The organism is Nonomuraea sp. NPDC050536 (genome assembly GCF_044457685.1).
Lineage (GTDB): Bacteria > Actinomycetota > Actinomycetes > Streptosporangiales > Streptosporangiaceae > Nonomuraea.
Genome location: NZ_JBITHD010000021.1, coordinates 1 through 54,642, shown reverse-complemented (window position 1 = coordinate 54,642; position 54,642 = coordinate 1). Strand labels below are relative to the sequence as shown.

58 protein-coding genes and 1 tRNA gene (1 of these 59 only partly in view) are annotated in these 54,642 nt (G+C 69.1%); 47 read left to right on the top strand and 12 right to left on the bottom strand.

Annotated elements, in window-relative coordinates:
* Positions 1–303, top strand: partial view of a YbaB/EbfC family nucleoid-associated protein gene (locus tag ACIBHX_RS41220; protein WP_397073036.1) — the 3' portion only. The gene continues 60 nt to the left of window position 1, outside the view; the window shows 303 of its 363 coding nt (coding positions 61–363); its start codon lies off the left edge, out of view; its stop codon occupies positions 301–303.
* Complete coding sequence (locus ACIBHX_RS41215) at positions 296–586, top strand: YbaB/EbfC family nucleoid-associated protein (RefSeq protein WP_397073034.1); 291 nt, start codon at positions 296–298, stop codon at positions 584–586. Before ACIBHX_RS41220 ends, ACIBHX_RS41215 begins: the two co-directional genes overlap by 8 nt.
* On the opposite strand, the gene ACIBHX_RS41210 is transcribed toward ACIBHX_RS41215, so the two are convergent.
* The gene (locus tag ACIBHX_RS41210) at positions 561–1,706 is read right to left on the bottom strand and encodes an acyl-CoA dehydrogenase family protein (RefSeq protein WP_397073033.1); all 1,146 of its coding nucleotides are present in this window, start codon (positions 1,704–1,706) and stop codon (positions 561–563) included. The two genes, ACIBHX_RS41215 and ACIBHX_RS41210, sit on opposite strands and share 26 nt — an antisense overlap.
* A gap of 316 nt (positions 1,707–2,022) precedes the next feature.
* Here ACIBHX_RS41210 and ACIBHX_RS41205 point away from each other — a divergent pair, with 316 nt between their 5' ends.
* From ACIBHX_RS41205 to fxsT, 11 genes are all read left to right on the top strand, one after another.
* Positions 2,023–3,369: a hypothetical protein gene (locus ACIBHX_RS41205; RefSeq protein WP_397073031.1), complete on the top strand. Its 1,347-nt coding sequence runs from the start codon at positions 2,023–2,025 to the stop codon at positions 3,367–3,369.
* Entirely contained in the window at positions 3,366–4,127 is a 762-nt protein-coding gene (locus tag ACIBHX_RS41200; RefSeq protein WP_397073029.1) for a class F sortase, read from the top strand. The genes ACIBHX_RS41205 and ACIBHX_RS41200 overlap by 4 nt, the downstream gene beginning before the upstream one ends.
* Before the next feature lie 175 nt (positions 4,128–4,302).
* Positions 4,303–5,625 (top strand): hypothetical protein, encoded by a 1,323-nt coding sequence (locus ACIBHX_RS41195; RefSeq protein ID WP_397073027.1) that lies wholly within the window; start codon positions 4,303–4,305, stop codon positions 5,623–5,625.
* A gap of 6 nt (positions 5,626–5,631) precedes the next feature.
* Positions 5,632–6,324 (top strand): class F sortase, encoded by a 693-nt coding sequence (locus ACIBHX_RS41190; protein WP_397073025.1) that lies wholly within the window; start codon positions 5,632–5,634, stop codon positions 6,322–6,324.
* Positions 6,325–6,350: 26 nt separating this feature from the next.
* Positions 6,351–6,995 carry a hypothetical protein gene (locus ACIBHX_RS41185; protein ID WP_397073023.1) on the top strand — a complete coding sequence of 215 codons (645 nt, stop codon included), beginning with the start codon at positions 6,351–6,353 and terminating at the stop codon, positions 6,993–6,995.
* A 58-nt stretch (positions 6,996–7,053) separates the two neighbouring features.
* The gene (locus ACIBHX_RS41180; RefSeq protein ID WP_397073021.1) at positions 7,054–8,199 is read left to right on the top strand and encodes an acetyl-CoA C-acetyltransferase; all 1,146 of its coding nucleotides are present in this window, start codon (positions 7,054–7,056) and stop codon (positions 8,197–8,199) included.
* A 488-nt stretch (positions 8,200–8,687) separates the two neighbouring features.
* Positions 8,688–8,849: a hypothetical protein gene (locus ACIBHX_RS41175; protein WP_397073020.1), complete on the top strand. Its 162-nt coding sequence runs from the start codon at positions 8,688–8,690 to the stop codon at positions 8,847–8,849.
* Positions 8,850–8,862: 13 nt separating this feature from the next.
* Positions 8,863–11,031, top strand: a complete 2,169-nt coding sequence (locus ACIBHX_RS41170) for an FxsB family cyclophane-forming radical SAM/SPASM peptide maturase (RefSeq protein ID WP_397073018.1) — start codon at positions 8,863–8,865, stop codon at positions 11,029–11,031.
* Between the two features lie 102 nt (positions 11,032–11,133).
* On the top strand, positions 11,134–11,778 hold the full coding sequence (locus tag ACIBHX_RS41165; protein WP_397073017.1) for a TIR-like protein FxsC: 645 nt from the start codon (positions 11,134–11,136) through the stop codon (positions 11,776–11,778).
* The gene (locus ACIBHX_RS41160) at positions 11,775–12,953 is read left to right on the top strand and encodes a TIR-like protein FxsC (RefSeq protein ID WP_397073015.1); all 1,179 of its coding nucleotides are present in this window, start codon (positions 11,775–11,777) and stop codon (positions 12,951–12,953) included. Before ACIBHX_RS41165 ends, ACIBHX_RS41160 begins: the two co-directional genes overlap by 4 nt.
* Positions 12,950–16,885 (top strand): FxSxx-COOH system tetratricopeptide repeat protein, encoded by a 3,936-nt coding sequence (fxsT, locus tag ACIBHX_RS41155; RefSeq protein WP_397073013.1) that lies wholly within the window; start codon positions 12,950–12,952, stop codon positions 16,883–16,885. The genes ACIBHX_RS41160 and fxsT overlap by 4 nt, the downstream gene beginning before the upstream one ends.
* On the opposite strand, the gene ACIBHX_RS41150 is transcribed toward fxsT, so the two are convergent.
* Positions 16,886–17,752: an alpha/beta fold hydrolase gene (locus ACIBHX_RS41150; protein ID WP_397073012.1), complete on the bottom strand. Its 867-nt coding sequence runs from the start codon at positions 17,750–17,752 to the stop codon at positions 16,886–16,888.
* A 169-nt stretch (positions 17,753–17,921) separates the two neighbouring features.
* Between ACIBHX_RS41150 and ACIBHX_RS41145 the strand changes: the two genes are divergently transcribed.
* Positions 17,922–18,686 carry an aminoglycoside N(3)-acetyltransferase gene (locus ACIBHX_RS41145; RefSeq protein ID WP_397073010.1) on the top strand — a complete coding sequence of 255 codons (765 nt, stop codon included), beginning with the start codon at positions 17,922–17,924 and terminating at the stop codon, positions 18,684–18,686.
* Here the strand turns inward: ACIBHX_RS41145 and ACIBHX_RS41140 are convergent.
* Positions 18,669–19,226 (bottom strand): TetR/AcrR family transcriptional regulator, encoded by a 558-nt coding sequence (locus tag ACIBHX_RS41140; RefSeq protein WP_397073008.1) that lies wholly within the window; start codon positions 19,224–19,226, stop codon positions 18,669–18,671. The genes ACIBHX_RS41145 and ACIBHX_RS41140 overlap by 18 nt on opposite strands.
* Complete coding sequence (locus ACIBHX_RS41135) at positions 19,223–19,648, bottom strand: hypothetical protein (RefSeq protein ID WP_397073007.1); 426 nt, start codon at positions 19,646–19,648, stop codon at positions 19,223–19,225. The genes ACIBHX_RS41140 and ACIBHX_RS41135 overlap by 4 nt, the downstream gene beginning before the upstream one ends.
* A gap of 69 nt (positions 19,649–19,717) precedes the next feature.
* On the opposite strand from ACIBHX_RS41135, the gene ACIBHX_RS41130 reads away from it, so the two are divergent.
* The 6 genes from ACIBHX_RS41130 to ACIBHX_RS41105 all read left to right on the top strand — a co-directional run bounded on the left by ACIBHX_RS41130 (position 19,718) and on the right by ACIBHX_RS41105 (position 24,513).
* Complete coding sequence (locus ACIBHX_RS41130; RefSeq protein WP_397073005.1) at positions 19,718–20,257, top strand: RNA 2'-phosphotransferase; 540 nt, start codon at positions 19,718–19,720, stop codon at positions 20,255–20,257.
* Positions 20,258–20,509: 252 nt separating this feature from the next.
* Entirely contained in the window at positions 20,510–20,800 is a 291-nt protein-coding gene (locus tag ACIBHX_RS41125) for a hypothetical protein (RefSeq protein WP_397073003.1), read from the top strand.
* 311 nt (positions 20,801–21,111) lie between these two features.
* Positions 21,112–21,576 (top strand): SRPBCC domain-containing protein, encoded by a 465-nt coding sequence (locus tag ACIBHX_RS41120; RefSeq protein ID WP_397073001.1) that lies wholly within the window; start codon positions 21,112–21,114, stop codon positions 21,574–21,576.
* Entirely contained in the window at positions 21,573–21,929 is a 357-nt protein-coding gene (locus tag ACIBHX_RS41115) for an ArsR/SmtB family transcription factor (RefSeq protein WP_397072999.1), read from the top strand. Before ACIBHX_RS41120 ends, ACIBHX_RS41115 begins: the two co-directional genes overlap by 4 nt.
* A 309-nt stretch (positions 21,930–22,238) precedes the next feature.
* Positions 22,239–23,639 carry an MFS transporter gene (locus ACIBHX_RS41110; RefSeq protein ID WP_397072997.1) on the top strand — a complete coding sequence of 467 codons (1,401 nt, stop codon included), beginning with the start codon at positions 22,239–22,241 and terminating at the stop codon, positions 23,637–23,639.
* Positions 23,640–23,721: 82 nt separating this feature from the next.
* Positions 23,722–24,513 (top strand): SDR family NAD(P)-dependent oxidoreductase, encoded by a 792-nt coding sequence (locus ACIBHX_RS41105; protein WP_397072995.1) that lies wholly within the window; start codon positions 23,722–23,724, stop codon positions 24,511–24,513.
* Positions 24,514–24,817: 304 nt separating this feature from the next.
* Here the strand turns inward: ACIBHX_RS41105 and ACIBHX_RS41100 are convergent, their stop codons facing one another.
* The 5 genes from ACIBHX_RS41100 to ACIBHX_RS41080 all read right to left on the bottom strand — a co-directional run bounded on the left by ACIBHX_RS41100 (position 24,818) and on the right by ACIBHX_RS41080 (position 31,404).
* Complete coding sequence (locus ACIBHX_RS41100) at positions 24,818–25,699, bottom strand: carbohydrate ABC transporter permease (protein ID WP_397072994.1); 882 nt, start codon at positions 25,697–25,699, stop codon at positions 24,818–24,820.
* Positions 25,699–26,574 carry a carbohydrate ABC transporter permease gene (locus ACIBHX_RS41095; RefSeq protein WP_397072992.1) on the bottom strand — a complete coding sequence of 292 codons (876 nt, stop codon included), beginning with the start codon at positions 26,572–26,574 and terminating at the stop codon, positions 25,699–25,701. The genes ACIBHX_RS41100 and ACIBHX_RS41095 overlap by 1 nt, the downstream gene beginning before the upstream one ends.
* 66 nt (positions 26,575–26,640) lie before the next feature.
* The gene (locus ACIBHX_RS41090; protein ID WP_397072990.1) at positions 26,641–27,912 is read right to left on the bottom strand and encodes an extracellular solute-binding protein; all 1,272 of its coding nucleotides are present in this window, start codon (positions 27,910–27,912) and stop codon (positions 26,641–26,643) included.
* Between the two features lie 204 nt (positions 27,913–28,116).
* Positions 28,117–29,979, bottom strand: a complete 1,863-nt coding sequence (locus ACIBHX_RS41085) for an acyl-CoA dehydrogenase family protein (protein ID WP_397072988.1) — start codon at positions 29,977–29,979, stop codon at positions 28,117–28,119.
* A gap of 690 nt (positions 29,980–30,669) precedes the next feature.
* Entirely contained in the window at positions 30,670–31,404 is a 735-nt protein-coding gene (locus tag ACIBHX_RS41080; RefSeq protein ID WP_397072986.1) for a class I SAM-dependent methyltransferase, read from the bottom strand.
* A 105-nt stretch (positions 31,405–31,509) separates the two neighbouring features.
* Between ACIBHX_RS41080 and ACIBHX_RS41075 the strand changes: the two genes are divergently transcribed.
* Both ACIBHX_RS41075 and ACIBHX_RS41070 read left to right on the top strand, forming a co-directional pair.
* Entirely contained in the window at positions 31,510–32,049 is a 540-nt protein-coding gene (locus ACIBHX_RS41075; protein WP_397072985.1) for an RNA polymerase sigma factor, read from the top strand.
* On the top strand, positions 32,036–32,737 hold the full coding sequence (locus tag ACIBHX_RS41070) for a hypothetical protein (RefSeq protein ID WP_397072984.1): 702 nt from the start codon (positions 32,036–32,038) through the stop codon (positions 32,735–32,737). The genes ACIBHX_RS41075 and ACIBHX_RS41070 overlap by 14 nt, the downstream gene beginning before the upstream one ends.
* On the opposite strand, the gene ACIBHX_RS41065 is transcribed toward ACIBHX_RS41070, so the two are convergent.
* Positions 32,726–33,739 (bottom strand): adenosine deaminase, encoded by a 1,014-nt coding sequence (locus tag ACIBHX_RS41065; protein ID WP_397072982.1) that lies wholly within the window; start codon positions 33,737–33,739, stop codon positions 32,726–32,728. The genes ACIBHX_RS41070 and ACIBHX_RS41065 overlap by 12 nt on opposite strands.
* An 81-nt stretch (positions 33,740–33,820) precedes the next feature.
* Here ACIBHX_RS41065 and ACIBHX_RS41060 point away from each other — a divergent pair, with 81 nt between their 5' ends.
* From ACIBHX_RS41060 to ACIBHX_RS41045, 4 genes are read left to right on the top strand one after another with little or no spacing between them, the layout of a single operon-like run.
* Positions 33,821–34,315: a SigE family RNA polymerase sigma factor gene (locus ACIBHX_RS41060; protein ID WP_397072981.1), complete on the top strand. Its 495-nt coding sequence runs from the start codon at positions 33,821–33,823 to the stop codon at positions 34,313–34,315.
* Positions 34,312–35,208, top strand: a complete 897-nt coding sequence (locus tag ACIBHX_RS41055) for a PASTA domain-containing protein (protein ID WP_397072979.1) — start codon at positions 34,312–34,314, stop codon at positions 35,206–35,208. The genes ACIBHX_RS41060 and ACIBHX_RS41055 overlap by 4 nt, the downstream gene beginning before the upstream one ends.
* Before the next feature lie 29 nt (positions 35,209–35,237).
* Entirely contained in the window at positions 35,238–35,801 is a 564-nt protein-coding gene (locus ACIBHX_RS41050; protein WP_397072978.1) for a hypothetical protein, read from the top strand.
* A 58-nt stretch (positions 35,802–35,859) separates the two neighbouring features.
* Positions 35,860–36,321 carry a hypothetical protein gene (locus tag ACIBHX_RS41045; RefSeq protein ID WP_397072976.1) on the top strand — a complete coding sequence of 154 codons (462 nt, stop codon included), beginning with the start codon at positions 35,860–35,862 and terminating at the stop codon, positions 36,319–36,321.
* Between the two features lie 103 nt (positions 36,322–36,424).
* On the opposite strand, the gene ACIBHX_RS41040 is transcribed toward ACIBHX_RS41045, so the two are convergent.
* Positions 36,425–37,633: a pyridoxal phosphate-dependent aminotransferase gene (locus tag ACIBHX_RS41040; protein ID WP_397072975.1), complete on the bottom strand. Its 1,209-nt coding sequence runs from the start codon at positions 37,631–37,633 to the stop codon at positions 36,425–36,427.
* Positions 37,634–37,790: 157 nt separating this feature from the next.
* Here ACIBHX_RS41040 and ACIBHX_RS41035 point away from each other — a divergent pair.
* From ACIBHX_RS41035 to ACIBHX_RS40990, 10 genes are all read left to right on the top strand, one after another.
* Positions 37,791–37,863 (top strand) — tRNA-Trp (locus ACIBHX_RS41035).
* 75 nt (positions 37,864–37,938) lie between these two features.
* Positions 37,939–38,184 (top strand): preprotein translocase subunit SecE, encoded by a 246-nt coding sequence (secE, locus tag ACIBHX_RS41030; protein WP_397072973.1) that lies wholly within the window; start codon positions 37,939–37,941, stop codon positions 38,182–38,184.
* A 66-nt stretch (positions 38,185–38,250) separates the two neighbouring features.
* Positions 38,251–39,000, top strand: coding sequence for a transcription termination/antitermination protein NusG (nusG, locus tag ACIBHX_RS41025; RefSeq protein ID WP_397072971.1), 750 nt, complete (start codon positions 38,251–38,253; stop codon positions 38,998–39,000).
* A gap of 106 nt (positions 39,001–39,106) precedes the next feature.
* Positions 39,107–39,538 carry a 50S ribosomal protein L11 gene (gene rplK, locus ACIBHX_RS41020; RefSeq protein ID WP_397072970.1) on the top strand — a complete coding sequence of 144 codons (432 nt, stop codon included), beginning with the start codon at positions 39,107–39,109 and terminating at the stop codon, positions 39,536–39,538.
* A 60-nt stretch (positions 39,539–39,598) separates the two neighbouring features.
* The gene (gene rplA / locus ACIBHX_RS41015) at positions 39,599–40,318 is read left to right on the top strand and encodes a 50S ribosomal protein L1 (RefSeq protein ID WP_397072968.1); all 720 of its coding nucleotides are present in this window, start codon (positions 39,599–39,601) and stop codon (positions 40,316–40,318) included.
* Between the two features lie 564 nt (positions 40,319–40,882).
* Entirely contained in the window at positions 40,883–41,797 is a 915-nt protein-coding gene (locus tag ACIBHX_RS41010) for an LppX_LprAFG lipoprotein (protein WP_397072967.1), read from the top strand.
* Between the two features lie 483 nt (positions 41,798–42,280).
* On the top strand, positions 42,281–42,805 hold the full coding sequence (gene rplJ / locus ACIBHX_RS41005; RefSeq protein ID WP_397072966.1) for a 50S ribosomal protein L10: 525 nt from the start codon (positions 42,281–42,283) through the stop codon (positions 42,803–42,805).
* Between the two features lie 69 nt (positions 42,806–42,874).
* Complete coding sequence (rplL, locus tag ACIBHX_RS41000) at positions 42,875–43,267, top strand: 50S ribosomal protein L7/L12 (protein ID WP_397072965.1); 393 nt, start codon at positions 42,875–42,877, stop codon at positions 43,265–43,267.
* Between the two features lie 116 nt (positions 43,268–43,383).
* Positions 43,384–43,851, top strand: a complete 468-nt coding sequence (locus ACIBHX_RS40995; protein WP_397072963.1) for an ArnT family glycosyltransferase — start codon at positions 43,384–43,386, stop codon at positions 43,849–43,851.
* Between the two features lie 168 nt (positions 43,852–44,019).
* A complete protein-coding gene (locus tag ACIBHX_RS40990) occupies positions 44,020–44,232 on the top strand; it encodes a hypothetical protein (protein ID WP_397072962.1) in 213 nt (70 codons plus the stop codon).
* 9 nt (positions 44,233–44,241) lie between these two features.
* Here ACIBHX_RS40990 and ACIBHX_RS40985 read toward each other — a convergent pair whose 3' ends face one another.
* Positions 44,242–44,625, bottom strand: coding sequence for a nuclear transport factor 2 family protein (locus ACIBHX_RS40985; RefSeq protein WP_397072961.1), 384 nt, complete (start codon positions 44,623–44,625; stop codon positions 44,242–44,244).
* A gap of 85 nt (positions 44,626–44,710) precedes the next feature.
* Between ACIBHX_RS40985 and ACIBHX_RS40980 the strand changes: the two genes are divergently transcribed.
* The 11 genes from ACIBHX_RS40980 to ACIBHX_RS40930 all read left to right on the top strand — a co-directional run bounded on the left by ACIBHX_RS40980 (position 44,711) and on the right by ACIBHX_RS40930 (position 54,113).
* On the top strand, positions 44,711–45,271 hold the full coding sequence (locus ACIBHX_RS40980; RefSeq protein WP_397072959.1) for a TetR family transcriptional regulator: 561 nt from the start codon (positions 44,711–44,713) through the stop codon (positions 45,269–45,271).
* Positions 45,272–45,374: 103 nt separating this feature from the next.
* Positions 45,375–46,376, top strand: a complete 1,002-nt coding sequence (locus ACIBHX_RS40975; protein ID WP_397072958.1) for an ABC transporter ATP-binding protein — start codon at positions 45,375–45,377, stop codon at positions 46,374–46,376.
* A gap of 71 nt (positions 46,377–46,447) precedes the next feature.
* Positions 46,448–47,194, top strand: a complete 747-nt coding sequence (locus ACIBHX_RS40970) for an MlaE family ABC transporter permease (protein ID WP_397072957.1) — start codon at positions 46,448–46,450, stop codon at positions 47,192–47,194.
* Entirely contained in the window at positions 47,191–47,970 is a 780-nt protein-coding gene (locus ACIBHX_RS40965) for an MlaE family ABC transporter permease (RefSeq protein WP_397072955.1), read from the top strand. The genes ACIBHX_RS40970 and ACIBHX_RS40965 overlap by 4 nt, the downstream gene beginning before the upstream one ends.
* Complete coding sequence (locus tag ACIBHX_RS40960) at positions 47,967–49,028, top strand: MCE family protein (protein ID WP_397072953.1); 1,062 nt, start codon at positions 47,967–47,969, stop codon at positions 49,026–49,028. Before ACIBHX_RS40965 ends, ACIBHX_RS40960 begins: the two co-directional genes overlap by 4 nt.
* Entirely contained in the window at positions 49,025–50,017 is a 993-nt protein-coding gene (locus ACIBHX_RS40955) for an MCE family protein (RefSeq protein WP_397072952.1), read from the top strand. Before ACIBHX_RS40960 ends, ACIBHX_RS40955 begins: the two co-directional genes overlap by 4 nt.
* Positions 50,008–50,997 carry an MCE family protein gene (locus ACIBHX_RS40950; protein ID WP_397072950.1) on the top strand — a complete coding sequence of 330 codons (990 nt, stop codon included), beginning with the start codon at positions 50,008–50,010 and terminating at the stop codon, positions 50,995–50,997. Before ACIBHX_RS40955 ends, ACIBHX_RS40950 begins: the two co-directional genes overlap by 10 nt.
* Positions 50,994–51,944, top strand: coding sequence for an MCE family protein (locus ACIBHX_RS40945; protein ID WP_397072948.1), 951 nt, complete (start codon positions 50,994–50,996; stop codon positions 51,942–51,944). Before ACIBHX_RS40950 ends, ACIBHX_RS40945 begins: the two co-directional genes overlap by 4 nt.
* Positions 51,941–53,146 carry an MCE family protein gene (locus ACIBHX_RS40940; protein WP_397072946.1) on the top strand — a complete coding sequence of 402 codons (1,206 nt, stop codon included), beginning with the start codon at positions 51,941–51,943 and terminating at the stop codon, positions 53,144–53,146. Before ACIBHX_RS40945 ends, ACIBHX_RS40940 begins: the two co-directional genes overlap by 4 nt.
* Positions 53,110–53,619: a hypothetical protein gene (locus ACIBHX_RS40935; protein WP_397072945.1), complete on the top strand. Its 510-nt coding sequence runs from the start codon at positions 53,110–53,112 to the stop codon at positions 53,617–53,619. The genes ACIBHX_RS40940 and ACIBHX_RS40935 overlap by 37 nt, the downstream gene beginning before the upstream one ends.
* On the top strand, positions 53,616–54,113 hold the full coding sequence (locus ACIBHX_RS40930) for a hypothetical protein (RefSeq protein WP_397072943.1): 498 nt from the start codon (positions 53,616–53,618) through the stop codon (positions 54,111–54,113). Before ACIBHX_RS40935 ends, ACIBHX_RS40930 begins: the two co-directional genes overlap by 4 nt.
* Positions 54,114–54,642 lie beyond the last annotated feature (529 nt).

The following is a 54,642-nucleotide window of genomic DNA, read 5'->3' as shown; positions in this document are numbered from 1 at the left end:
TCCGGCGCGCTGCGCGAGCTGGAGGAACAGAAGGTGACCGGGCGTGACGCGACCGGCGGCGTGGCGGCCACCGTGTCCGGCTCCGGGCGGCTGCTGAGCGTGGACATCGCGGGCCGGGCGATGCGCGACCTCGACCACGTCGCGCTGTCGGGTGCCGTACGGGAGGCCATCGAGGCCGCGCGCGTGGCGATGGCGGAGGGTGTCGATGCGGCGGTGCAGGCCATGGGCGGCGGAGGCAGTCCCACCGGTGACCCGCTTGAGGCGTTCTTCGACGCCGCGCTGAGGGAGACCGACCATGGATGAACTGGTCGATGAGTGGAGCGAGCGGCACTTCACCGGACAGGGCGATCGGGGCGGCGTCGTGGCGAACGTGGATGCCGTCGGCAACCTGCTCGCGCTCGAGATCAGCGCCATGAGCAAGCGGCGCCTCGACGGGCCCGCGCTGGGTGACGCGGTAGTCGCCGCCGTGCGGGCCGCCGAGGAAGCCGCCTCGGAGGCGCAGGCTGTGATGCTGCGCGGGCTGCATCCCGGGCTGGCCGAGGCCCAGCAGGCCTTCGAGGCTAGAAGCCGAAGGAGCGGCCGATGATCTCCTTCATGATCTCGGTGGTGCCGCCGTAGATGGTCTGGACCCGGCTGTCCATCCAGGCCTTGGCGACCGGGTACTCCAGCATGTAGCCGTAGCCGCCGTGCAGTTGGAGGCAGCGGTCGATGACCCGGTTCTGCAGCTCGGTGGTCCACCACTTGGCCTTGGCGGCGTCGACCACGGTGAGTTGCCTGGCGTTGAGCGCCTGGATGCACTTGTCGACGTAGTGCCGGGCGATCTCGGTCTCGGTGGCCAGCTCGGCGAGGACGAACCGGGTGTTCTGAAACTTCCCGATATTTCGGCCGAAGGCCTGTCGTGTCCGGCAGTACTCGATGGTCTCCTCCAGTACGGCTTCCGCCGCCGCGACCGCGCCCACCGCGATCGACATGCGCTCCTGCGGAAGGTTGTTCATCAGCTGGATGAAGCCCTGGCCCTCCTGCTTGCCGAGCACGTTGGCGGCGGGGACGCGTACGTTCTCGAAGAACAGCTCGGCCGTGTCCTGCGCCTTCATGCCGATCTTGTCCAGGTTGCGGCCCCGCTGGAAGCCCTCCATGCCGCGCTCGACGACCAGCAGCGTGGTGCCCCTGGCGCCCTGCTCCGGGTCGGTCTTGGCGACCACGATCACCAGGTCGGCGTTGATGCCGTTGGTGATGAACGTCTTCTGGCCGTTGACCACATAGTGGTCGTCCTCGCGGACCGCGGTGGTTCTGATGCCCTGCAGGTCGCTGCCGGCTCCCGGCTCCGTCATCGCGATGGCGGTGATCAGCTCGCCCGAGGCGAAGCCGGGCAGCCAGCGCTGCTTCTGCTCCTCGTCGGTCAGCTCGACCAGGTAGGGCGCGATCACGTCGTTGTGCAGCGAGAAGCCGAGCCCGCTTGCGCCCGCCCTGGTGATCTCCTCCAGGATGACCGTGTTGTAGCGGAAGTCGGTGATGCCCGCCCCGCCGTACTCCTCGGGGACGGAGAAGCCGAACATGCCGAGCTCGCCGGCCTTCTTCCAGACCTCCCTCGGCACGATGCCGTCCTTCTCCCACGCGGCGTGGTGGGGGACGACCTCGCGGGCCAGGAACTCACGCACGGTCTCCTTGAAGAGCAGGTGCTCCTCGTCGAAGAGGTCTCGCTGCATACGGGCGCCTCCAGAACCTGATTCTGTTACCCGAAGGTATACCCGGTCGCGCGCGGGTTGTGACAGCTCTTCTAGGCGTAGAGGTCCCCGAGGCCGACCAGCGCGTGCTCTCCCTTCTTGGCGACCGCACGAAGATCGTCATCGAACCCGGCTCCGCCGTGGCAGGCCAACGTGGCCCTGCTGGTGTCCTTGCTGAGCGCATCAGGTGGCTACGGGTTCATCACAAGTGTTGGACGACGCGCCTTTTTGACCTCTATCGCGGTGGTTGGACCCTAAGATCTACCTTCGGTCTATTGGGTGATCTGGAGTGTGTGCCGTGAGTCGGTGGCGCAAAGCGTTGATCGCCGCAACGGTCGGCGTCGCGGCATCCGCCGCCTTATCGATCTCGATGTCCCCCGGCCACGCCGAGGCATCCCTCGTGGCGAAGTACAACTGCACCGGCGGGGTCGCCGGAACCGAGGGCGTCCAGCTCGAGGCGCTGATCACGCCCAAGCTGGCCGAAGGCGGGATGCTGAACGTCGGGTGGTCGCTGAAGTACCTGGGCAATCGCCGGTTCGGCTCTCCGGGCTTCTTCGCCAAGGGGTCCCAGCTGAACCTCGAAGGCATCGTGGACATCGTCGGCGCGTGGAACGGCCAGCTGCGGCCCAAGGGCGGCAAGGCGCAGGACGCCCTCGTGCCCGGGGCCCAGCTCGTGCTGCCCGACGGGCTCTCCGACGCGGGCTCGGTGCAGCGGCCAGGGACCATCCGGGTCACGCCTGGCGCGCTCGCCGTACGGTTCACGCCGGCCAAGGGCGAGGTGATGGTGAACAACCACAAGCTCGCCTACCCCGGCGGCACCTGGACGCGTGAGAACACCGAGGCCGAGTTCGGCGACTACCTCAACGACCTGCACAAGACCGCCGACCTGGGTGCGGTGGCCAAGCTGGACTTCACGGGGACACAGGTCTCCTACATCAGCCGCCGCGAGCGTGACCTCAGCAAGATCCGGATTCTTCTCGACGGTCACCCGGTCACCGACGGCCTGGTGGAGCCCGGCAAGGACGCCAACGGCACCCCGATGACCGGCACCAAGGCCCAAGAGACGCTCTGGACCTCGCCCGAGCTGCCGTACGGCCCGCACTCCATCGAGATCGAGAACGCCGAAGCCGGCACTGCCTACGTGGACGCCGTCAAGGTGGTCACCGGTGAGCTCACCGAGCCGCCGCTGCACGACCAGGCGAGCTGCACGCTGATCAACGACCCGGGCTCGATCGACATCACGGTGCCCGGCGCCACGCCCACCTCGCCGACGCCCACGAACTCGGTCACGCCGACGACGACGGGCACGCCCACGAGCACCCCGACCACGACGACCTCCTCCCCGGGGCACGTCGGCACCCCGACCGCGACCGCCACGAACGGGATGGGACAGGTGATCGTGCTGCCCAGGGCCACCGGGACCAAGACCGTGACGGCCACCGCCAGCCCGACCTCCACCAAGTACGTCAAGGCGCAGGTGGCCAAGACGCCCAAGGGCGGCGTCGAGACCGGGGAGGCGCCCGAGCAGGGGCGGCAGCCGTACGCCCTGATCGCGGGAGGATCCGTGCTGCTCATGGGCAGCGCGACCGGCGGCCTGCTGCTACGGCGGCGCCGGGCCGAGCACGCCGGAGGGATGACCCGATGAAAACGTCAACGAACAAGGTCCTGCCCGGCCTGCTGATCGCCGGCTCGCTCGGCGGCGTGGGCGCCATCATGGTCGGCCTGCTGTCGCTCGCCCCCAAGGTCGACGACGGCTCGGGGCCCGGGCCGCAGCCGCAGGGCAGCACCGTGCAGATCCAGAACGCCGGAGCCTACGACCTGCCGCCGACCGTCGGACCCGGCGGCAAGAACGTCCCGCTGATGCCCGCCCGCCTGGACGCCCCGCCGCCGGCCGCCGCGGCGCCGATCGTGCCGCCCATCCCGCCCGCCAAGACCAAGACCAAGCGGGCCACGCCCACGCGCATCAAGATCCCGGCCATCAAGGTCAACGCCCCCATCGGGCCCGTGACGGTCGACATCCAGGGCGCCCTGGACACGCCGCCGCTGGGCAAGCCCAACCGGACGGGCTGGTACCGCTTCAGCCCCGTCCCCGGAGAGCTCGGCCCCGCGATCATCAACGGCCACGTCAGCACCAAGCGGGGAAGTGCCGTCTTCTACCGCCTGCACGAACTGGCCAAGGGCAACCAGATCTACGTCTACCGATCGGACGGCAAGGTCACCCGCTTCACGGTCAGCGGTGTGGAGCAGGCCAGCAAGAACTCCTTCCCCACGGCCAGGGTCTACGGCAACACCAGCAACGCCCAGCTCCGCCTCATCACCTGCGGCGGCGTCTACAACAAGACCACCCACAGCTTCTCCGACAACATCATCGTCTACGCCACCCTCTCCAAGAAGAAGGGCTAACCCCGGCTGGCGCGGGGGCCCTGGTCCGGCGGCGTTCGATGAAGTACTGATTTGATGACGGCTTTATAGCTCGGAGGATATTTACAGACGGAGTTCGTATGTTCTCAACCCAACCGTGACCAACAGCTGCAATCCTGGTACGCCTGTTGAACCTGCGCTGAAACGGAGATGGACAGTGCTGACGTCCAAGGCGCGGCGCCGCCTCGCCCAGAAGACTTCTGCCTTGGGGATCGTAAGCACGCTTCTCCTGTTCACCGGCGCGGCGCTGGCTGTTTCATCCCCTGCGCAGGCGTTAGTCGATCCCGTGTCGACGTGTACGACCACGTCCATGGACAGCGTCACTGTGCCGATCGGCACCGGCACGGGCGGTGACAAGGGGCCGAAGCACATCGTCTACACCTGCACGGGCACCGCGATCACGGGCTCGCCGACGGTGGACCTCAGTGTTTCGGTCGACTCGGTGCAGTCCGGTAGCTCGTTCGACGTTTCGCTGGCCATCCCGCAGCTGACCCTGGCGACCGCGGTCACCGCGGCGTCGACGATGCAGGTCGACGGGAAGCTGACCGTGACCAACGGCACCGTCACCGATGCGGGCGCCAAGCAGGGCGGAGCGATCACGACGTCGCAGCCGACGAGCGTTCCGGCGACGACGGTGAAGTACAAGGTCAGCCCCACGACCGGCAGCACCGGATCGGTCACGATCAAGCCTGGCGATCTGAAGCTGACCGTGCAAGCCGGTTCGGGCGGCGGTGGGACCGGGATCGATGTCGTCACGTACAAGTGCACGGCTGGCAGCACGGACACGATCGGGCAGACGGTCAAGATCAAGACGACCCTGACCCCGCCCACGAGCGCCCAGACGAATCAGCAGTTCAGTATCGGTTGGAGCGGCACCTACGAGACCGGCTACGAGCTGAAGGCGCCGAGTACGGGCACGCTGACTCCAAAGATCTTCGCCTATGCCACGATGACCGGAATCAGCGGACTCACCTCGGCTACAGGTGAGGGAACCCTCGGCACGATCACGCCTAACGCGACGATTCCGCTGCCGTCGTCGGGCACGGTGAGTCTCAGGGCGATGCCCAGCACTGTGGGTACGGTGACCGTGAAGCCCGGGAAGCTCAACTTCGGCTCGAACGCGTCGACCGGCAACCAGCCCATGATTGAGTGCATTGTTCAAAACGACTCGGAGCTCAAGACCTACACGTTCTCCGTGACCGCCGGTAGCTCCAGCTCGTCGACGCCCACCAACTCCAGCACCAGCTCCAGCACGCCCACGACTACGCACACGCCCAAGCCCACCAAGACCACGACGAGGTTTGTTACGGCTACGCCGACCAAGAAGAGCTCCAAGACGCCGAAGGCGGGGGCCGAGACTGGTGGGGGTGGGGAGATCGGGCCTGATGGGCGGGTGTTCATGCTGGTCGGCTCCCTGCTGATTCTGGGCGCTGGGGCGGGAGGGCTCGTGCTGCGGCGCCGTGGGCTCGGTAAGGGCTGACCCGGGGTGGGGCTGAAGGGTGCGCTGATCCTGACCGCCGTCGCCGGAGTTGTGGCGGTGGTGGCGGGGTTGCTGATCGTGATCAAGTCGCCCGGCGAGTACGGGCTGGACAGCGGCGGACGCGATCAGCTGCAGTTGGCCGCGCAGCCGAGCGGGATGCCGCAGCAGGCGCTGTTCAAGGCCGCCCCGACCGTGCCGCCGCCGCTGCCCGCGCTGGTGCCGGCGCCGCCGTTGATGCCGTCGACGCCGAAGCGGATCGTGGTCAAGCGGCTCGGCATCAGCGCGCCCATCGAGTCGATCGGGCTGGCCAAGGACGGCACGATCGAGGTGCCGCCGGTGGAAAAGGCCAACCTGGCCGGGTGGTATCGGGAGATGTCCACCCCGGGTGAGGCGGGTCCCGCGATCATCCTGGGGCACAAGGACACCAGGACCACGGGCGCGGTCTTCAGCAAGTTGTGGGAGATCCGGAATGGCGACACCATCGAGGTCAAGCGCCAGGACGGCCTCACCGCGGTCTTCACGGTCGGCGGTGTGGAGCAGGCGAGCAAGAAGACGTTCCCGACCCAGCGTGTTTACGGCAACCAGACGAACGCTCAGCTACACCTGATCACGTGCGGCGGCACGTACGACCGCACGATCGGTCACTACAAAGACAACATCATCGTCTATGCGACGATGACGAGCTCCTATCGAGGCTGACACCCGGAGGGCGCGACATGGGCTGGATGGCGAAGCGGAGATTGCGTACCGGCCCGACGGCCGCGATGCGCACCAGGCCGTCCAGGGATGAGCTGCTGCGCATCGTACGGCTGGCCGATCCGGAGGCCAGGGCGGACGGCGACGACATCGTGGCGGCCGACGTCCGGGTGCACGCCCCGGAGCAGGCCGAGACGGACCTGGTGGGCGGTGAGCTGGACCGCGTGTGGGCGTGCCGCGTGAGTGCCGAGGGGCCGCTCCCGTTCGACTACTTCGACCGCTTCCTGGCGGAGGGCATCGCCTTCCGGCTGGGCGGGCTGGCCGTCTGCCGGGGCGAGGTGAGCGACCCGGCCGACGTCGAGGGCAGGGGCGGCCCGGCGGTGATCGTGCCGGAGAGGCCCACGGATCTGGCGCCGCTGGAACCCGGCGAGGAGGAGTTCGTCTTCGAGGGTGACGGGGTCCGGGCGGTGGTGGTGCCGCAGAAGGAGGGGCCGCCCGCCGTACAGGAGCTGGTGCCTTTCGCGACCGAGCTGACGGCGATCGAGCTGCGCGGGGAGGACCAGGCCAAGCTGGGCGCGCTGGCGCTCGAGCTGGCCGACAGGTTGAACGGCGTGCCGGTGGACCGGTGGCGGTTCAGGATCGAGGCGGAGGGGGACCTCCTCCCTCCGGAATAGCATTCTGTTGTACGCTCCATGAGTAACCGAATATTGCTCGGTTTTCCATGGAGGCACTGTGGCAGAGGCGTACATCGTCGGGGCGGTCCGCACCCCGGTCGGCAAGAAGAAGGGCGGCCTGTCCACCGTCCACCCCACTGACCTGGCCGCTCACACGCTGAAGGCGCTGGTCGACCGCACCGGCGTGGACCCCGCGGCGGTGGAGGACGTCGTCATGGGGTGCGTCATGCAGTTCGGCCCCCAGAGCATGGACATCGCGCGCAACGCCTGGCTGAGCGCGGGCCTGCCGGAGACCACCGCCGGCGTCACGATCGACAGGCAGTGCGGCTCCTCACAGCAGTCGATCCACTTCGCCGCGCAGGGCGTCATGTCCGGTACGCAGGACCTGGTGGTGGCCGCGGGCGTCGAGTCGATGAGCATCGTGCCGATGGGCTCGTCGATCACCGCGGCCCTGGAGAAGGGCATGCCGTTCCCCTTCGGCGACATGTGGGTCGAAAGGTACGGCAAGCAGGAGATCTCCCAGTTCCGCGGCGCCGAGCTGATGTGCGAGAAGTGGGGCTTCAAGCGCGACGAGCTGGAGCAGTTCGCCTTCGAGTCCCACCAGCGCGCGGCCAAGGCCATCGCGAACGGCTACTTCAAGGACCAGATCGCGCCCGTAAACGGCGTCGAGGACGACGAGGGCCCGCGTCCCGACACGACGCTGGAGAAGATGGCGGGTCTCAAGACCCTCAAGGAGGGCGGCCAGATCACCGCGGCCACGGCCTCGCAGATCTCCGACGGCTCGGGCGCGGTGCTGATCGCCTCCGAGCAGGCGGTCAAGGACCACGGGCTCACCCCGCGGGCGCGGATCCACCAGCTCGCGCTGATGGGCGACGACCCGGTGTTCATGCTGACGGCGCCGATCCCGGCGACGCAGCGGGCGCTGAAGAAGGCCGGCATCTCCATCGACGACATCGACGTCGTGGAGATCAACGAGGCGTTCGCCCCGGTCCCGCTGGCCTGGATCAAGGAGCTCGGCGCCGACCCGGCGCGCGTCAACCCCAACGGCGGCGCGATCGCGCTCGGCCACCCGCTGGGCGGCACCGGCGCGATCCTGATGACCAAGCTGCTGCACGAGCTGGAGCGCACCGGCAAGCGGTACGGCCTGCAGACGATGTGCGAGGGCGGCGGCCAGGCCAACGTCACGATCATCGAGCGGCTCTGACCCGTTGACGGCGAACGGCGCCCCGGTCTCGGTGTGAGGCCGGGGCGCCGTCGTTTGCGGGGGTCCCGTGGCGTTTCGGGACGCGCGCCCGCGATTTACTACCATCCTGGTAGTAGATCAGCGGCCCTTCTGCGGGATGCGACGCGGCGGCGCGATCGGCCGCTGCGGGACCTTGGGCATCTGGCGCGGAAGGTCGGACTTGTTGGTCTTCTTGCCTGAACGAACTCGCATAAAGCATGGCTCCTTTACGGGACTCTCGACGCGGCCGTGGCCGGTCGACAAGCTCAGCTGCCGCGTCTGGTCGGGCGGGTGGGCTGATCTCGGCGAATCACAGGTAAAGGCGCATGCCCATGACGATAGGGGGACGCCCCGGAGGGACACAACCGATTAAATCCGGCGTCCGTCCACTCTTGCCAGCGGGGCAGAAGCCAGGTACGTAATCACCTAGAGCCATGTCATTTACCGCTCTTCCCGACAAAGGACGGCTAATGAACGGCAATGGTGATGAGTCAGGGATCGTGTCGTCGCTGGCGAATCTGAACGGGGTCACGCTCTCCGGGATCGACGACGCGGACGTCGCGACGCTGCTCGACAGGTTCCGGCTCGCCCATGACGAGGGGCAGGTCGCGGCGTTCAACTCCAGCATCTGACCGGCTCAGGGCTGTGGGACCGCCGTTCCGGCAGTTCGTGCTGAAGGTGCACAGCCGCTGCGATCTGGCCTGCGACCACTGCTACGTCTACGAGCACGCCGACCAGAGCTGGCGGGCCAAGCCGATCAGGATGTCGGAGCAGACCGCCCGCCTGGTCGCCGCGCGCATCGCCGAGCACGTCACGAGCCACGGGCTCGACCGGGTCCACGTGACGCTGCACGGCGGCGAGCCGCTGCTGGCGGGCGTCGCCGGGCTGGAGGCCGTCCTCGGCGCGCTGCGCGCGGCGCTCGATCCGGTGTGCGATCCGGTCCTGCAGGTGCACACCAACGGCGTGCGCCTGGGCGAGGAGTTCTGCGAGCTGTTCGCCAGGTACGGCGTGCGGGTCGGCATCTCGCTCGACGGCGACCGAGAGGCCAACGACCTGCACCGCCGCTATGCCGACGGCCGGAGCAGTCACGCCGCGGTGCTCCGGGCCATCGACCTGCTCAGGGCGCGGTATCCGGGCGGGTACGCGGGCCTGCTGTGCACGATCGACCTGGCCAACGACCCGATCGCCGTCTACGAGGCGCTGCTGGCACTCGAACCGCCCAGGATCGACCTGCTGCTCCCGCACGCCACCCACGACCACCCGCCGCCGGGCCGGCCGGGCGACTACGCAGCCTGGCTCATCAAGATCTTCGACAGGTGGGTGCGCGACGGGCGCCCGATGGGCATCCGGCTGTTCGATTCCGTGCTGGGCCGCCTCAGGGGAGAGCCGAGCAGGACCGAGGCGATCGGGCTCGAACCCACCGATCTCATCGTGGTCGAGACCGACGGCTCGCTGGAGCAGGCCGACTCGCTGAAGACCGCCTACGACGGCGCCCCCGCCACCGGGTTCAGCCTCACGGACACCGGGTTCGACGCGGCGGTCACCCACCCCGGCATCGTGGCCCGCCGTACCGGGATCGAGGGGTTGTGCGAGACCTGCCGGGAATGTCCTGTGGTCGGGATCTGCGGCGGCGGGCTCTACGCACACCGGCACTCGACGGCGAACGGCTTCGCCAACCCGTCGGTCTACTGCGCAGACCTGCTCGGGCTCATCACCCACATCGAGGCGCGGGCGGGGACCCCACCGCCCTTGCACACGCTGCTCGCGCGCCATCTCGACGAGCTGTCCGAAGGGTACGGCTCGGCCGCGGCGATCACCGCGCTGGCTCAGGCTCAGCTCAGTATCGCCCGAGGGCTGGCAGCGGCGGTGCACAGGTCGGACGCCGAGGCCTGGCGGGAGCTCAACCGGATCGAGCGGGCACGCCCCGACATCCTCGCCGACCTGCTGCTGCATCCGTACTTCCGGGTGTGGGTGCTCGACCACCTCGCGCCTCCCGGCAAGGATCCCGGCTACCTGGCCAGGCTGGCGGTGGCCGGTCTGGCCCGCGCGGGGCTCGCCGGCGCCCTGACGATCCAGCCTGACCCCGAGGGCGCGATCTACTTCCCGACCGTGGGCCGCATGACGGTCGCGCCCGGTGAACCCGTCCGCGTTGAGACCGGCGAGGACGGGATCGTGACGGCAGGCGCGGGCTGGGAGCCCGTCCGCACGCTCACCACACACGGCCTGCGTGTGCGGATCGAGGACCTCGACCCGTGGCGGGACTGCCACCACTGGCCCCCTGCCTCCCGCCTGCCCGAACAGGAGATCCAGGCATGGCAGTCCATGCTCGGCGACGCCTTCGAGCTGATCCCGCCCGAGTACGCGGACGCGCTCGCCGCCGGGCTGACCACGATCACCCCGCTGGCTCCAGGCGGGGCCGAGCGCAGCTCGACGGCGCGGCACGCGTTCGGCGCCGTCGCGGTGGCCAGGCCGGGCAGCCCGGAGAGCCTGGCCAAGCTGCTCATGCACGAGTTCCAGCACGTGAAGCTGGGCGCGGTGCTCGACCTGTTCGAGCTGACGATCCGACGCGAGCCCGAGCCCCGCTATCGCGTGGCATGGCGGGACGACCCGCGCCCGCTGGAAGCCATCCTTCAGGGGACATATGCGCATATAGCGGTCACGGATTTCTGGAGAACACGCCGGGAGGACGAATTCGCGCGATGGCATTCCGCCACCCTCGACGGTGCCCGCATCCTGCTGGACTCCGGCCGCCTGACGCCCCTGGGCGAGCGGTTCGTCGGCGGAATGCGAGCGACGCTCGCAGCCTTTTACTGAATTCATCCAGGGTCGGCTCCCCAGCTCCGAAATTTCCTATATTTTGGGCTCACCGCCGAAGGCCGGAGGGCGCGCTGGATGGGACCACCGGAAACACCGCGGGTGCGAGTGCGCCCCTACTTCTTCTTCAGTTACGCGCACAGTCCCCAGAGCGACGTGGCCGACGGCCAGCATCCCGACCGGCTCGCGGTCAAGTTCTTCCACGACCTGCGCACCAACATCCTGCAGCTGACGGCGGCGCCCAGCGCGGAGGCCGCCGGATTCATGGACCGCAGCCTGCGGACCGGCGACGACTGGGAGCCCGGCATCTACCGCGCGCTGGCCGACTGCTACGTCTTCGTCCCCATGTACCAGCCGCGCTATTTCACCCGCCCCTACTGCGGCCAAGAATGGGATGGCTTCGCCCGGCGCGAGGCCGCGCACAACAGGCGCCGCCGGGTTCCGGTGCGGGCGATGATTCCGGTTCTCTGGGTTCCGGTCGACAGGAAAGAGATCCCGCCGTGCGCCGGCCATTTACAGGATTGGCACACGGAAATAGGGGAGAACTACCGCAGGTTCGGCCTGTTCAAGCTGGCCAGCGTCGAGAAATACCGGCACGACTATCAAGAGGCGACCTTCGAGATCGCGTGGCGGATCGTCAGTGTCGCGCACGCGACCAGGCTCAGGTCGTGCAACCTCAACCGATTCAAGAATCTCGAGAACGTCTTCGAGACTCCCCAGGACCCGAGATCCAGGGAGGCCCCATGACGAGCCGGCCCTACTTCTTCATGAGCTACGCGCACACGCCCGGCGACCAGGACGACGAGCGGGATCCAGACCGCTGGGTGTTCATGCTCTTCAACGACCTGCGCGTCAAGGTGGCCCAGCTGGCCGACATCCGGCACCTGGACGAGGTGGGCTTCATGGCCGGGGATGAGACGCGCCTGGCGACCGCGGTGGCGACCTGCCGGGTGTTCGTCCCCCTCTACTCGCCCCGGTACTTCGCCAGCGAGAACTGCGGCAAGGAGTGGTCCGCCTTCGCCAGGCGCGGCTCCCTCGAGGCCATCGTGCCCGCCCTGTGGACACCGGTGAGCCCGTCGGAGACGCCGGAGGTCACCAAGGACCCGCGGATCACGGCCGAGGCGCTGGGCGAGCCATACGACACCATGGGCTTCTACGGGATCATGAAGCTCAACCGGTTCAGGAGCGACTACGAGAAGACGGTCGACCACCTGGCCAGGCGGGTCGTCGAGGCGGCCGCGCACGCGCAGCCCGCGCAGGGCGTGCCCACCGACTACTTCGGGGCGCCCAACGCGTTCAAGGGGCCGGCACGGCGGGCGCCGCTGCATATCACGGTGGCCTCGCTGACGGTGGACAACGTGCCCGCGGGCCGGGCCACGGACCGATACGGCGAGCGCGAGCTGGACTGGAACCCGTACTACCCCACCTCCAAGGGCCCGATCGCGCGCTACGCCGCCGAGCTGGCCAGGCGCGAGGAGTACCAGCCGGTCCTGCGGTCCTTCGACGAGGACGTGGACGAGTTGCTGTCGGGCGGCGAGCATCCCGCCTGGCCGGGGATCCTGCTGGTGGATCCGTGGACGCTGGCCGTACCGGAGCGGCGGGAGCGGCTCGGCGAGTTCGACGCGCTGCACAAGCCCTGGATCGCGGTGCTGATGCCGTGGCCGAGCGCCGACGACGAGCCTGAACTGCGGGACGTCGCCGAGCGCACGCTCGGCCGCAAGCTCCTCGAAGGACGCGCCGCGGCCAGGAGTATCGACAGCGGTATCCCTACCGTCCAGCAGTTTGGTAGAACTCTGCTTGACGTCGCTCGCGTGGTCGGCAGCAGATTCCTCAGGGTCGCCAGGACATTTCCTCCTCAGGGGCCCGCCGTCAGACGTCCCAGGCTGCTTGGTCCTTCGGAAGGGCGGGAAGAGTCACGATGAGCGAAGGCAGCATCATCACCTTCTACTCCTACAAGGGCGGCACGGGGCGCACGATGTCGCTGGCCAACACGGCCTGGATCCTCGCCTCGCACGGACATCGGGTCCTGGCCCTCGACTGGGACCTGGAATCGCCCGGACTGCACCGCTTCTTCCACCCCTTCCTCGGCGCCGGCGTGCTGCGCGACACCAAGGGCATCATCGACATCATCAGCGACTACGCCTGGACGGCGGCCCACCAGGACGACCAGCGCCCGCTCGACTGGCATCTGGACTACGCCCGGGTGCTGCCCCACGCGGTCTCCATCAGCTGGGAGTACTTCCCCGGCGACGGCACGCTCGACTTCATCTCGGCCGGCCGGCAGAACCGCGACTACTCCTCGCTGGTCTCCAGCTTCGACTGGGACAACTTCTACGACCGCCTGGGCGGCGGCCAGTTCTTCACCGCGCTGCGCGCCGACATGAAGCGCCACTACGACTACGTGCTCATCGACTCCCGCACCGGGCTCAGCGACATCGCCGACATCTGCACGATCGAAATGCCCGACATGGTCGTCGACTGCTTCACGCTCAGCGACCAGAGCATCGAGGGTGCCGCCGCCGTCGCGCGCAGCATCGTCAACAGGTACGGCGAGCGCAACATCCGCGTGCTACCGGTGCCGATGCGCATCGAGAGCGCCGAGAAGATCAAGCTCGACAACGGCCGCGCCCTGGCCCGCATCAAGTTCGCCGGCCTGCCGAGTGGCCTGGACGGCGGCGACCTCGACAGGTACTGGGCCGAGGTGGAGATCCCCTACCTGCCCTTCTACGCCTTCGAGGAGACCCTCGCCACGCTGGCCGACGCCCCCGGGCTGCCGTCCCCGCTGCTTTCCGCCTACGTACGGCTGGCCAAGTTCGTCACCGAGGGGGACGTCACCGAGCTGCCCAAGCTCGACGAGGACGTGCACCGCCGCTACCAGGACGTGTTCGCCCGCAGGCGGCCCACCAGACCGGCCGACGTGTTCCTCAGCTACATGCCGCAGGAGCGCATGTGGGCCGACTGGATCAAGGCGACCCTGCAACGCGCCGGCATCCGGGTGCTCACCCGCGACAACGACGCCGGGGTGCCGCAGTCCACCGAGCACACCGTCGAGGCGGCCTCCCAGACGATCGTCGTGCTGTCGTCGGCCTACCTGCGCTCCAAGGAGGCCCGCTCGGTGCTCGAGGCCGCGGCCGCCGCCGACCCGCTGCGCGCCAACCGCACGCTGATCCCGGTCAGGGTGACCGACGTGCGGGTCCCCGAGGCGTTCGCCGACTGGTCGCCCGTCGACCTGGGGCGGCTGGACGCCGCGCAGGCCACCGAGCTCCTGCTGCGCGCCGTCGGCAGGACCGCGCCCGCCACCGAGCATCCCGCCTACCCGGCGCCGCGTTTCCCCGGCGCCATCCCGCCGGTGTGGAACGTCCCGAGCAGGAACCCCATGTTCACCGGCCGCAGCGAGGTGCTGGAGCGGCTGCGCGACCAGCTCGTGGCCGGCAGCGCCACCGTCGTGCTGCCACAGGCGGTCCACGGCATGGGCGGGGTGGGCAAGACCCAGGTGGCGCTGGAGTACGCCCACCGGTTCATGGCCGACTACGACGTGGTGTGGTGGGTGGCCGCCGAGCAGCCCGCGCTGATCAACACCGCGATGGCCGAGCTCGCGGACAAGCTCGGCCTGTCCGTCGCGACCAGCAGGATGAGCGAGGCGGCCGACGCGGTGCGCGAGGCGCTGCGCAAGGGCCAGCCGTACCGCAGATGGCTGCTGATCTTCGACAACGCCGACAGCCCGGAAGCGGTGTCCGGCTTCCTGCCCGGCGGGACCGGGCACGTCATCGTCACCTCGCGCAACGCCGGCTGGCGCACCGTCGCCGAGTCGCTCGACGTGGACGTCTTCACCCAGGAGGAGGCCGTCCAGCACCTGCGCACGCGGGTCTCCGGGCTCGCTGACGACGACGCGCTGGCGGTGGCGGGGGCGATGGGGTTCCTGCCGCTGGCGGTCGAGCAGGCGGCCGCATGGCTGGCCGAGACCGGGATGACCGCGGCGCAGTGCATCGAGCTGTTCGAGGCCCAGCTGCGTGAGGTGGGCGAGTCCGGCGAGTCGCGGGACTACCCGCTCCAGGTGGCCGCCACCTGGAACGTTTCGCTCCAGCAGCTGGAGACGCGATCGCCTGCCGCGGCGCGGCTGATGCAGCTGTGCGCGTTCCTCGGACCCGACCCCATCGCGATGCGCATGATCGACAGCGACGTGGTGGCCAGGCTCCTCCTGCCCTACGACAGGAGGATGCGCTCGCGGCTGATGATCGGGCAGGCCGTACGGGAGATCACCAAGTTCTCGCTGGCCAAGGTGGAGAGCAACGCGATCCAGGTGCACCGCCTCGTGCAGGCCGCGATCAGGGGGCAGTCCGACGAGGAGGCCGCTGACCGGACCCGGCAGGAGGTGCACCAGATCCTGGTCGCGGCGCGGCCCCGCGAGGGCGGCACGGACGACCCGGAGATGTGGGCGCTCTACGACCAGATCTGGCCGCACCTGGAGCCGTCGCAGGCGGTCGCCAGCTCCCGGGAGGACACCAGGCAACTGCTGCTCGACCGGGTCCGCTACCTCTGGCAGCGGGGCGAGCTGGAAGAAGGAGTGGAGTCCGCCGAGACGACGCACCGGGTGTGGGAGGGCCTGGTCCAGCAGAATCCGCAGGACGACTCGCTGCGGACGAACCTGCTGCAACTGGAGCGCCTGACCGCGAACCTGCTGCGCTCCCAGGGACGCTACCGCGAGGCGTACGAGCTGGACGCCCGGGCGCTTGAGCAGCAGAAGGCCTCCGCGGACCTGGGTCCCGACCACCCCGAGACGCTGATGACGGCCTTCGGCGTGGCCGCGGACCTGCGTGGGCTCGGCATGTTCACCGAGGCGCTGGCCCAGGACACCCGGACCCTGGAACAGCTCAGGGACCTCTTCGGCGAGGATCACCGCCAGACGTGGTCGGCCGCCAACAACCTGGCCGTCTCGCGGCGGCTCGTCGGAGACTCCGCCGGCGCCCTCGTCCTGGACGAGGACACCTACGAGCGGCGCCGCCTGGCACTGGGGCCGAACGATCCGTGGACGCTGTTCTCCGCGCTGCACGTGGCCAGGGACCTGCGTGACCTGGGCAGGTTCGGCGAGTCGACCAGGCTGCTGCGCGAAACGCTGGAGCGGTACCGGACCAGCAAGAAGGGACCCGACTCGATCGAGACCCTGCGCACCGCCAAGAGCCTGGCCGCGTCGCTGCGCAAGGACGGCAACCAGAGCGAGGCCGCCGAGATCGTGACGGAGGCCTGCGACCGCTACGAGCTGCACCACCCCAACGACCCCGAGCGGACTGCGGCGCTGCTCGAGCTCGGCTGCTGCGTGTCCGCGCTCGGCGACAAGCCCAGGGCCAAGCAGATCGCCCGCGACGTCGTCGGCGCCTACGCGCAGAACCTCGGCGAGACCCACCCCTACACCCTGGCGGCCAGGAACAACCTGGCCTGCTACATGCGCGAGTCCGACGAGCTCGAGGCGGGGCTCAGGCTGGCCCAGGACACCTTTTCCGCGCTGATGGACGGGCCGGGCGAGGCGCACCCGTACACGCTGTCGGCGGCGATCAACCTGGCCAACTGCCTGACCGACACCGGCGACTTCGACCGGGCGCAGGCGCTGCAGCGGCGCACGCTGTCGCTGCTGCGCGACTCCCTGGGCGATCGGCATCCCGACACGATCGCCTGCGAGGCCAACCTGGCCGTCACCCTGCACCGCTCAGGCCGGCCGGAGCACGCGGCCGAGGCCAGGAGGACGCGCGAGCGGCTGCTGACCGTCATGGCGGAGGTGCTGGGCAGGGAGCACCCCAACCTGACCGCGTTGCACGACTGGCGGCTGCTCAACCGCGACCTGGAGCCGCAGCCGACGTAGTCAGCTCTCGACCAGCCAGGGCAGCATGTCGGGCAGGATGTCGAGCGCGCCGAAGTGCGCGACGCCCGGCTGCACGATGACGCGGGCGTCGGGGATGCGGTCGGCCAGCCAGCGGGCGTGGCCGACGGGGGAGAAGCCGTCGAGCGCGCCGTGCCACAGCAGGGTGGGCACCGTGATGTCGGCCGGGTCGAAGCCCCACGGCGTGGAGAAGGCCATCGCGTCGTCTATCCAGCCGTGAGCCGAGTGCTTCAACCCCTCGGCGAAGTTGTCGACGAGCATGCGGCGGATGCCGAGGTCGGCCACGGTCTGCCGGTCGCTGGGCGACAGCTCCTGGTAGAGCCCGGAGATCAGGCTCTCGGGGTTGGCCCGGATCGCGGCCGCCTTGGGCGCCAGCCGCGTCTCCAGCACGCCCACGCCCGAGGCGGCGGCGTTGTACTCCACGACGTTGGACTCGGTCATGCCCTCGTACCAGTCCAGGCCCTCGGCGCCCTGCGGCGCGAGGCTGACCAGCGCGGCCACCCTGGTCACCCGCCCGGGCAGCAGCGCGGCGGCTGCGAGCGCGTGCGGACCGCCTCCCGACCTGCCGACCAGCGCGAACGTGTCGAGTCCCAGCCGGTCGGCGATGGTCCGGACGTCGACGGCGGCCGCGGCCACGTCACGCCCCTCCAGGCGGTCGGACCCGCCGTATCCCGGCCTGTCGAAGGCGATGAGGCGGATGCCCAGCCGGTACAGCAGCATGCCGCGGGGCGCCGGTCCCATCCGGCTACCCGGGGTGCCGTGGAGGAGGAAAACAGGCCTCCCCGACGGATCGCCGGATTGCTCGACCGCGATGCGCCTGCCGTCGTCCGCCCGGACGATATCCGTCAACGCACGCCTCCTCGGCTCAGGGCCCCCGTGACGTCCCGGCTCCTGTAGCAGACCGCACCCGGCCGCGTGGCGAAAGCCTTCGTCGTCACTTATTCTCCAACTCGATAGCAAAAGTTGGCCAGCCAGTGAGGGATACGTCGTTACCTCACGAGTGGTTCAGGGGTCGTCGTTGGACCTGGCGGAAGATCTTCGACGGCTCGGCCTGACCGAAGGCCGCATCGTGCTCCTGCACGCGTCGCTGGCCAGCATGGGCCACATCCCCGGCGGAGCCGGCACCGTCGTCGAGACGATCCTCGACGTCCTCGGTCCCTCGGGCACGCTGGTGGTCTCCACCTCGACGCCGGAGAACTCCGACACCTCGCGTGCCCACCTGCGCAGGGTCTCCGGCCTGTCGGTCCAGGACGTGCTCAGGTTCAGGGCCCGGATGGCGCCCTTCCACCTCAGGATCTCGGCGCCGAGCACCGGACGCATCGCCGACTACGTGCGCACCCGCCCCGGGTCCATCCGCAGCGCACATCCGCAGACGTCCTTCGCGGCCACGGGTCCGCACGCCGCCCATCTGATGGCGGGTCACCCGCTCACCTCGCATCTCGGCCCGGACTCGCCGCTCGGCAAGCTCTACGCGCTTCGCGCCGGCGTGCTGCTCATCGGCGTCGGCTACGAATCCTGCACCGCCCTGCACCTGGCCGAATACCTGTACCGGCCCGATCCGCCGCGCCGCGTTTACCGCTGCGTCATGCAGGTCGACGGGCTGCCGCAGTGGGTCGCCTACCAGGACGTGGTCCTGGACGACACCGACTTCCCCGGGATCGGGCGGGAGCTGGACCGGCACAGGGACGTACGGCGCGGCTGGATCGCGCGGGCCCGCTCCCGCCTGCTGCCCCTGACCCTGTCGGTCGACACGGCGCGCCACTGGCTAGCGGTGCACCGCTGAAAAACCGGTGATCATGGCACGCAGCCCGGTGTCGAACCAGGTGTCGTAGAACTCGGTGGGCGCCGTCGGTCCATGCGGGCCGACCTGGGCCAGGGCGTGGCCGAGCACGTACACGCCGACCGACTGGACGGCGGTGAGGCCCTCCTCGCGCGTCACGCCCGCCGCCGCGAACTGGTCGAGCAGCCCGCTCACCAGCCGCATCCCGAGCTCGACGTCGACCGGATGGGTGGCCAGCAGCGGCACGGCCCGCGGATGGGCCAGCAGCATCCGCCGGTAGGCGGCCGCGAAGCCGTACAGCGTCTCGGACCAGCTCTGCGCCAGGGCCGGCTCGACCTCGGAGAACAGCCGGTTGACCACCGCGGCCAGCAGGGCGTCGCGGTTGGGCACGTGCCGGTAGAGCGACATGGGTGCCACGCCGAGCTGCGCGCCGAGCCGCCGCATGGTCAGCGCCTCGGCCCCCTCGGCGTCCACCACCTCGACCGCCGCCGCCAGGATGCGGTCGAGGCTCAGTACGGCGGGTCGGCCCCCTCGCTGCTTCACCCCGCCAGGGTAGCGGCGAGCGTGGTGCCGAACATGACCAGCGAGAGCACGCCCACGACCAGGTGCTGCACGTCGATCACCACGTCGTGGCCCTGCGTGGGGATGACCTTCAGCGTTCTGGTGTAGTCGCGCAGGTAGGTCTCGCGCTGCTGGGGAGTGGCGGTGCCGAAGTACGGCACCCACCAACTCTGCACATGGCCGACCAGGATCAGCACGCACAGCGCGGTGGCGGCGATCAGCGACCACGTCTGGTGCAGCGCCACGCCGCCGGCGATCAGGAGGGGGAACGGATAGTTGATGGACGCCGCCAGCAGGCGGTGGCGCAGGTTGCCTGGGGTCAGGTCGTTGAGCGGGTACATGGGCACCCACTCGGTCACCACGAGCCAGCCCAGCCAGACGAGCGGAACGATGACGGCGATCATGTTGTGCCTCCTGCGTCGGATGTTTGTGTACATCGTAAGCTTACGTCGTACACAAACTATAGTGAAGCCATGCAAGAAGGGCGACTCGTTCGCATCTCCAAATACCTGGCCTTGCACCTGCGCCACGAGCCGGACCGCATCGGGGTCCGCCTGGACGCGCACGGCTGGGTCGCGGTCGACATGCTGCTCTCGGCCGCCGCGGCCCACGGCTTCCCGATCACCCGGGAGGAGCTCGACGAAGTCGTCAGGAGCAACGACAAGCGGCGCTACACCATCGAGGACGGCATGATCCGCGCCAACCAGGGTCACTCGGTGGAGGTGGACCTGGATCTCGAACCCGCGGTGCCGCCCGCGCTGCTCTATCACGGCACGGTGGGCAGGTTCCTGCCGTCGATCCTGGCGGAGGGGCTACGGCCGATGGCCCGCCACCACGTCCACCTCTCGCCCGACGTCGAGACGGCCACCAAGGTCGGCTCCCGCCGCGGCGCCCCGGTGATCCTCACGGTCGACGCCGCCACCATGCACACCGGCGGCCACGTCTTCCACCACTCCGCCAACGGCGTCTGGCTCACCGCCCACGTCCCGGCTTCCTACCTGCGCTTTTCCTAGCCCTTTGTTACGGCGGGTCGCTCATAGCCCTTTGTTACAGGTCGCTCATAGCCCTTTGTTACGGGTCGCTCAGAGCGCTTTGTTACGGCAGGCCGCCGCCACCGGCCGCCCGCCGTCGTGCGCTGACGACCCGCATCCGGCGCTTCCGGCGAGTCGATGCCGCTTGCCCGCCGCCACGGCGCTTCGTCATCCAGGCACCCCGGCCCTTGGACCCACCACCCACGACATGCCTCGGCACGCAGGCTGGGGGTCATGACCGCAGGGGCGACGGTGGTCGTGGTGGTGCGGGGGGTTGATGTCGATCCGTTGATGCGGGCCACGTCGGCGTGCCTGGCCGCGGTGACAGCGGCGGGTACGGCATCGGCGGTCCGGGCGCTCACGGGATGGCAGCGGGGCGTCGCGATCTCGGGCACGGTCCTGGCGGTGGCGTCCCTGGCGTTCTGCGGGCTCTACCTCGCGGTCCCTGCCGTGCTCGCGGCGGCGGCAGTCGCCTTCCGGCGCGGGGCACCTTCCCGGGGTGACCGGTCCAGAGCGGAGTCGTGACGGCGAGCGACCCCGCATCACCGGAGGAGCGTCTCCCTGGACGGAGCTCGGCCGAAGTGCGGCGGGTGGCGGAGGCGGCGGCTCGCCGTACACCAGCAGGAAAAATCCCTCAGAGAAGAATCCCATGAGGTTGGCCGCACGGCGGCGTTGTGTGCGTGCCGGACGCCGTAGTACGCCGATGACGGGCGAGGAGCCCTTCGACGTAGGCCATCACCCGTACCCGACGATCATGTCGTCGATCGGCAACGGCAGAATCTGCAACCCCTGGGTTGCTCCTGGCGAGTTGACGTGCAACCATGGGGTTGCGTCAGATGACCGTAATAGGAGGCATGATGAGCGAGGACCGGATAGAACGCGACACCTTGATCGAGGCGTCCCTGGAGCGGGTGTGGTCGCTGGTGGCCGTGCCCGGGTTCTGGGTGGCCGATGAGGCGAGCGTGGCGGGCACCGTGGCCAGGGAAGGTGTGTCGCTGGTCGCGAAGAATCCCAATCTGGGTGAGGTCTCGGTGCGTGTGGAGAAGGTCGAGCCGCCGACGTACGTGGCCTACCGCTGGGCCAGCGCGTTCCCCGGGGAAGAGCTGCGTATGGACAACAGCACTCTGGTGGAATTCATGCTGAGCACGGAGGGCGGCAAGACTCGTCTGCGCGTCGTCGAGAGTGGGTTCGCGGCACTGAGCCTGTCCGAGGATCAGCGCGACCAGACGGTGCGGTTCAACTCCGACGGCTGGCCCCAGGTGTTCGACGCGGTCAAGAATCGCGCCGAACAGGCCGAGTGACCGCAGCGGAAGGTCGCGGCCCCGTCGAGGAAGTCGACGGTGTCCTGGCCGCGCTGGCCGACCCGACGCGACGTCAGCTGCTTGATCTGCTCGCCGCACAGGGCGAGGCCACCGCGACCATGCTCGCCGAACGGCTGCCCATCTCGCGGCAGGCAGTGGTCAAGCATCTCGCCGTCCTGGACGCCGCCGGACTGGTTTCCGGAGGCCGGGTGGGACGGGAGGTGCGGTACGCGGTGAGGCCTGCGGCGCTTGATGCGACGGCGCGGTGGATGTCCGCGCTCGCCGCCGACTGGGATCGGCGCCTGGCGACGATCAAACGCCTCGCCGAGGCAGCCGAACGGGAAGAGAGCTAGCTCACCAAGTAGTACGTGTACGACCCCTGCCCGGTCACCCGGCCATTGTGGCGAGTGGATTCCGAGGGCAGGCCTGGAAAGCGCGCTCACGGCACACCCCCTACCGCGGGGTGTCCTGAGCGTGCCCTGAAGCCGAGCGAAGCGGGGACACGGCGTGATGCCGGACAAGCCCTGCCTGCCGGCCGACCGCAATCCGACGGTCGATGCGGAAGAGATCCGCGACAACACCCAGGGGACCTTGGGCCGGCCCGGCCTGATGGCGTGCTGCCCGTCACCCCATACCGGGTTCTTGAGAAAGGGAACCGTCTCTTGACTACCGCCACGACCTCGCCACCCCGCTTCACCGGACGGCAGCGGTTGATCCTGCTGATCCTGCTCGGCGCGGGGTTCATGCTGTCCGCCGACTTCTCCATCCTGAACGTCGCACTGCCCGAGGTGGGCCAGGGCATCGGGCTGGAGCTGACAGCGCTGCCCTGGATCGCCTCCGCCTACGCCCTGCCCGCGGCGGGCTTCACGCTCCTGTGCGGACGGTTGGCCGACCTGTTCGGCCGCCGCCGGCTCTTCCTCGCAGGCATGGTCCTGCTGGCCGTGGCCTCGCTGCTCGGCGGCTTCGCCACCTCTCCTGAGGTGCTCCTGGCCGCCCGCGCCCTTCAGGGCCTGTCCACCGCCTTGTCCGTCCCGGCCTCGCTGTCCCTGCTCACCACCACATTCCAGGAGGGCGCGACGCGCGATCGGGTCCTGGGCCTGAACGGCGCGCTGTTGTCCGGCGGCTTCACCATCGGCGCCCTGGTCGGCGGCACTCTGGTCACCTTGCTGAGCTGGCGTACCGCGTTCTTCATCAACGTGCCCGTGGCTGTGATCATCCTCGTCCTCACGCCGTTCCTGATCAGCGAGAGCAAGGTGCCCGACCGGGTCAAGCTGGACGTCCCCGGCGCGATCACCGGGACCGGCGGTCTGCTTGCCGTCGTCTACGCCATCATCGAGCAGAACATCCCCGCCGGTGCCATCGGCATCGTGCTGCTGGCCGCGTTCTGGCTGATCGAACTACGCGCGGCCGCGCCGCTCGCCCCGCTCCGCATCCTCAAGCGGCAGACCGTCAAGTGGGGCAACTACGCCGGTCTCGTGGTGTTCACCATGGAAACCGCGATGATCTTCCTGATGACGCTGTACCTCCAGAACGTCCTCACCTTCGACCCGCTCATCACCGGCCTGATCTTCGGTGTCCCGGGACTGGCGGCGGTGCTGGCAGGCCCGATCGCCGGCCGCCTCATCGGCCGCTACGGCTACCGCAAAGTCCTGCCCGCCGGCCTGGCCGTGCAAGGACTCGCCACCGTCCCGCTGATCTTCGTAGGCTCCGACCGCATGGGGCTGGCGCTGCTGATCCCCGCGCTGTTCATCGGCTTCTTCGGGCATGTGACATCCATCGTGGCCTACACCGTCACCGGCACGTCCGGCCTCCCGAACGAGGAGCAGGGCCTGGCCACCGGCCTCACGACCATGACCCAGAACGTCGCCATCACGATCGGCATCCCGATCCTGAGCGCGATCGCCGCCACTCAAGCCGCGGAACTGACCGGGATCCAACTGGCGCTGACCGTGAACGTGATCATCACGTTCGTCAGCGTCGTCCTCATCTGGATCGGCCTCTGGCCACGCCCCGAGCAGAGCACCGGCGCGCCTGCCCTGCTGGCGGCGCACGAGCAGGCCTAAAACGCGTACCGCCGGCTCGGCACAACGCTCGCAACCCACCTGCACCGCAGCGCCCGCTGCGGCAGCGAAAGGAGAACATTCCATGGATCTGCACCTGACCGGCAAGACGGCCGTCGTCACCGGCGGCAGCAAGGGCATCGGCCTGGCACTCGTTCGCACCCTGCTCGCCGAGGGGATGCGCGTGGTCACCGGCTCACGCACGATCACGGCGGAGCTGAAGGAGACCGAGGCAGTACCCGTGACCGTCGACCTCGCCACAGCCGGCGGGCCGGCCGAGCTCATCGACAGAGCCGTCGGCGTGCTCGGCGGCATCGACCTGCTGGTCAACAACGTGGGGGTCGGCGATACCGACGACTTCGCCAAGGGCGCCCGGTTCAACCTGCTCGAACTGCCAGACGAGGCTTGGGAGCACACCTTCGACCTGCACTTCTACAGCGCGCTGCGGGCCAGCCGCGCCGCGCTTCCCTACCTGATCGAACGCAAGGGCACGATCATCAACGTCTCCTCGGTCGGGGCGCGCGCCGCCGCCGCCGGTCCCGCCGACTACAACGTCGCCAAAGCCGCGCTCAGCGCCCTCACCAAGGTGATCTCCGAACAGTTCGGCGGGCAGGGCGTGCGCGCCGTCACCGTGTCGCCGGGGCCGGTGGGCACCGGGGTGTGGACCGACCCGGACGGCTTCGTCGGCCGCCTCGCGAAGGAGCAGGGCGTCTCCCACGAGGTGCTCGTGGAACAGCTGATCAGCGCGAGCGGCGTCACCACCGGCCGCCTGGCCGCACCGGAGGAGGTCGCGCGGCTCATCGCCTTCCTGGCCTCGCCCGTCAACATCACCGGCAGCGAGCATCTCATCGACGGGGGCATGATCAAGCACGTGTGACCATACGGCGGGAAAGTCGGGACCGCGGGACGTGGGTTCCGAGGGCGTAACGGCGGGCGACCCTGCATCACCGGAGGAGCGTCTCCCTGGACAGAGGCCCGCCGGAGTGCGGCGGGTGGCGGTGGCGGCGGCTCGCCGTACAGCAGCAGGAAAATCCCTTAGAGAAGAATCCCTCGGAGAAAAATCCCCTGGAGAACAAGACGCCCCGGCCGCCGCCGTGGTGGAGGGCACGGCGGCGGCCGGGGCCCGGGCGGGAGGAGGACGCCCGGGTGGAGGGGCTATTTGATGGAGCCGGTGGAGGGGGCTATTTGATGGAGCCGGCGGTCAGGCCGCCGACCACCTTGCGTTCGATCAGGGCGAAGAGGATGATCACCGGGATCGTGGCGATGACCGAGCCGGCGAACAGGTTCTGCCAGTCGACCTCGTACTGCCCGATGAAGGAGTTCAGCGCCACCGTCAGCGGCTGGTTCTGCGGCGAGGTGGCCAGCGTGAGCGCGACCACGAACTCGTTCCACGCGGCGATGAACGTGAAGATCAGCGCGGTGATCACACCGGGCATCGCCAGCGGCAGCGTGATCCTGAAGAGGGCGCCGAAGCGGCCGTTGCCGTCGATGAAGGCGGCCTCCTCGAGTTCGCGCGGGATCGAGGAGAAGTAGGCGTTCAGGATCCACACCGCGAAGGCGAGGTTGAACCCGCCGTTGACCAGGATCAGCGACCAGATGCTGTCCACCAGCCCGAACTGGAAGAACTCCCGGTAGATGCCGACCAGCATGGCCGTGGGCTGGAACATCTGGGTGGTCAGCACCAGGATCAGGAACGCGACCCGGCCGCGGAACTTGTAGCGGGCGGTGTAGTAGGCCGCGGGCAGCGCCACCAGCAGCACGAGCAGCGTCGAGCCGCCCGCCACCTTCAGCGTGATGAACAGGTTGTGCGCCAGCCCGCCGGTCCAGAAGTTGGCCAGGTTGGACCACATCCACTGCGACGGGAAGATCGTGGCCTCGCGCAGCGAGGTCTGCGGCCGCAGCGCGGTCAGCAGCATGATCAGGTACGGGAACAGGAAGATGAACCCGACCAGGTAGGCCACGGCCGCCAGGATCACCGTCTTGAGCTTCGGCATCCGCCGGTGGCTGGCCGGGCGCGACCGGGCGTGCGAGCGGGCCGGGTGCGGCGCTGTCCTGACGGCCATCACGCGACCTCCTGCTTCCAGCGGGACATCTTGAGGAAGATCGCGGTCAGGATGATCACGGCGCCAAAGTTGATCACGGACATCGCCGCGGACTCACCGATGTCGGCGCCCTTCAGGATGTACATGAAGATCGTCGAGGTGGCCGTGGAGTACCCCGGCTGGCCGTGGGTCATCGGCCAGATGATCGGGAAGCTGTTGAAGACGTTCATGATGTTGATCAGCGCGGCCACGGTCAGCGCGGGACGCAGCAGCGGCAGCGTGATCGACCAATACGTCCGCCACTTCGTGGCGCCGTCCATCTTGGCCGCCTCGTAGACGTCCGCCGGGATCGTCGCCAGCCCCGCCAGCAGCGCGTACGTGGTGAACGGCACCGACACGAAGACGGCCACGAAGATCAGCCACGGCAGCGCGGTCGAGGCGTTGCCCAGCTGGTCGGCGTCCGCGCCGCCCATGGCGGGGATCAGTCCCAGCCACTTCCTGATGATGTTGATGACGCCGACCTCGGGGTCGAGCATCCACTTGAAGATGATCGCCGTCATCAGCACCGAGGCGGCCCACGGCGCGATGAGCGCCCACCGCGCGACCTTACGGCCGGGGAACCGCTGGTTGAACAGCTGGGCCAGGGCCAGCGAGATCAGCACGGTGAGGGCGACGACCGCGACCACCCAGATCAGCGAGCGAAACATGATCGCCCCGAAGTCGGGCGCCGCGAACAGCTTGGTGAAGTTCTTGGTGCCGTTCGAGCCCTGGACGATGCCGAACCTGCTGATCTTCAGGAACGACGACTTGACCATCTCGACCACGGGCCAGAGCACGACCACGGCGATCAGGATCACCGCCGGCCCCACCCAGGCCAGGGGTTCCAACCTTCTCATGAAGAACCTTTCATGGAGGTACGGCCGGCGGCTGGCGAGCCGCCGGCCGTACGGATCCCCGCTGGATCAGCCGGACTCGGCGACCTTCTGCAGGTCACCCAGCGTCTTGGCCGGGTCCTTGACCGCGCCGCCGATCTGCTGCTTGATGGCGGTGTTCACCTCGGACCACTTCGGGTCCTTGAAGGGGTAGAAGCTGGCGTTGGGCAGCGCGTCGAGGAACGGCTTGAGCTTCTCGTCGCCCGACAGCTTCTGGATGCCGCCGTTGGTCACCGGCAGCAGCTTGTAGTTGTCGACGATCTTCTGGACGGCGTCACCGGTGTAGAAGAAGTCGAAGAACTTCTTGATCTCCGCGGCGTGGCCGTTCTTGTTGAACGCCATGATCCAGTCCATGACGCCCAGCGTGGTGGTCAGCGGGCCGGTCTTGCCGGGGATGGGCGCGACGGCGTACTGGTCCTTGATGGCGCCCTTGTCGAAGATCGGAATCGACATCGGGCCGCCGTTGACCATGCCGACCTTGCCGGCCGCGAAGTCCTCCCAGACCGCCTTGCGGTCCTTGGTGCCCGGGTTCGGGGTGGTCAGCCCGGCGTCGACCAGGCCCTTGACGTAGGTGAACGCCTCGACGTTCTGCGGGGCGTTGATCTGCCACTTGCCGGAGGCGTCGGTGTAGCCGCCGCCGTTGCCCAGCATCCACAGGAAGGACTCGGCCTGCGCCTCCTCCTGGCCCAGCGGCAGGCCGAAGGGCTGGCTGACGCCGGCCTTCTTCAGCTTCTCGGCGTCGGCCTTCAGCTCGTCCCAGGTCTTGGGCGGCTCGGCGATACCGGCCTTCTTGAACAGGTCCTTGTTGTAGAACAGCGCGCGGGCCGAGGACACGAACGGAATGCCGTAGGCCGTGCCGTCGACCTTGCCGAAGTCGGCGAACTTCTGCAGCATGTCGCCGGAGACGTTGGGAGACAGGACCTCGTCGACCTTGTAGAGCAGGCCGTCCTTGACGAAGCCGGAGTAGTCACCGGTCTGCAGGATGTCGGGCATCTGCCCGTTCTGCACCATGGTGGCGACCTGCTTGTCGATGTCGTTCCAGTTGATGACCTGAACATCGACCTTGATGTTCGGGTTCTGCGCCTGGAACTCGTCCACCACGGACTTCCAGAACTTCGTGCCCGCGTTGTCGGCCGTGGGGTTGTCGCCGTAGTCCGCCGCCACCATCTTCAGGGTGACGGGACCACCGCCCGACGCCTTGTTATCGCCGCCGTTCGAGCTGGTTCCGCCCCCGCCGCAGCTGGACAGGACCAGCATGGTGGCCAGGCCGAGAGCGGCACCGCCCACAAGCTTGATGTTCACCGTTGATACCGCCTTCTCGTCGGACGGGCCACGCTGGTCCGTACCAGCTGCCGACCCCGCCCAAAGGGATTGGGGGTGCGTGAGCCGCAGCTCACTGCGTTTGCGTCAGAGTAAGCCGGGATTCATCAGCCGGTCTATACCGGCAGATATCGGTTTGAGAACATGAGGGCAAACCAAATGGGGCATCCGGTCTAGACCAGGGCGTCAGAGGATCTTTCTCCGCACGTTCTCCCCGCCCTCCGGCGTGCCTATCCACGGGCCCTCGATCGACGGATCCAGGATGCCTTCTTCCAGGAAGGAGTACCGGCCGTCCAGCACGTACCGCGCCAGCCGTACGTCCTCGCCGTCGGTGTTGTCCCACAGGCTGCCGAACAGCGCGTCCACCCGCTGTCTGGCCTGCTGGCAGAACGTGTCGGCCAGCTCCTGCGGGCGGCGCCCCAGGTCGCGGGAGTCCTCGTCGGCCTTGACGCAGGCGGCCGTCATCGCGAACAGCTCGGCGCCGATGTCGACGATCCTGCCGAGGAAGGCCTGCTTGTGCTCCAGCCTGCCCTGCCACCTGGACATGCCGTAGAAGGTGGACCTGGCCAGCTTCCTGCTGGTCCGCTCCACGAAACGCAGGTGACCGGCCAGCGGGCCGAAGTCGGCGTAGGCCGTGGGCAGGTTGCCGGTGCCCGCCACCAGCGAGGGCAGCCACTTGGCGTAGAAGCGGCCGGCCCGCTTGAGCGCCCGCGCCCTGGCCTGGCGGCCGGCCTCCGGGTCGATCAGCTCACCCGCCGCCGACAGGTGGGCGTCCACGGCCTCCCTGGTGATGAGCAGCTTCATGATCTCCGAGGAGCCCTCGAAGATGCGGTTGATCCGCGAGTCGCGCAGCATCTGCTCGGCCGGCACGCCGCGCTCGCCCCGTGCGGCCAGCGAGGCGGCAGTCTCGAATCCGCGCCCGCCCCTGATCTGGACCAGCTCGTCGAGCGCCTGGTACGACTGCTCGGTGGAGTACAGCTTGGCCAGCGCGGCCTCGATCCTGATGTCGTTGCGCTGGTCGTCGGCCATCCTGGCGGTCAGGTCGCACACGGCCTCCAGCGCGTAGGCGGTGGCCGCGATGAAGGCGATCTTGGTGGCCACGGCCTCGTGCTCGCCGAGCCTCCTGCCCCACTGGACGCGGGCCGTACCCCACTCGCGGGCGATCTTCACCGCCCACTTGGCGTTGCCCGCGCAGGTCGCGGGCAGGCTCAGCCGGCCAGTGTTAAGCGTGGTCAGGGCGATCTTCAGCCCCTCGCCCTCGCGGCCGATGAGGTTCTTCGCCGGGACCCTGACCTGGGAGAACTCGGTAACGCCGTTCTCGATGCCGCGCAGGCCCATGAACTCGTTGCGCCGCTCGACCGTGATGCCGGGAGAGTCGGCCTCGACGACGAACGCCGAGATCCTCTTGCCCGTGCGGGCCATGACGACCAGGAGGTCGGCGATCACGCCGTTGGTGGTCCACAGCTTGACGCCGTCCAGGACGTAGTCGTCGCCGTCCCTGGTCGCGGTGGTGGACAGCCTCGCCGGGTCGGAGCCCACGTCCGGCTCGGTCAGCAGGAACGCCGAGATCTCGCCCCGCGCGCACCTCGGTAGGAACTCCCGCTTCTGCTCCTCGCTGCCGAACTGCTTCAGCGGCTGCGGCACCCCGATCGACTGGTGCGCCGACAGCAGCGTCGCCAGCGCCGGGCAGTACGAGCCGATCAGCATGAGCGCGCGGCAGTAGTACAGGTACGGCAGCCCCAGCCCGCCGTACTCCTGCGAGATCGTGATCCCGAACGCGCCCAGCTCCCGCAGCCCCTTGACCACCTCGTCGGGGATCCGCCCTGTCCGCTCGATCACCGCCGGGTCGACCTGCCCGTCCAGGAACCTGCGCACCGCCCTGACGAACTCCTCGCCCCGCTTGGCCGCCTCCTCCGCCGGCGCCGGCACCGGATACACCAGGTCCAGCCGGAAGTCACCCAGGAACAGTTGCTTGCCGAAGCTCGGCCGCGCCCACTCCGTCTCCCTGGCCTGTTCCCCGACCGCTCTCGCCGTTGCGTAGTCGCTCATGACGCCTCCCGGTCTCTATCCCTTCCTATGACTGCCACTGGCGTCCGGCAAGTAACGGCTCTTTCTCTTTTGGTCGGCGAGGCTCTTCCCCCGCAAGGCGAAGGTCTTTCCTTGGTACGGCGAGGCCGCCGCCGCCGACACCCGCCGCACTAGGGGGTTTTCCTGTTGTTGTACGGCGAGCCGCCGCCGCCGCCACCCGCCGCACTCCGGCTGGCCTCTGTCCAGGGAAACGCTCCTCCGGTGATGCGTGGCTGGTCGCCGTCACGCCGTTGCGTCATCCGCGTCCCGCGGCCCTTGGTTCCCCGCCGCACAGGGCGCCGCCTTCCACCGACCCACGTCCCGCCGCCCCGGCGCCTGAGAACCCCGGAATCGTGGCGCCAGGATCGTGGGTAGTCCCCGGGATCGTCAGGGCGCCGGACCCACGCACTTTCCCGCGCCGGACCCGCGCGGCGATGTGCGGCGGGTCAGGGGGACCCGTGGTGCCTGCGTGCCAAGGATCCCGGGGGTGGCGGGTGCAGGGACCGGGGTGCCTGGATGACGAAGCGCCGTGGCGGCGAGGAAGGGGCATCGACTCGCCGGAAGCGCCGGGTGCGGGTCGTCAGCGCACGACGGCGGGCGGCCGGTGGCGGCGGCCCGCCGTACAAGAGCTCCTTGCAGACAGCAGGAAAGCAGACAGCAGGAAGGAAGAGGTCAGCCCGGGACGCGGGCGACGCAGAAGACTGTCTGGCCGAAGGGGGGGCGGATGAAGCGCTCGATGAAGCGGGTGGTCGGGACCACCGTGCGGTCGTAGATCTTGACCAGGCGCGGGTCCGGGTAGCCGACGCCGCCGCGCCGGACGGCGGCCCACCAGGCGATGCCGCCGAGGAAGTTGATCGGCTTGAGCACCTCGATGTCGAGGCCCGCCTTGGCGACCGTGCGGCCCAGCGTCTTGGGCGTGTAGCGCTGGACGTGGCCGACCTTCTTGTCGAAGTCCCCGTAAAGCTGCATGTAGCCGGGCACCCAGATGATGATCCGACCGCCGGGCAGCGTGACCCTGGCCAGCGACCGCAGCGCCTCGGAGTCCTCCTCGATGTGCTCGAGGACGTTCATGAGCACGACCGTGTCGACCTTGTCCTCGAGCGGGATGTCGCACGGCAGCCCGAACTGCAGCACGTTGATGTCGTCGCGGCCGGTGAAGCGCTGGGTCAGCTGCTCGCAGCAGTACGGGTCGAAGTCGCTGACGACGAGCCGGTCGAGCCGCGGCAGGAACTGCTCGGCGAAGTGGCCGAGCCCGGAGCCGATCTCCAGCATGGAACGGCCGACATGCGGGGCGACCATGTCGAACTCGTACTGCCGATAGTTCTTGGCCTCGTCCCCACCCAGGTGGTTCTCCAGGGCCTCGTCACCGGCCGCCGGTTGCACTACACGGTCATACCCAGAAGACATGGGCCCGTTCCTCCAAAGGGGGTTCGCGGATCTGACCGAGTCTAGTGCCCGACTGGGAGCACCTCTTCCCCCGGCGACCACGATGCGATGGAATCTCCTACGTCCATGGACGACGACGAGGCCATCGGCCGTTCCCTATCCGGCGATTTATCTGCCTATGAGGTGTTGGTCGCCCGCTACAGCGTGCTCGCGCACCGCACGGCTGCCATGCTCGGCGCGGGGGACGAGGCGGAGGACGTGGTCCAGGAGGCGTTCGTCAAGGCCTTCCGCCACCTGGCCTCCTTCCGTCGCCAATCGCCGTTCCGCCCCTGGTTGCTGCGCATCGTGGCCAACGAGACGCACAACCTGACCCGCTCCCGTGGCCGCCGCTCGGAGCTCACCGCCAAGCTGACCATGACCGCCGACGGCGTCTCGCCAGAAGATCCAGAGGGTACGGCTGTCGCCACCGACCGCCGCGCCCGTCTGCTGGCCGCCGTCAAGACTCTGCCCGAGCGGGAACGCCAGGCCGTGGTGTGCAGGTACTTCTTACAGCTGTCGGAAGCGGAGACCGCCCAGGTGCTCGACTGGCCGCTCGGCACCGTCAAGTCGGCGACACACCGCGGCCTGGCCCGGCTGAGGGAGGAGGTGGGGCGTGACCTCGCATAACGACGACCTGGAAGCCGAGCTGCTGGCCCTCGGCGCCTCCCTCGACGTCCCGGCGCCGGACCCCGCCGACACGGCTGCCGCCGTCCGAGCCCGCCTCGAGCCGGCCGAACCGGAACCCGAAGCGCAACGGCCGCGCCGGCGACCGAGACGCTGGCTGGTCGTGACCGCGATCGTCCTGGTCGTGGCCGCCATCACCGCGGCCACCCCGCAAGGACGCGCGGCCGTGGCCAGGATCCTGCGCCTGGCCGGCATCGAGGTCACCCTGACCACCACCACGCCCAGCCCGGTGCCGACCCCCACCACACCTCCGGGCGAGCACACGGTCCCGAACGCGGGAAGCTTCCCGAAGGCCCTTGGCCCGCCCCAGGAGACCCGCCGGAGCGAAGGGGTCGTGTCGATGCTCTGGCCGGGCGGGATCCGCCTCGACAGGATCGACGGCGGCCTCAGCCCGTACTTCTTCAAGGAGGTCGGCCCGCCCTGGCCCGACCCGGTGACCGTGCGCGGCGTCCAGGGCTGGTGGATCTCCGGCGGCCACCGCCTCAGCTACCTCAGGCGTGCGGACGACACCAAGATCCCGCTGCGCCTGGCGGGCCCCACCCTCATCTGGAGCGAGGGCGACACCGGCTACCGCCTCGAAGGCGTCACGGACAGGACCAGAGCCGTCCAGATCGCCGATTCACTCGGCTAGCCAGTCGTCCACGGACTTCAGCAGCTCCTTGCGAACCGCTTCCGGCGCCGCCGACGAGCGGATCGATTGCCTGCCCAGCTCGGCGATCTCCGCGTCGCTGAAGCCGTACGCCTCGCGCGCCAGCTCGTACTGCCGCAGCAGCCGCGAACCGAACAGCAGCGGGTCGTCGGCGCCCAGCGCGATCGGCACGCCCGCCTCGAACAGCCGCCGCAGCGGCACGTCGGCGGGCGACTCGGCCACGCCGAGCCCCACGTTGGAGGTCGGGCACACCTCGCAGCTGATCTGCCGGTCGGCCAGCCGCTCCATCAGCCGATCGGACTCGGCGGCGCGCACGCCGTGCCCCACGCGGTCGGCGTCCAGGTCGTAGACGCACTGCTCGACGCTGCGGGGACCGAGCAGCTCCCCGCCATGGGGCACCGACAGCAGCCCGGCCCGCTTGGCGATGCGGAAGGCCCGCTCGAAGTCGCGCGCCTCACCACGGCGCTCGTCGTTGGACAGCCCGAAACCGACCACGCCCCTGTCCACGTACTGGGCGGCGAGCCTGGCCAGCGTGTTGGCGTCGAGGGGATGCCGGGTCCTGTTGGCCGCCACGACCACCGCGACGCCGACCCCGGCATGCTCGGACGCCTTGGCCGCCGCGTCCAGCACCAGCTCGAGCGTGGCGGTCAGCCCGCCGAACCGGGAGGCGTAACCGGACGGGTCGACCTGGATCTCCAGCCACCGCGAGCCGTCGGCGGCCTCGTCCTCGGCGGTTTCCCGCAGCAGCCGGTAGATGTGCTCGGGCCGGGACAGCACCGACCTGGCGATGTCGTAGAGCCGCTGGAAGCGGAACCAGCCCCGCTCGTCGGTCGCCCGCAGCTTGGGAGGCCAGTCGTCCTCCAGCGCGTCCGGCAGGTGCAGGCCCTGCTCCCTGGCCAGCTCGATGAGCGTCGTGTGGCGCATCGATCCGGTGAAGTGCAGATGGAGGTGGGCCTTGGGCAGTGCGTCGAGCGGGCGGAGCATCTCCATATCCTGCCACTCAACCCTTCGAGGGGTTCGCGGGTTTAGAGGGCGCGAGTTCATTTAGACAAGGGACCCTCGCTGATGACGGATGAAGACGAGGCGGCGTTCGACGAGTTCCTCGCCGCCAGGAGCACCACGCTGCTGCGTACCGCGATCCTGGTCTGCGGCGCCACCCGGCACGACGCCGAGGACCTGGTCCAGCACGCGCTGGAGAAGGTCTACCGGCACTGGGCCAGGATCAGGCACGACAACCCCGAGGCGTACGCGCGCAAGGTCGTCGTGAACGCGGCGATCAACAGGTCGCGACGCCGCCGCGTGCTCAAGGAGATCACCTCCGCCAGGCCGCCCGACACCCCGGCCACCAGCCCCGACCTGGACCTGCGCGACACGCTCGTCACCGAGCTGCGCAGGCTCCCGCCCAGGATGCGGGCCGTGCTCGTCCTGCGCTACTGGGAGGACCAGACGGAGGCCGCCACCGCGGCCCTGCTCGGCTGCTCGATCGGCACCGTGAAGAGCCAGGCGGCCAGGGGACTGGCCAGGATCCGCGAACACATGGAAGAAGGAGCCATGCGATGAACGTGGAAGACGCACTCAAGGACGCCATGCGCGCCCACGTCGCCGACGTGCAGGCCGCCCCGACGATGGGCGGCACGATCCGCAGGCGGCACCGTACACATGTCCTGAGGTTTCGTACGGCCGGCGCCGCCCTCGTCACCGCCGCGGTCGCCGTGGCCGTGCCGCTGGCGCTGACGAACTCGGACCCGGGTAACCACGTCGCCACGGGATCGGACCGTGCGGCGGTGGCCAAGGTGAACATGCCGGACGTCACCGGCATGACCTTGGACAAGGCCACGTCGGCGCTCCAGCAGGCGGGCCTGATTCCCGTGAGTCCCACCGCGGCCAAGGACGGCTCCCCGTTGGACGAAGTGGTGTCACGCCAGGACCCGCCCGCGGGCATAGAAGTCATGGTGGGCACCCAGGTCATGCTCACCGTGAAGCATCAAGGAAACCCCATGGTCCCCCAGGATCTGGGCGACCTCGGCGACGGCCGCACCTTCGGCGGGATCCACCTGGACTACGTGCCCGACGGCCTGGTCTGGGGCAAATGGTCGGGCAAGGACGGCTTCGGCAAGCACAGCTACACCACCTCCTTCGACCCGTCCGAGAACAACCCGGAGAACCACTACGGCGTGCAGATCGTGGTCTACCAGGGCGAGGCGGCCAAGGTGGTCCGCGAGCACGTCGACAAGCTCAAGGACGCCATGGTCGACGTCAACGGCAAGCCCGGCTACCTGGCCACACTGGGTGAGGCCGGCGAGGTCGTGTCCGACGGCGGCACCCGGACGATCGGCTGGATGCTCCGCGACGACCTGGCGGTCGAGGCGATGGTCAGTCCCGACTTCGGCAAGAAGATCGATACGGACGCCGAGCTGAAGAAGGTGGCCGAGGGAATCAAGCCCACCGAATAGTCCCGGCCGAAATCGGGGATCAACCGTGCATGGGCCAGTGGTGGCGCGCGATCCTGGCATTTCTTGCTCTCGGGGTGACCGCGGGCATCATCTACGAACTCTTCTCCTCCGGATTCGGCAGAGTCCAGCAGGCCGTCGTGGCCTCGCCGGAACCCACCAGGGTCGTGACGCCACCGCCGGCCCCGGTCCGGGTCGCGTCCACCACCACCCTCGCGGTCATCTCCGACAGCTTCTGGCTGACCTACCTGCCCGCCGGTCTGGACAGGACCGGCGGCGGCTCCATCGAACCTGAGCCCGGCGTCCAGGGCGGCTGGGCCAGGTTCGGCTCCGCGAGCCGCTTCGTCGAGGCCCAGGTCGAACACGGCACCGTCGCCGCCGACTGGGCCACCTACCGCAAGCGCGCCACCGTGGTGGACGCCAGGAACACCACGATTCGCGGCAAACCCGCCATGATCGGTACGAGCCCGGGCGGCGGCCGGATGATCGTCTGGCTCGAACGCGTCGGCACCGGCGCGTGGATCCGGGTGAGCGATTCGCTGAGCAAAGAGCTGCTGCCTATTGCCGCATCGGTGAAGGCTCCTGTAGGAGACTAAGCAGCTTTCCCGGAGTAAAGGACTGAGACAGATGCGGCGTACGGGCACGATCGCTCTCGTGCTCGCACTCTCCGCCTGCGGCACCGCCGCTCCACCCGGCAGGACGACGGCGCCACCCGCCAAGATCACCCAGATGGGCCCGGCCCTGTCCTGCGGCCGCGACCGGATCCACCTCGGCGCGATGCCTCCGGGACTGACCCGCGCGGGCGCCTTCACCCACGTCCAGGCCCTGCCCAAGAAGCTGAAGATCCGCGGGACGACCTGGCGCCAGGGCGACGAACGCCTCCAGACCGCCGTCGTCTGCGGCGTGCGCACGGCGGAGCAGTTCGCCACCCTGGTCAGGAGGTCGACCCTCGGCCAGCAGGCCGGCCGCCCGGCGCTCACCTGGCACGGCAAGGGCGGCACGGTCGGCTACATGTGGCTCGCCCGCCCTGGCACAGCGATCTACCTCTCCGCCACCCCCGGCCTCGCCGCCAACCTCCCCCGCATCGCCACCGCCACCACCCTCAAGCCCCCTTGAGACCTTTAAGTCATGACGCTGGTACGGCGGGCCGCCGCTTCCGGCCGCCCGCCGTACCGGAGCTCACTCTAGGCCCGCCGTACGGGAGAAGCTTGAGAAGCGGTTAGCGGGCCTCGGTGAGGAGTTTGGTCAGGCGGCTGATGCCCTCGACCAGGTCGTCGTCGCCGAGGGCGTAGGACAGGCGGAAGTAGCCGGGGGTGCCGAAGGCCTCGCCGGGGACGACCGCGACCTCGGCCTCCTCGAGGATGAGCTGCGCCAGCTCGCTCGACGACTGGGGCCGCCTGCCGCGCAGCTCCTTGCCGATGAGCTCCTTGACCGACGGGTAGACGTAGAACGCGCCCTTCGGCTCGGGGCACACGACGCCGGGGATGTCGTTGAGCATCCGCACGATCGTCTGCCGGCGCCGGTCGAAGGCCTCGCGCATGCGCTCGACCGCCGACAGATCGCCCGAGACGGCCGCCAGCGCGGCCCGCTGCGACACGTTGGCCACGTTGGACGTGGCGTGCGACTGCAGGTTCGTGGCCGCCTTGACCACGTCGGCGGGGCCGATCATCCAGCCCACCCGCCAGCCCGTCATCGCGTACGTCTTGGCCACGCCGTTCAGGATGACGACCTTGTCGCCCAGCTCGGGCACGGCCGTGGCGATGCTGGTGAACTCGGTGCCGCCGTACACCAGGTGCTCGTAGATCTCGTCGGTGACCACCCACAGGTCGTGCTCGGCCGCCCAGCGGCCGATGGCCTCGACCTCCGCGCGCGAGTAGACCGCGCCCGTCGGGTTGGACGGCGAGACGAACAGCAGGACCTTGGTGCGCTCGGTGCGCGCGGCCTCGAGCTGCTCGACACTGGCCAGGTAGCCGGTGGTCTCGTCGGTGACGACGTCGACCTGGACGCCGCCGGCCAGCTTGATCGCCTCCGGGTAGGTCGTCCAGTACGGCGCGACGACCAGAACCTCGTCGCCCGGGTCGAGCAGTGTGGCGAACGCCTCGTAGACGGCCTGCTTGCCGCCGTTGGTGACCAGCACCTGCGAGGCGTCGACGCGGTAGCCGGAGTCGCGCAGCGTCTTGGCGGCGATGGCCTGCTTCAGCTCGGGCAGGCCGCCCGCCGGCGTGTACTTGTGGTTCTTCGGGTCGCGGGCCGCCTCGACGGCCGCCTCCACGATGTAGTCGGGCGTCGGGAAGTCGGGCTCGCCCGCGCCGAAGCCGATGACCGGGCGGCCCTCGGCCTTCATGGCCTTCGCCTTGGCGTCCACGGCGAGCGTGGCGGACTCGGAAATCGCGGAGATCCGTGTGGAAATACGGGGTCGGCTGGACATGCATCTATGCTCGCATGCGCGCGTGACCTGGGCGATCGGGTTCTGGTTCGACGAACCGGTCATTCCCCCGTACACTTTCGCCTGATCGTACAGCCGCATGTCGACTCGCGGTTCGGTCCAGGCAGTGAGCCGATCAGGGTATCGTGGTTGGCGACATAGGGCACTGGCGCAATTGGTAGCGCACCGGTCTCCAAAACCGGCGGTTGGGGGTTCGAGTCCCTCGTGCCCTGCGAGTGCGGTCCGCGCAATAATTGGCGTGTAAGCGCGCCGCAACTGCGTTGGATACGACAGATCAGGTGAGGACTGTGGCGATCGACACGCGCGGCGAGACCGCAGGCAAGCCTAGTGGCGAGCAGAAGAAGCGCACATCCCCTGCCCTTTTCTACCGGCAGGTTGTCACCGAGCTGCGCAAGGTCATCTGGCCGACACGCAAGGATCTCATCACCTACACCACGGTCGTTCTGGTATTCGTTCTGATCATGGTCGCGATCGTGTACGGGCTTGACAGCGCGCTCGGCTGGGGTGTTCTCAAGGTCTTCGGCGGATCCTGACCAGGACCCGCTGGGCGTAACCTGACGGAGTCGCCACTCGATTTCGACGAAAGAGGAAAAGTCACCGTGTCCGAGTCTTCAGTACCGGCGGACGAGCCCCGCGAGGAGTGGGACGCCGAGCCGGAAGAGTCCGTCGAAGACGTCGTGGAGAGCGACGTCGCCGACGAGGCTCCTGCCGCCGCGGAAGGCGAGGCGGAAGCCGAGGATGGTGACCTCCAGCCTGACGTCGACCCGGTGGAGGAGTTCAAGCAGTCGCTGCGCGGCCTCGAAGGCGAGTGGTACGTCATCCACTCTTACGCCGGCTACGAGAACCGTGTGAAGTCCAACATCGAGAGCAGGAACGTCTCGCTCAACATGGAGGACTACATCTACCAGGTCGAGGTGCCCACGCACACCGTCCAGGAGTTCAAGAGCGGCAAGAAGGTCCCGGTCAAGGAGCGGGTGCTGCCCGGCTACGTGCTGGTGCGCATGGAGCTGACCGACGAGTCCTGGGCCGCCGTGCGTAACACGCCCGGCGTGACCGGCTTCGTGGGCCTGTCCAACAAGCCTTCGCCGCTGAGCCTGGACGAGGTCGCCAAGCTGCTGGCACCCGAGCCCACCGAGGAGAGCAAGAAGGCCGCGGCCAAGACCTCGGCCGGACCGACCGTCGAGTTCGAGATCGGCGAGTCCGTCACGGTCATGGACGGCCCGTTCGCCACCCTGCCCGCCTCGGTCAGCGAGATCAGCCCCGAGTCGCAGAAGCTCAAGGTGCTGGTTTCGATCTTCGGCCGCGAGACGCCCGTCGAGCTGTCGTTTAACCAGGTCTCCAAGATCTGACATACACTGAGTCGTTCGGTGGCCGTCTGTCGCGAAGGGCGGCCATCCGACGTGTCCGGCCCCATCCGTCGGACGCAATCATTCATCCGGACCCGGAGTAGGAAAAATGCCTCCGAAGAAGAAGATTGCCGCGCTGGTCAAGGTTCAGCTTCCCGCTGGCCAGGCCACCCCGGCCCCTCCCGTCGGTACCGCCCTCGGCCCGCACGGCGTCAACATCATGGACTTCGTCAAGCAGTACAACGCTGCGACGGAGGCCCAGCGGGGCAACATCATCCCCGTTGAGATCACCATCTTCGAAGACCGCAGCTTCGTCTTCGTCACGAAGACGCCCCCGGCGCCCGAGCTGATCAAGAAGGCTCTGGGCCTCGACAAGGGCAGTGCGGTCCCGCACAAGGACAAGGTCGGCAAGCTCAGCCGCGAGCAGCTCCGCAGCATCGCCGAGACCAAGATGCCGGACCTGAACGCCAACGACATCGAGGCGGCCGAGAAGATCATCGCCGGCACCGCCCGGTCGATGGGCATCACCGTCGCCGAGTAGGACCTTTCCGAAACCCGTGGGAGGGCCAGCGCTGGCCCGCCGTACCACAAGGAGACAGACATGAAGCGCAGCAAGGCGCACAAGGACGCGACCGCCAAGGTCGACCGCGAGAAGCTGTACAGCCCTGCCGAGGCCACCAAGCTGGCCAAGGAGACGACGACCACCAAGTTCGACGCGACCGTCGAGGTCGCGCTCCGGCTGGGCGTCGACCCCCGCAAGGCCGACCAGATCGTGCGCGGCACCGTCAACCTTCCGCACGGCACCGGTAAGACCGCCCGGGTCCTGGTCTTCGCGACCGGTGACCGTGCCGAGGCCGCCCGCGAGGCCGGCGCTGACATCGTCGGCGCCGACGAGCTGATCGACGAGATCAGCAAGGGCAACCGCCTCAACGAGTTCGACGCCGTCGTGGCCACCCCCGACCTCATGGGCAAGGTCGGTCGCCTGGGCCGGGTTCTCGGTCCGCGCGGCCTCATGCCGAACCCGAAGACCGGCTCGGTGACGCCCGACGTCGCCAAGGCCGTCACCGAGATCAAGGGCGGCAAGATCGAGTTCCGCACCGACCGGCAGGCGAACCTGCACTTCATCATCGGCAAGACGTCGTTCGATGACCGCCAGCTCATCGAGAACTACGCCGCCGCGCTGGACGAGGTGCTGCGTCTCAAGCCGTCGGCCGCCAAGGGCCGCTACGTGAAGAAGGTCACCTTCTCCACCACCATGGGCCCCGGCGTCCCGGTCGACCCGAACGCGACCCGCGGCCTCACCGCCGAGCTCGACGCGTAACTTTCTTCACAACAAGACCCTCGCCGTCCTCGGCGGGGGCCTTTTGTTGTTCCGGCGGGGGCTCTTTTGGTGTGTGGCAGGGGCTTTGGTGTACGGCGGGCCGCCGCCACCGGCCGCTCGCCGCACTTCGGTCGCGGGCCCGTGCCCGGCGGTTCCGGCGAGTCGGTGCCGCTTGCCCGCCGTCACGGCGCTTCGTGAGACGGGCACCACGGTCCTCCTGGCCCGCCGTACAAGGCGCCGGACGGCCGCCGCACGCCTGCTCGCCGTCCCCGGCGCGGTCGGGCCTTGGCGACGTCGGGCGTCAGCGTGCCGGTTTTCGGGTTCGGCATGAGGCCGCGTGGTGTCGCGCGGTCCTCGGGTGGGCGTGGGCGAGGTGTCGGCGGTTAGCGCTGCGGCTCTTCTTGTCGGGCGGAGGATGACGCGCGAGGAATGGGGTCGTTACCTGGCTGATATCCCTTATTGGGAGGTGTGTCCGGTATCTGCTCAGGGATAACCCTGGCGTTTACCCTGATTCTGCACGGGAAGTGCGCCCGATGCCGACATCCGCTACGTAGGGTCGAAAGCATGCTGAAGCGCAGGATTACTCTCGCCGCCGTCGCAACGGGCGCCGCTGCCATGATCGCGGTGGCCGGTTGTGGATCGAACGCGCAGCCCATCCAGGTCAACCTCGCCGCCTCCGAGGTCCTCGCCCAGGCCGCGCAGAAGACCCAGGAGGTCAACAGCTATACCGTCGACGCGGTCGCCAACGTCACCCATCCTCAGGAGGGCCAGGGCAAGGTCCAGGGCAAGATGGTCTACCAGCGCAACCCGCTGGCCATCGACCTCACGCTCGACACGGTCGCCATGGAGGGCAGGACCGTGCCGGGCGGCGTGCACGCCGTGCTGCAGGGCGACACCGTTTACGTCAAGGTCGAGGCGCTCAACCAGATGCTCGGCGCGACCAAGCCGTGGATCAAGGTGCCGCTGACCGAGGTCGGCCAGCCGAGCCAGGTCAAGCAGTACCTGGACCAGATCCAGCAATTCGACCTGGCGAGCGTGACGAAGATGGTCACCGCCTCCAAGGACGTCAAGTCCGTCGGCACCGAGAGCGTCAACGGTGAGGACACCACGCACTACAGCGGCACGTTCCCCACTGACGCGGCCGTGCAGCTGCTGCCGGCTGACAAGCAGGAGCAGGCCAAGTCGAACGTGGGCGACCTCAAGGACGTCAAGTTCGACATCTGGGTCGGCTCCGACGGCCTGCCGCGCAAGCTGGCGCTGAACGGCTCGAAGGAGGGCGGCACGCTGGACGCCACCCTGTTCTTCAAGGGCTTCAACGAGCAGGTGAACATCCAGACGCCGCCGGCTGACCAGGTGGGCGACCTGCCCGAGCACGGCCCCGCCAACGAGCAGTCCACCCCGTCGGACTCCACCAGCCCGTCCGACAGCGGCTCGCCCACGCCTGCCGAGACCGCCACGCCGGCGCCCTCTCAGAGCTGACGGGCTCGCATGGGAACCACCCAGGTGGTTCCCATGCGCCGTTGCGGCGGGCGAGCGTCACCGACTCGCCGCAAGCGCCGATCGCGGGCCCTCAGCCGGAGTACGGCGGGCGGCCGGTGGGACGGCTTGCCGTACGGGATCATCCTGGTCGGGCAAAGCACCGATCGGGTGGCTTGCCGTACGGGATCATCCTGAATCGATCGAGTACGGCGGGCGGCCTGCCGTGGGAGATCATCCTGGTCTGGTGGAAGCATCGATTTGGTTTCCACGAGTGGAGGCCGTACTCTTGACTTTGCCGAAGACCGCCGGTCGTCGTCAGGTGCCCTAAGGCCTGGCGACCGAAGGACCCACCTCATGTGGGCGGCCCGCGTAGGTGATGCGAGTTCTCCACATGGCTCTGCCGTGTGTGAAGCCCCGTGCGCCTGCGCCCGGGGCCGTTTTCATGTCTGGGCCTTCGCCGGTGGCACATCTGGAAGGAGGCCCATGGCGAGGGCGGATAAGGCGACAGCGGTTGCCGAGCTCAAGAACGAGTTCGAAGGCAGCGCTGCCGCCGTTCTGACCGAGTACCGCGGTCTCACCGTCGCCCAGCTCAAGCAGCTGCGCGTTGCTCTCGGTGGGAATGCGAAGTTCGCCGTGGCGAAGAACACCCTGACCAAGATCGCCGCGAACGAGGCCGGCCTGACCGGTCTTGACTCGCTGCTGATCGGCCCGACCGCCGTCGCCTTCGTCAAGGGCGACGTCGTCGAGGCCGCCAAGGGTCTGCGTGACTTCGCCAAGGCCAATCCCCTTCTGGTGATCAAGGGTGGTGTGCTGGAGGGCAAGACCCTCGACGCCGCCGCGATCACCAAGCTCGCCGACCTTGAGTCCCGCGAGGTTCTCCTCGCGAAGCTCGCTGGTGCGATCAAGGCGAAGCAGAGCGCTGCTGCCGCGATGTTCGCCGCGCTGCCCACCAACATGGCCCAGCTGGCCGAAGCCCTTCGCGCGAAGCGCGAAGAGGCGGGCGAGTAGCACGGGGGTTGCCGCACATTCCGCGGTCCCGTTCCTAATTTTTGCAAGATCCATACGGAGGAAACCACAATGGCGAAGCTCAGCACCGACGAGCTGCTCGACGCGTTCAAGGAGATGACCCTCCTCGAGCTTTCCGAGTTCGTGAAGCAGTTCGAGGAAGTCTTCGACGTCAAGGCCGCCGCCCCCGTCGCGGTTGCCGCCGCTGCCCCGGGTGGCGCTGCTCCGGCCGCCGAGGCCGCTGAGGAGCAGGACGAGTTCGACGTCATCCTCGAGGCTGCCGGCGACAAGAAGATCCAGGTCATCAAGGAGATCCGCGCCCTGACGTCCCTGGGCCTCAAGGAGGCCAAGGACCTGGTCGACGGCGCTCCGAAGGCGGTCTTCGACGGCAAGGTCAACAAGGAGCAGGCGGAGAAGGCCAAGGCTGCCCTCGAGGGCGCCGGCGCCACCGTCACCGTGAAGTAACTTTCACGCTGCTGCTTTCGAAGAGGCGGTCACACCCAGGTGCCGGGTGTGGCCGCCTTTTTCGTTTTCAGCTGGTTCTCATCCCGGGCTAAGACCGGCTGCCTAGCGTGCGGGTCGTGAAATCTCGTTGGGCGTTGGGCGTGCTGCTGCTGGGCGCCGCGATTCTGTACCTGTGGGGGCTGTCGGCCTCCGGGTGGGCGAACCCGTTCTACTCCGCCGCCGTGCAGGCGGGCAGCCAGAGCTGGAAGGCGTTCTTCTTCGGCTCCTCCGACGCGGCGAACGCGATCACCGTGGACAAGACGCCCGCCGCGCTGTGGCCGATGGCGCTGTCGGTGCGGCTGTTCGGGCTGAACGCGTGGAGCATCCTGGTCCCGCAGGCGCTGATGGGCGTGGCCACCGTCTGGACCGTGTACGCGACCGTCCGTCGCCGCTTCCCCGCCTGGGCCGGGCTGCTGGCCGGGGCGGCCTACTGCCTGGTCAGGGCGCAGGAGCGGGCCTCGGCCCGGTGGCTGGTGCTGGCGGGGATGTGCCTGGGGTTCGCGTTCCTGGCGGGCAGATCTCGTGGCTGCTGCCTGCCACGCTGATCCTGCTCGCGGCCGGGCTCTGGCTGACCCGCCGGGCCCCGCGCACCGATCCGCGCAGGGCCGCGTTCGCGCTGTGGGGCGGGTGGCTGCTGGTCACCGCGGTCGTCTTCAGCCTCATGCAGGGCATCTTCCACGCCTGCCGGATACCAGCTGGCCACCGGCGCGCCCGTGATGGCCGTGGGCGGTTTCAACGGCACCGACCCCGCGCCCACGCTGGAGCAGTTCCAGCGCTACGTGGCCGACGGGCGGATCCACTACTTCATCGGCTCCGGCATGACCGGCAGCGGCCAGGCCGCCAGGATCGCCGCCTGGGTGGCCGGCACCTACACCCCGGCCACGGTCGGCGGCGTGACCCTCTACGACGTGACCGCGCCGCGGTAGCCGTACGGCTCAGGCGGCGGAACGCATGGCGGCGATGGCGGTGGCGTCCATGAAGTCCTGCGTGCGGGTGATCCGCCCGTCGCGGGTCTGGATGATGAGCAACCCGGGGATCGTGAACTCCTTGCCGTTCACCGTGACGACGGTCCGGTGGCGGGCGACCACCACCGACGGATCGGTCGTGTGGTGCAGCTCGACCAGCTCCACGTCCTTCACCTCGGCGGGCGAGGCGCCCCAGGAGGCCGTGTAGCCGGCGCGGACGGCCTCGCGGCCCTCGTAGGCGGGCACGCGGCCGAAGGGGAACTCGTGGACGCCGTCCTCGGCGTAGAGGTCGGCCAGCTCGTCGGCCGACTTGTGCCGCATCGCGTCATAGAACCTCTGCAGGATCTCGGACATGCGAAAGCCCTTCACTCAACGGGTGTTGACTCAACGATCGTAGAGCGAAGCCTGGCGAACAGTCAACGGCTGTAGAGTCGGCAGCGTGGACGAGCGACTCCCGCGGGCCGAGCGCAGGCGCAGGACGGAGGCCCGGATCCTGGACGAGGCCAGGCGTCTGTTCGCCGAGCGCGGATTCGAGCGGACCACGATCAGGGCCGTGGCCGCCGCGGCCGAGATCGACCCCGCGCTCGTCATGCAGTACTTCGGCAGCAAACAGGAGCTGTTCTCCAAGGCCGTCAACGCCACCCCCGTGCTCCCCGAGCACGCGGAACCCGACGAGATCGTCGAACACGTCCTGGCCACGATCGGGCTGAAGATGGGCGAGCTGCCGCAGGGCGCGCTGGCGATGATGCGCTCCATGCTCACCCACCCGGAGGCGGCGGTCTCGACCCGCGAGTCGCTCAACGGCCAGATCGACCGGATCGCGGGCCTGGTCAAGGCCGAGGATGCCCGGCTGCGCGCCGCGCTGGTGACGTCGATCATGCTGGGCGTGACCGTGGGCCACCAGTTGCTCGAACTGGACGCGCTGCGCGAGGCCGAGCCTGAGGACATCGCCCGCGTCCTGCGCCCCGCGCTGCGGGCGCTCACCATAACCGGCCAGTAACAAGTTATTGGAATTTGTTCCAATTCCAGGGAAGCCCGTTACTGTGATGCCCATCACTAAGTAAAGTGTCCGTCACGCTACCGTCAGCCACGGAAGGTGACCAGTGGGCGTCGAGGTCGTGGTCGAAGGGTTGACCAAATCGTTCGGTCGGCAGGTCATCTGGGAGGACGTCTCGCTGACGCTGCCCGCGGGCGAGATCTCGGTGCTGCTCGGCCCCTCGGGCACCGGTAAGTCGGTCTTCCTGAAGACCCTGGTGGGCCTGCTGCGTCCCGAACACGGCCACATCTGGATCGACGGCCATGATCTGGCCAACTGCAGCGAGAACAAGCTGTACGAGCTGCGCCGCCTGTTCGGCGTGCTGTTCCAGGACGGGGCGTTGTTCGGCTCGCTGAGCCTGTACGACAACATCGCCTTCCCGCTGCGCGAGCACACCAAGAAGTCCGAGTCGCAGATCCGCCAGATCGTGATGGAGAACATCGAGCTGGTGGGTCTGGTGGGCGCGGAGGGCAAGCTGCCTGGCGAGATCTCCGGCGGCATGCGCAAGCGGGCGGGCCTGGCCAGAGCGCTGGTGCTCGACCCCGAGATCATCCTGGTCGACGAGCCCGACTCCGGCCTCGACCCGGTCCGCACCGCCTTCCTCAGTCAGCTCTTCGTCGACATCACCACCGAGACGGGCGCAACCTTCCTCATCGTCACCCACGACATCAACACCGCGCGCACGGTGCCCGACAACATCGGGCTGCTCTTCAGGCGCGGGCTGGTGATGTTCGGGCCGCGCGAGATGCTGCTGTCGAGCGAGGAGCCGGTGGTGCGGCAGTTCCTCAACGCGCGCAGGCACGGCCCGATCGGCATGTCGGAGGAGAAGGACATCTCCGAGCTGGAGGCCGAGGCCCAGCTCGGTCACGACCCGGGCGTGCTGCCGCCGATCCCGCCACAGCTCATGCCGACGGGCAACCGCCTGCGCGACGGCCAGCGACGGCCGGGAGAGTGGCTGGCGGCCAACGGCGTGATCCCGCCGGCGGGCTCGTTCGTGGACGATCGCGGGCGTAACTGGCTGGAGGAGTACCCCCGGCTGCTCAACGCCCATCTCAACGGCGTCAGGTAGATCATGACAAATGCCAAGAAGTCCTTTTTTGCGGCCTTAAGCCACTACTCTCCGCGCATAAAGAGTGACAAATGGTGATCGAAGAGGCGGGACGCTTCGTCGCCATGTCCCTCGACACCCTCAGGGTGGCGCCCCGGCGGCCCTTCCACTGGCGCGAGTTCATCCAGCAGGCCTGGTTCATCGTCAGCGTCAGCGCGCTGCCGACCGCGCTGGTGGCCATCCCGTTCGGCGCGGTGCTCGCACTGCAGGCGGGCAACCTGATCCGCCAGTTCGGCGCCCAGTCCTTCGCTGGCGCGACGGCCGTGCTCGGCATCGTGCGCGAGGCCAGCCCCGTCGTCACCGCCCTGATGATCGCCGGTGCGGCGGGCAGCGCCATCTGCGCCGACCTGGGCGCACGCAAGATCCGCGAGGAGATCGACGCGCTGGAGGTGCTCGGCATCGATCCGCTGCAGCGCCTAGTCGTGCCCAGGGTGGCGGCCTGCGCCTTCGTGGCGCCGTTCCTCAACGGGCTGGTCACGACCGTGGGGCTGGTGGCCAGCTACCTGTTCAACGTCGTGGCCCAGGGCGGCTCGCCGGGCGCGTACCTGCAGTCGTTCAACGCCCTGGCCCAGCTTCCCGACCTGTGGGTGGCAGAGGTCAAGGCGTTCGCGTTCGGCCTGTCTGCGGGCCTGATCGCCTCCTACAAGGGGCTCAGCGCGGGCGGAGGCCCCAAGGGCGTCGGAGAGGCCGTCAACCAGACCGTGGTGTTCACCGCGATGCTGCTCTTCGCCGAGAACTTCGTCATCAGCACCGTCTACAACCAACTGGTGGCCGGATGAGCCTGAACAGGCAGGGCGAGTTCTACGCGAAAGCGCTCAGGTCGGTGCCCAGGGCTCTGGGCTACCGCACCGAGGTGCTCAGGCTGCTGGGCGAGGTGAGCCTCGGCACCGGCGGGCTGGCCGTGATCGGCGGGACGATGGCGATCGTCGCGTTCATGACGTTCTTCACCGGCACCGAGGTCGGCCTGCAGGGCTACACCGCGCTCGACCAGATCGGCACCTCCGCCTTCACCGGCTTCCTGTCGAGCTACGTCAACACCCGCGAGATCGCCCCGATCGTGGCCGCGATCGGCCTGTCGGCGACCGTGGGCTCCGGCTTCACCGCCCAGCTCGGCGCCATGCGGATCAGCGACGAGGTCGACGCGCTCGAGGTGATGGCCGTGCCCTCGGTGCCGTTCCTGGTCACCACGCGGCTGATCGCCGGGTTCGTCGCGGTGATGCCGCTGTACGTGCTCGGCCTGCTGGCCTCCTACATCGCCACCCGGCTGATCACGACCGTCTTCTACGCCCAGTCCACCGGCACCTACGACCACTACTTCGGCCTGTTCCTGGTGCCCTACGACGTGCTGTGGTCCTTCGGCAAGGTGATGGTCTTCGCGGTACTGGTCATCCTGATCCACTGCTACTACGGCTTCCATGCCACCGGCGGTCCCGCCGGCGTGGGGATCGCGGTCGGCCGTGCCGTACGGGCCGTGCTGGTGACCGTCAACATCGCCAACGTGCTGCTTGGCCTGGCCATCTGGGGCACCACGACGACCGTGAGGCTGGCCGGATGAGGTACGGCGTGGCGCTGGTGCTGATCATGGCGGCGTTCGTGGCGGTCACCGTCGGCGCGTACCAAGGGGTCTTCTCCGATGCCACCAGCGTCACGCTGGCGGTGCCGCGGGCGGGGCTGCAGCTCGGCCCCCGGGCCGACGTCAAGGTGCACGGCGTCGTCGTCGGCGAGGTCTCCGCGCTCAGAGCGACCGCGACGGGCGCCGAGATCACCCTGGCCCTCGACCAGCCCGTCGACCACGCCTCGACGGCCAGGCTGGTGCCCAAGACCCTGTTCGGCGAGAAGTACGTCGACCTGATCCCGCCCGCGCACCCCACGACCCCGCTCAGAGACGGCGACACGATCACCGCCTCCGCCCGGACCGTCGAGACCACCCAGGTGCTCGACCGCCTCCTGCCGGAGCTGCGCAGCCTCCACCCCGAACGGATCAACTCCACCCTCAACGCCCTGGCCACCGCGCTCGACGGCCGCGGCGCCAGGCTCGGCGACACGCTGGAACGCGCCGACGGCTACCTCGCCAGGCTCCAGCCGTACCTGCCGACGATCAAGCGCGACCTCGCCAAGCTCGCCGACGTCACCGCCCTGTACGGCGAGGCCGCCCCCGACCTGCTCCGCACGCTGGACAACACGGCGGCGCTCAGCCGGGTGATCACCGGCAGGCGCGCGAGGATCGACCGCGCCGTGGCGGGCGTCACGGCGACGGCGGACAGGACGGGAACCCTGCTCGCCGACAACGAGCTCGGGCTCATCGGGCTCCAGCACGTGGCCCGCCCCGCCCTGACCGTGACCGCGCGCTACTCGCCCAGCATCGCCTGCGTCTTCCAGGGCCTGGAACGCCTCCACCCGATGCTCGACAGCGCCTTCGGCGGCGGCAGGCTCAAGACCGTCCTGGAGATCGTCAAGCCCGTCCCGCCCTACCACCCGGGCCAGGACGACCCGCGCTACGCCGACACCCGCGGCCCCCGCTGCTACGGCCTGCCCGACCACCCGCCGATCCCGTTCCCCCAGATCCACTTCGACGACGGAACCCAGGAACTGGCGGGGCTGATGCTGCGATGAAGACGCTCAGACCGGCGCTCAAGCTGGCCGCGTTCGCGCTGGTCACCAGCCTGTGCGTGGCCGTGCTCGCGATCACGATCTCCGGCGCCCAGTTCGCTGCCACGAGCGGGTACCGCGCCCTGTTCACCGACGCCGCAGGCCTGCGTTCCGGCGACGACGTGCGGATCGCCGGTGTGCGCGTCGGCCGCGTCGAGGACGTGCGCCTGGCCGGAGACATGGCCGAGGTGTCCTTCTCCGTCCGCGAGCGCACCCGCCTGCCGCGCGGCGTCGTGGCCGCCATCCGCTGGCGTAACCTCGTCGGCGACCGCTACCTGGCCCTGTCCACCGGCGCCGGCACACCGGGCCTGCTGGCCCCCGGCGAGCGCATCACCAGCACCCTGCCCGCCCTCGACGTCACCGCGCTGTTCAACGGCTTCAGACCGCTGCTGCGCGCCATCCGCCCAGCTGACGTCAACCGGCTCAGCTGGCAGATCGTCCAGGTCCTGCAGGGCGAGGGCGGCACGGTCGACAGCCTGCTCGGCCACATCGCCTCGCTCACCGGCACACTCGCCGACCGTGACGCGGTGATCGGCCGCGTCATCGGCAACCTCGACACGGTGCTCGGCGAGGTCGCCGGGCGCGAGGGGGAGTACGGCAGGCTCATCTCCGACCTGCGCGCCCTGGTCGGCGGCCTGGCCGACGACAGGAAGGCCATCGGCGACTCGCTCACCACGCTCGACCAGCTCACCGGCGTCACCGCCTCGTTCCTCCAGCGGGCCAGGCCCGACGTCAAGGCCGACCTGGAACACTCCGAGAGCTTCCTCAACGCGCTCAACGACCGGCACGTGCTCATCGACCGCACGCTCAAGGACGTCCCAGGACGGCTCAACCAGCTGGTCAGGGCGGTCTCCTACGGCTCCTGGTTCAACTTCTACCTGTGCTCGCTGGAGATCAGGTCGGGCCCCGTCACCACCCCGAAGATCGTCAACGGGAGCGTGCGATGCCGCTGACCCCGTTCCGCCGGCGCGAGCCCGTCCCGCTGGCCGTAGCCGCCCTGGCGGTCACGCTCGCCCTGGTCTTCGCCGCGCTCACGGTCGGCGAGTTGCCGATCGGCACCACCTACTCGGCCGCGTTCGCCGAGTCGGCGGGCCTGCGCGAGAAGGAGGAGGTCATGGTCGCCGGCGTCAAGGTCGGCGAGGTCACCCGGGTGGACCTGGAGGGCGACCACGTCAGGGTGGACATGCGCGTCCACGACGACGTCAGGCTCGGCACGCTGACCCGGGCGGAGATCAAGCTCCGCACCCTGCTCGGCTCCCACTACGTCATGCTCGAACCCCACGGCCCTGGGGCGCTGCACACGGAGATCCCGGTGTCGCGGACGGCTGTGCCGTACGAGATCGTGCCGGCCGTGGCGGACCTGTCGCAGGCGGCGGCGAGCATCGACACCAAGGGCCTGGCGGCGGCGATGAAGGTGCTCGCGCAGACCGTCGACACCTCCGCCCCCGAGATCAGGTCCTCGCTGGCCGGGCTCGGCCGCCTGTCCAGGACGATCGCCGCGCGCGACGACCGGCTGCACGAGCTGGTACGGCACGCCCGCACGGTCACCGGGCTGATCGCCGGCCGAGACGAGGAGCTGCGCGCCATCATCGGGGACGGCGACCTCGTGCTGCGCGAGATCGCCGCCCGCCGGGCCGTCATCCACGGCCTGCTGGTCAACACCGTCGCGCTGTCGCGGCAGATCGACGGGCTGATCGGCGACGACAAGGCCAGGCTCAAGCCTGCGCTGCGGCAGCTGCGCTCGTTCACCGCGATCCTGCGCCGCAACGAGGACAGCCTGGACCGCTCGCTGAGCCTGCTGGGGCCCTTCACCCGTCAGTTCACCGACGCCATCGGCAACGGGCGCTGGTTCGACTCGATCATCCAGAACCTGCTGCCCGTGCCCGCCTCGGTCCAGACGCCCGACTTCACGCTGGGAGGCCTCGCCAGATGAGACGGCTGCTCGCGCTCGGGCTCCTGCTCGCCCTGTCCGGCTGCGGCTTCGAAGGGGCCTCCTCGCTGCCGCTGCCGGGCGGTGCCGACCTGGGGGATCGGCCCTACCCGGTGACGATCGAGTTCGCCGACGCGCTCGACCTGGTTCCGCAGTCGCTGTGCAAGGTCAACGACGTCACCGTCGGCAAGGTCACCGCGGTCGAGCTCGCCGGCTCGTGGCGAGCCGAGGTGGTGTGCACCGTCCGCGGCGACGTCGCGCTCCCGTCGCTGACCACCGCCGCGATCTCGCAGACCAGCCTGCTCGGCGAGAAGTTCGTCAGCCTCGAACCCGCCGGGCAGGGCAGGCTCGCCGGCCACATCCCGCTGGCCCGCACCAGCCAGACCGCCGAGGTCGAGCAGGTGCTCGCGGCCGCGTCGCTGCTGGTCAACGGCGGCGGTCTGGACCAGCTGGCCACGATCAACACCGAGCTCGGCAACGTGATGAACGGCCGCGGCGCCAGGCTCCGCGACCTGCTGCGCAGGCTCGACACGTTCGCCGCCGGGCTCGACGGCTCCAAGGGCGACATCGTCCGGCTCATCGGACACCTCGACAGGCTCACCGCCACGCTCTCCGGCCAGCGGGCCACGATCGCCGCCGTGGCCACCGAGATCGGCCCCGCCGTCAAACAGCTCAGGCGGCAGCGCGAGGACCTGACGCGCATGCTGGGCAGCCTCGACCGGCTCGGCCGCACCGCCTCCCGCGTCGTCACCCGCTCGGGCGAGGACACCCTGGCCGACCTCGCCCGCCTGCGGGAGTTGCTCACCAATCTCGACAAGGCAAGGAACAGCATCGCCAAGGAGCTGTCGACCGCGCTCACGTTCCCGTTCCCCGGCTCGGTCTCCACGCTGCTCAGGGGCGACTACGGCAACGCCGACGTGACGGTCGACCTCACCGGAGGCCGCCGATGAAACTGAGACTGCTGGCCTTCGCGCTCATCAGCGTCGTGGCCACCACCTACACCCTCGTCAGGTACGCCCGCGTGGGCGCCGACGTCTTCGAGCCCGCCTACCGCGTGACCGTCCGCCTGGCCGACGCCGGCGGCCTGTTCGAGAACGCCGAGGTCACCTACCGCGGCGTCGAGATCGGCCGGGTCGAGCGGCTCGGGCTCGCGGACGGCGGCGTGCGCGCCGTGCTGCGCCTGCGCCCCGACCCGCCCGTCCCCGCCCAGGGGCTGCTCGCCGTCGTGGCCAACCGCTCCGGCGTGGGCGAGCAGTACCTCGACCTGCTGCCCTCCGGTACGGCCCGGCCGTACCTCCGTGATGGGGACGTGATCGCGCAGGCGCGCACGCGGCTGCCGATCACCACCGACAGGCTCCTCGGCGACGCCGACCGGCTGCTGGCATCCGTCGACCCGCGCGACGTCGAGACCGTCGTGACAGAGCTGGACAAGGCGTTCGGCGGCTCGGGGCCGCAGCTCGGCCACCTCATCGACGCAGGCGACCGGCTGCTGTCCGAGGCCGAGGACGTCTTCCCCGAGACCGTGACCGTGCTGCGCGACGGGGAGAAGGTGCTCGACACGCAGCGCGCCTCGGGCGGGTCTCTCAGGTCGTTCGCCAGGGATCTGGCCTCGCTCACGGACTCGCTCCGGCAGGACGCCCCCGACCTGGTGCGGGTCGTCGACAGGACACCCCGTACGGCGCGCTCGGTCGCCCGGCTGGTGGACGGCGTGTCGCCGAACCTGCGGCCGCTGCTTGCCAACCTGATCGTCGGCGGCCAGACGGCCTCGGCGCGCGTGCCCGCGCTGCGGCAGCTGCTGATCGGCTACCCGGCCGGGGTCGCGGGGGCGTTCTCGGTCGTGCGGTCCGACGGGCTGCACTTCGGGCTCGACCTCAACCTCAACGTGCCGCCCCCGTGCAGGAGGGGATACGAGCGGGTCCGCCGCCGCTACCCGCAGGACGTCCGGACCAAGCCGGCCGACCTGCACACCTTCTGCAAGGAGGCCAAGGACAGCGCCACGGACGTGCGCGGCTCGCGCAACCTGCCACCCGCCCTGGATCCTCCGACCATTCCCGGTCTGGAGCAGTGGCTGGCGGGTTATGATCCGGCGACCGGCCGGGGAAGGGGTGAGCAGACGTGGCAGGCATTGCTGCGGGGGCCGCTCGGATCCTGATCCCGGTGCTCGCCGTGCTGATCGCGGCGCTGGCAGCGGCCGGCTTCTGGGTCGGCGTCCAGGAGCGTGACGAGCAGGCCAGGGCCGACGACCGGCAGGCCGCGCTGGCCGCCGCCGGTACCCACGCCATCGACGTGCTGTCGCTCGACTACCGGACGGTCGACGCCGACGTGGCACGCATCCTGGCCACCTCCACGGGCGCAGCCAAGGCCGAGTACGCCTCGCTGGCGGGCCAGCTTAAGCAGACCACGGTCGCCAACAAGGTGGTGCAGCAGGGCGTGCTGCGCGCCACGGGCCTGGTGTCGCTGTCCGGGGGATCCGCGCGCGTCCTGGTCGTGGCAGACGCGGACATCCACTGGGAGGGCGCCGCCGGCACCAGCACGCCCGCCCCGGAGCGCTTCTACCGTTGGCAGATGGACCTGACCAAGGTCGGCGGCGTCTGGCTGGTGTCGAAGGCGGTGCAGATCTCGTGAGGACCGTCGTGGTGGCCATCCTGACCATGATCGCCCTCGCGCTCGCCGCCGGGGTCGGCGTCATGTGGTTCGACCTGCGCGGCATGCGGGCGGGCGAGACGGCGGGCGCCGAGGCCGTGGCCGCCGCCCGTACGATCGCGCCCGACCTGCTGTCCTACGACTACCGCACGATCGAGCAGGACCTGGCCAGGGCCGGCGAGCACACCACCGGCGCGCTGGCCGAGCACTACCGGCAGCTGTCCGGCACGCTGGTGACCAAGGCCAGGGCCGAGAAGACGGTCCAGACCGCCGCCGTGGCGGGCGCCGCCGTCATGCACGCCGAACCCGGGCGCGTCGAGGTTCTGCTGTTCGTGAACATGGGTACGGTCAAGCAGGCGCCCGGCAAGGCTGAGCCACAGCAACAGGTGAGCCAGAACCGGGCCAAGCTCGTTATGATCAAGAAGGACTCGCACTGGCTGGTGGAGGATCTGTCCACCCTGCTGGGGACCGCCTGAGGGCTCGGGCGCGCCGCGAAGTTCAATTGTTATCAAAAATCGGGTTTAGAGAACGCCATGACAGGGGTACCCCAGTCACAGCTGCACCGGTTGTCGGCACGGGTTCGACCCTCGGTGTGACGGAGCGTTAACCGTCCCCGTTCGCGGGTATCGTCTTGGGCCTGACGGTAGGCGTCCGATCACGCAGGGGAGAAAACCCAGCGTCCGGGCCTCGAGTCGGCGGAAAGTCGGCCTTGCGGGCTTGACGTTTGAGCTCGAACGGGCGATGCTGCGACCAACGTGGAGCATGCAGCGAGAGTGGAGTGGACAGGCGTGTGCCGTTCGGCTACACTGCCTCTTTGCGCTGCCCTTTGACGACCCGTGATGCTTGCTCACGTTGCGAGGTTGTTTGGCGTGCGTGTAGTCAGTCCGCCGCGAGCCCTCGGAAGGACATCTGTTGGCAGCCTCGCGCAACGCCTCCGCCGTACCCGCCGGTCCCCGTCGCGTGTCATTCGCGCGTATCCAGGAGCCCCTCGAAGTTCCTGACCTT

Bases quoted from the DNA above. Each gene is read 5' to 3' on its own strand.
- ACIBHX_RS41215 (WP_397073034.1), top strand. From the start codon at position 296: ATGGATGAACTGGTCGATGAGTGGAGCGAGCGGCACTTCACCGGACAG.
- ACIBHX_RS41210 (WP_397073033.1), bottom strand. From the start codon at position 1,706: ATGCAGCGAGACCTCTTCGACGAGGAGCACCTGCTCTTCAAGGAGACC.
- ACIBHX_RS41200 (WP_397073029.1), top strand. From the start codon at position 3,366: ATGAAAACGTCAACGAACAAGGTCCTGCCCGGCCTGCTGATCGCCGGC.
- ACIBHX_RS41185 (WP_397073023.1), top strand. From the start codon at position 6,351: ATGGCGAAGCGGAGATTGCGTACCGGCCCGACGGCCGCGATGCGCACC.
- ACIBHX_RS41175 (WP_397073020.1), top strand. From the start codon at position 8,688: ATGAACGGCAATGGTGATGAGTCAGGGATCGTGTCGTCGCTGGCGAAT.
- ACIBHX_RS41160 (WP_397073015.1), top strand. From the start codon at position 11,775: ATGACGAGCCGGCCCTACTTCTTCATGAGCTACGCGCACACGCCCGGC.
- fxsT (WP_397073013.1), top strand. From the start codon at position 12,950: ATGAGCGAAGGCAGCATCATCACCTTCTACTCCTACAAGGGCGGCACG.
- ACIBHX_RS41135 (WP_397073007.1), bottom strand. From the start codon at position 19,648: ATGATCGCCGTCATCGTTCCGCTCGTCTGGCTGGGCTGGCTCGTGGTG.
- ACIBHX_RS41130 (WP_397073005.1), top strand. From the start codon at position 19,718: ATGCAAGAAGGGCGACTCGTTCGCATCTCCAAATACCTGGCCTTGCAC.
- ACIBHX_RS41125 (WP_397073003.1), top strand. From the start codon at position 20,510: ATGACCGCAGGGGCGACGGTGGTCGTGGTGGTGCGGGGGGTTGATGTC.
- ACIBHX_RS41120 (WP_397073001.1), top strand. From the start codon at position 21,112: ATGACCGTAATAGGAGGCATGATGAGCGAGGACCGGATAGAACGCGAC.
- ACIBHX_RS41105 (WP_397072995.1), top strand. From the start codon at position 23,722: ATGGATCTGCACCTGACCGGCAAGACGGCCGTCGTCACCGGCGGCAGC.
- ACIBHX_RS41100 (WP_397072994.1), bottom strand. From the start codon at position 25,699: ATGGCCGTCAGGACAGCGCCGCACCCGGCCCGCTCGCACGCCCGGTCG.
- ACIBHX_RS41095 (WP_397072992.1), bottom strand. From the start codon at position 26,574: ATGAGAAGGTTGGAACCCCTGGCCTGGGTGGGGCCGGCGGTGATCCTG.
- ACIBHX_RS41085 (WP_397072988.1), bottom strand. From the start codon at position 29,979: ATGAGCGACTACGCAACGGCGAGAGCGGTCGGGGAACAGGCCAGGGAG.
- ACIBHX_RS41080 (WP_397072986.1), bottom strand. From the start codon at position 31,404: ATGTCTTCTGGGTATGACCGTGTAGTGCAACCGGCGGCCGGTGACGAG.
- ACIBHX_RS41075 (WP_397072985.1), top strand. From the start codon at position 31,510: ATGGACGACGACGAGGCCATCGGCCGTTCCCTATCCGGCGATTTATCT.
- ACIBHX_RS41065 (WP_397072982.1), bottom strand. From the start codon at position 33,739: ATGCTCCGCCCGCTCGACGCACTGCCCAAGGCCCACCTCCATCTGCAC.
- ACIBHX_RS41060 (WP_397072981.1), top strand. From the start codon at position 33,821: ATGACGGATGAAGACGAGGCGGCGTTCGACGAGTTCCTCGCCGCCAGG.
- ACIBHX_RS41055 (WP_397072979.1), top strand. From the start codon at position 34,312: ATGAACGTGGAAGACGCACTCAAGGACGCCATGCGCGCCCACGTCGCC.
- ACIBHX_RS41050 (WP_397072978.1), top strand. From the start codon at position 35,238: ATGGGCCAGTGGTGGCGCGCGATCCTGGCATTTCTTGCTCTCGGGGTG.
- ACIBHX_RS41040 (WP_397072975.1), bottom strand. From the start codon at position 37,633: ATGTCCAGCCGACCCCGTATTTCCACACGGATCTCCGCGATTTCCGAG.
- rplK (WP_397072970.1), top strand. From the start codon at position 39,107: ATGCCTCCGAAGAAGAAGATTGCCGCGCTGGTCAAGGTTCAGCTTCCC.
- rplA (WP_397072968.1), top strand. From the start codon at position 39,599: ATGAAGCGCAGCAAGGCGCACAAGGACGCGACCGCCAAGGTCGACCGC.
- ACIBHX_RS41010 (WP_397072967.1), top strand. From the start codon at position 40,883: ATGCTGAAGCGCAGGATTACTCTCGCCGCCGTCGCAACGGGCGCCGCT.
- rplJ (WP_397072966.1), top strand. From the start codon at position 42,281: ATGGCGAGGGCGGATAAGGCGACAGCGGTTGCCGAGCTCAAGAACGAG.
- rplL (WP_397072965.1), top strand. From the start codon at position 42,875: ATGGCGAAGCTCAGCACCGACGAGCTGCTCGACGCGTTCAAGGAGATG.
- ACIBHX_RS40985 (WP_397072961.1), bottom strand. From the start codon at position 44,625: ATGTCCGAGATCCTGCAGAGGTTCTATGACGCGATGCGGCACAAGTCG.
- ACIBHX_RS40970 (WP_397072957.1), top strand. From the start codon at position 46,448: ATGGTGATCGAAGAGGCGGGACGCTTCGTCGCCATGTCCCTCGACACC.
- ACIBHX_RS40965 (WP_397072955.1), top strand. From the start codon at position 47,191: ATGAGCCTGAACAGGCAGGGCGAGTTCTACGCGAAAGCGCTCAGGTCG.
- ACIBHX_RS40960 (WP_397072953.1), top strand. From the start codon at position 47,967: ATGAGGTACGGCGTGGCGCTGGTGCTGATCATGGCGGCGTTCGTGGCG.
- ACIBHX_RS40955 (WP_397072952.1), top strand. From the start codon at position 49,025: ATGAAGACGCTCAGACCGGCGCTCAAGCTGGCCGCGTTCGCGCTGGTC.
- ACIBHX_RS40950 (WP_397072950.1), top strand. From the start codon at position 50,008: ATGCCGCTGACCCCGTTCCGCCGGCGCGAGCCCGTCCCGCTGGCCGTA.
- ACIBHX_RS40945 (WP_397072948.1), top strand. From the start codon at position 50,994: ATGAGACGGCTGCTCGCGCTCGGGCTCCTGCTCGCCCTGTCCGGCTGC.
- ACIBHX_RS40940 (WP_397072946.1), top strand. From the start codon at position 51,941: ATGAAACTGAGACTGCTGGCCTTCGCGCTCATCAGCGTCGTGGCCACC.